This is a genomic window from Streptomyces sp. NPDC003036, from assembly GCF_040611175.1.
GTDB lineage: Bacteria > Actinomycetota > Actinomycetes > Streptomycetales > Streptomycetaceae > Streptomyces.
The window spans coordinates 1-56,926 of the sequence record NZ_JBEXNO010000022.1; the positions used below are offsets into that span (position 1 = coordinate 1).

General features: G+C 72.3%; 49 protein-coding genes and 5 pseudogenes (1 of these 54 cut by a window edge). 22 read left to right on the plus strand and 32 right to left on the minus strand.

The features are described 5' to 3' along the window. Positions 1-58 precede the first annotated feature (58 nt). Positions 59-226: pseudogene (locus tag ABZX67_RS17775) on the minus strand (cell division protein ZapE); the annotation flags it as partial. A gap of 60 nt (positions 227-286) precedes the next feature. Here ABZX67_RS17775 and ABZX67_RS17780 point away from each other — a divergent pair. From ABZX67_RS17780 to msrB, 4 genes and pseudogenes are all read left to right on the plus strand, one after another. Next, a complete protein-coding gene (locus tag ABZX67_RS17780; RefSeq protein ID WP_355361053.1) occupies positions 287-1,093 on the plus strand; it encodes a pyrimidine reductase family protein in 807 nt (268 codons plus the stop codon). Positions 1,094-1,212: 119 nt separating this feature from the next. Beyond that, positions 1,213-1,698: an indole-3-glycerol phosphate synthase gene (locus ABZX67_RS17785; RefSeq protein WP_355361056.1), complete on the plus strand. Its 486-nt coding sequence runs from the start codon at positions 1,213-1,215 to the stop codon at positions 1,696-1,698. A gap of 45 nt (positions 1,699-1,743) precedes the next feature. Beyond that, positions 1,744-3,159 (plus strand): annotated as a pseudogene (gene murC / locus ABZX67_RS17790) (UDP-N-acetylmuramate--L-alanine ligase); the annotation flags it as partial. 21 nt (positions 3,160-3,180) lie between these two features. Next, positions 3,181-3,588, plus strand: a complete 408-nt coding sequence (gene msrB, locus ABZX67_RS17795; protein ID WP_355361271.1) for a peptide-methionine (R)-S-oxide reductase MsrB — start codon at positions 3,181-3,183, stop codon at positions 3,586-3,588. A 44-nt stretch (positions 3,589-3,632) separates the two neighbouring features. Here the strand turns inward: msrB and ABZX67_RS17800 are convergent, their stop codons facing one another. Beyond that, positions 3,633-3,764: a hypothetical protein gene (locus tag ABZX67_RS17800; RefSeq protein ID WP_355361059.1), complete on the minus strand. Its 132-nt coding sequence runs from the start codon at positions 3,762-3,764 to the stop codon at positions 3,633-3,635. A gap of 15 nt (positions 3,765-3,779) precedes the next feature. Here ABZX67_RS17800 and ABZX67_RS17805 point away from each other — a divergent pair, with 15 nt between their 5' ends. Beyond that, positions 3,780-4,043 (plus strand): hypothetical protein, encoded by a 264-nt coding sequence (locus ABZX67_RS17805; RefSeq protein ID WP_355361062.1) that lies wholly within the window; start codon positions 3,780-3,782, stop codon positions 4,041-4,043. A gap of 258 nt (positions 4,044-4,301) precedes the next feature. Here ABZX67_RS17805 and ABZX67_RS17810 read toward each other — a convergent pair whose 3' ends face one another. Next, positions 4,302-4,691, minus strand: a complete 390-nt coding sequence (locus ABZX67_RS17810; RefSeq protein ID WP_355361065.1) for a VOC family protein — start codon at positions 4,689-4,691, stop codon at positions 4,302-4,304. A 61-nt stretch (positions 4,692-4,752) separates the two neighbouring features. Between ABZX67_RS17810 and ABZX67_RS17815 the strand changes: the two genes are divergently transcribed. Both ABZX67_RS17815 and ABZX67_RS17820 read left to right on the plus strand, forming a co-directional pair. Continuing rightward, positions 4,753-5,388: a nucleoside/nucleotide kinase family protein gene (locus ABZX67_RS17815; protein WP_355361068.1), complete on the plus strand. Its 636-nt coding sequence runs from the start codon at positions 4,753-4,755 to the stop codon at positions 5,386-5,388. A 71-nt stretch (positions 5,389-5,459) separates the two neighbouring features. After that, positions 5,460-6,593 carry an aminopeptidase P family protein gene (locus ABZX67_RS17820; protein ID WP_355361071.1) on the plus strand — a complete coding sequence of 378 codons (1,134 nt, stop codon included), beginning with the start codon at positions 5,460-5,462 and terminating at the stop codon, positions 6,591-6,593. A gap of 20 nt (positions 6,594-6,613) precedes the next feature. On the opposite strand, the gene treZ is transcribed toward ABZX67_RS17820, so the two are convergent. Both treZ and ABZX67_RS17830 read right to left on the minus strand, forming a co-directional pair. Then, entirely contained in the window at positions 6,614-8,368 is a 1,755-nt protein-coding gene (gene treZ / locus ABZX67_RS17825; protein ID WP_355361074.1) for a malto-oligosyltrehalose trehalohydrolase, read from the minus strand. Positions 8,369-8,484: 116 nt separating this feature from the next. Then, complete coding sequence (locus ABZX67_RS17830; protein ID WP_355361077.1) at positions 8,485-9,393, minus strand: GNAT family N-acetyltransferase; 909 nt, start codon at positions 9,391-9,393, stop codon at positions 8,485-8,487. Positions 9,394-9,521: 128 nt separating this feature from the next. Here ABZX67_RS17830 and ABZX67_RS17835 point away from each other — a divergent pair, with 128 nt between their 5' ends. After that, positions 9,522-10,079, plus strand: coding sequence for a DUF1707 and FHA domain-containing protein (locus ABZX67_RS17835; RefSeq protein WP_355361080.1), 558 nt, complete (start codon positions 9,522-9,524; stop codon positions 10,077-10,079). Between the two features lie 12 nt (positions 10,080-10,091). Here the strand turns inward: ABZX67_RS17835 and treY are convergent, their stop codons facing one another. Beyond that, entirely contained in the window at positions 10,092-12,419 is a 2,328-nt protein-coding gene (treY, locus tag ABZX67_RS17840) for a malto-oligosyltrehalose synthase (protein ID WP_355361083.1), read from the minus strand. A 90-nt stretch (positions 12,420-12,509) separates the two neighbouring features. On the opposite strand from treY, the gene ABZX67_RS17845 reads away from it, so the two are divergent. Further along, positions 12,510-13,742, plus strand: coding sequence for an MFS transporter (locus ABZX67_RS17845; RefSeq protein WP_355361273.1), 1,233 nt, complete (start codon positions 12,510-12,512; stop codon positions 13,740-13,742). On the opposite strand, the gene glgX is transcribed toward ABZX67_RS17845, so the two are convergent. Continuing rightward, on the minus strand, positions 13,739-15,883 hold the full coding sequence (gene glgX / locus ABZX67_RS17850; protein ID WP_355361086.1) for a glycogen debranching protein GlgX: 2,145 nt from the start codon (positions 15,881-15,883) through the stop codon (positions 13,739-13,741). The two genes, ABZX67_RS17845 and glgX, sit on opposite strands and share 4 nt — an antisense overlap. 414 nt (positions 15,884-16,297) lie before the next feature. Here glgX and ABZX67_RS17855 point away from each other — a divergent pair, with 414 nt between their 5' ends. Both ABZX67_RS17855 and ABZX67_RS17860 read left to right on the plus strand, forming a co-directional pair. Continuing rightward, entirely contained in the window at positions 16,298-17,539 is a 1,242-nt protein-coding gene (locus tag ABZX67_RS17855; RefSeq protein ID WP_355361089.1) for an SAV2148 family HEPN domain-containing protein, read from the plus strand. Between the two features lie 132 nt (positions 17,540-17,671). Next, positions 17,672-18,430, plus strand: a complete 759-nt coding sequence (locus tag ABZX67_RS17860; protein ID WP_355361092.1) for a 3'-5' exonuclease — start codon at positions 17,672-17,674, stop codon at positions 18,428-18,430. 7 nt (positions 18,431-18,437) lie between these two features. Here ABZX67_RS17860 and ABZX67_RS17865 read toward each other — a convergent pair whose 3' ends face one another. Together ABZX67_RS17865 and ABZX67_RS17870 are read right to left on the minus strand one after the other, a co-directional pair. Next, positions 18,438-19,286 (minus strand): alpha/beta fold hydrolase, encoded by an 849-nt coding sequence (locus ABZX67_RS17865; RefSeq protein WP_355361095.1) that lies wholly within the window; start codon positions 19,284-19,286, stop codon positions 18,438-18,440. A gap of 40 nt (positions 19,287-19,326) precedes the next feature. Further along, a complete protein-coding gene (locus ABZX67_RS17870) occupies positions 19,327-20,178 on the minus strand; it encodes an aminoglycoside phosphotransferase family protein (protein WP_355361098.1) in 852 nt (283 codons plus the stop codon). A gap of 230 nt (positions 20,179-20,408) precedes the next feature. On the opposite strand from ABZX67_RS17870, the gene ABZX67_RS17875 reads away from it, so the two are divergent. From ABZX67_RS17875 to ABZX67_RS17900, 6 genes and pseudogenes are all read left to right on the plus strand, one after another. Then, positions 20,409-21,290: a sugar ABC transporter permease gene (locus tag ABZX67_RS17875; RefSeq protein WP_355361275.1), complete on the plus strand. Its 882-nt coding sequence runs from the start codon at positions 20,409-20,411 to the stop codon at positions 21,288-21,290. A gap of 131 nt (positions 21,291-21,421) precedes the next feature. Further along, complete coding sequence (locus tag ABZX67_RS17880) at positions 21,422-22,201, plus strand: carbohydrate ABC transporter permease (protein ID WP_355361277.1); 780 nt, start codon at positions 21,422-21,424, stop codon at positions 22,199-22,201. Continuing rightward, on the plus strand, positions 22,201-23,499 hold the full coding sequence (locus ABZX67_RS17885) for a sugar ABC transporter substrate-binding protein (protein ID WP_355361101.1): 1,299 nt from the start codon (positions 22,201-22,203) through the stop codon (positions 23,497-23,499). Before ABZX67_RS17880 ends, ABZX67_RS17885 begins: the two co-directional genes overlap by 1 nt. A gap of 54 nt (positions 23,500-23,553) precedes the next feature. After that, positions 23,554-24,753, plus strand: a complete 1,200-nt coding sequence (gene mgt / locus ABZX67_RS17890) for a macrolide-inactivating glycosyltransferase (RefSeq protein WP_355361104.1) — start codon at positions 23,554-23,556, stop codon at positions 24,751-24,753. 286 nt (positions 24,754-25,039) lie between these two features. Further along, positions 25,040-25,420: a peptidase inhibitor family I36 protein gene (locus ABZX67_RS17895; protein WP_355361107.1), complete on the plus strand. Its 381-nt coding sequence runs from the start codon at positions 25,040-25,042 to the stop codon at positions 25,418-25,420. Positions 25,421-25,460: 40 nt separating this feature from the next. After that, positions 25,461-26,077: pseudogene (locus tag ABZX67_RS17900) on the plus strand (IS5 family transposase); the annotation flags it as partial. Positions 26,078-26,145: 68 nt separating this feature from the next. Here ABZX67_RS17900 and ABZX67_RS17905 read toward each other — a convergent pair. Both ABZX67_RS17905 and ABZX67_RS17910 read right to left on the minus strand, forming a co-directional pair. Further along, on the minus strand, positions 26,146-26,586 hold the full coding sequence (locus ABZX67_RS17905) for a DUF6010 family protein (protein ID WP_355361110.1): 441 nt from the start codon (positions 26,584-26,586) through the stop codon (positions 26,146-26,148). Between the two features lie 313 nt (positions 26,587-26,899). Continuing rightward, positions 26,900-27,136 (minus strand): annotated as a pseudogene (locus ABZX67_RS17910) (DJ-1/PfpI family protein); the annotation flags it as partial. 260 nt (positions 27,137-27,396) lie between these two features. Here ABZX67_RS17910 and ABZX67_RS17915 point away from each other — a divergent pair. After that, positions 27,397-28,335, plus strand: a complete 939-nt coding sequence (locus ABZX67_RS17915) for a helix-turn-helix domain-containing protein (RefSeq protein ID WP_355361113.1) — start codon at positions 27,397-27,399, stop codon at positions 28,333-28,335. Here ABZX67_RS17915 and ABZX67_RS17920 read toward each other — a convergent pair. After that, positions 28,314-28,920: pseudogene (locus ABZX67_RS17920) on the minus strand (transposase); the annotation flags it as partial. The gene ABZX67_RS17915 and the pseudogene ABZX67_RS17920 overlap by 22 nt on opposite strands. Before the next feature lie 416 nt (positions 28,921-29,336). Between ABZX67_RS17920 and ABZX67_RS17925 the strand changes: the two are divergent. From ABZX67_RS17925 to ABZX67_RS17935, 3 genes are all read left to right on the plus strand, one after another. Beyond that, a complete protein-coding gene (locus ABZX67_RS17925; RefSeq protein WP_355361116.1) occupies positions 29,337-30,542 on the plus strand; it encodes a S8 family peptidase in 1,206 nt (401 codons plus the stop codon). 71 nt (positions 30,543-30,613) lie between these two features. Then, positions 30,614-31,171, plus strand: a complete 558-nt coding sequence (locus ABZX67_RS17930; protein WP_355361119.1) for a DUF1697 domain-containing protein — start codon at positions 30,614-30,616, stop codon at positions 31,169-31,171. Then, positions 31,158-31,553 (plus strand): nuclear transport factor 2 family protein, encoded by a 396-nt coding sequence (locus ABZX67_RS17935; protein WP_355361122.1) that lies wholly within the window; start codon positions 31,158-31,160, stop codon positions 31,551-31,553. The genes ABZX67_RS17930 and ABZX67_RS17935 overlap by 14 nt, the downstream gene beginning before the upstream one ends. Here ABZX67_RS17935 and ABZX67_RS17940 read toward each other — a convergent pair. From ABZX67_RS17940 to ABZX67_RS18025, 18 genes are all read right to left on the minus strand, one after another. Then, positions 31,537-32,403, minus strand: a complete 867-nt coding sequence (locus ABZX67_RS17940; RefSeq protein ID WP_355361125.1) for an aldo/keto reductase — start codon at positions 32,401-32,403, stop codon at positions 31,537-31,539. The genes ABZX67_RS17935 and ABZX67_RS17940 overlap by 17 nt on opposite strands. A gap of 125 nt (positions 32,404-32,528) precedes the next feature. Then, positions 32,529-33,623, minus strand: coding sequence for a hypothetical protein (locus tag ABZX67_RS17945; protein WP_355361128.1), 1,095 nt, complete (start codon positions 33,621-33,623; stop codon positions 32,529-32,531). A gap of 69 nt (positions 33,624-33,692) precedes the next feature. Then, the gene (locus ABZX67_RS17950; RefSeq protein ID WP_355361130.1) at positions 33,693-34,172 is read right to left on the minus strand and encodes a hypothetical protein; all 480 of its coding nucleotides are present in this window, start codon (positions 34,170-34,172) and stop codon (positions 33,693-33,695) included. A gap of 257 nt (positions 34,173-34,429) precedes the next feature. Further along, positions 34,430-35,173: a sirohydrochlorin chelatase gene (locus tag ABZX67_RS17955; protein ID WP_355361132.1), complete on the minus strand. Its 744-nt coding sequence runs from the start codon at positions 35,171-35,173 to the stop codon at positions 34,430-34,432. A gap of 7 nt (positions 35,174-35,180) precedes the next feature. Continuing rightward, a complete protein-coding gene (locus ABZX67_RS17960; RefSeq protein ID WP_355361134.1) occupies positions 35,181-36,083 on the minus strand; it encodes an ABC transporter permease in 903 nt (300 codons plus the stop codon). After that, positions 36,070-36,861: an ABC transporter ATP-binding protein gene (locus ABZX67_RS17965; protein ID WP_355361136.1), complete on the minus strand. Its 792-nt coding sequence runs from the start codon at positions 36,859-36,861 to the stop codon at positions 36,070-36,072. Before ABZX67_RS17965 ends, ABZX67_RS17960 begins: the two co-directional genes overlap by 14 nt. A gap of 76 nt (positions 36,862-36,937) precedes the next feature. Next, positions 36,938-38,053 carry an aliphatic sulfonate ABC transporter substrate-binding protein gene (locus tag ABZX67_RS17970; protein WP_355361138.1) on the minus strand — a complete coding sequence of 372 codons (1,116 nt, stop codon included), beginning with the start codon at positions 38,051-38,053 and terminating at the stop codon, positions 36,938-36,940. A 229-nt stretch (positions 38,054-38,282) separates the two neighbouring features. Further along, entirely contained in the window at positions 38,283-39,617 is a 1,335-nt protein-coding gene (locus ABZX67_RS17975) for a GTP-binding protein (protein WP_355361140.1), read from the minus strand. 2 nt (positions 39,618-39,619) lie between these two features. Next, positions 39,620-40,561, minus strand: coding sequence for a sulfate adenylyltransferase subunit CysD (cysD, locus tag ABZX67_RS17980; RefSeq protein ID WP_355361142.1), 942 nt, complete (start codon positions 40,559-40,561; stop codon positions 39,620-39,622). Positions 40,562-40,652: 91 nt separating this feature from the next. Then, complete coding sequence (gene cysC / locus ABZX67_RS17985; protein ID WP_355361144.1) at positions 40,653-41,210, minus strand: adenylyl-sulfate kinase; 558 nt, start codon at positions 41,208-41,210, stop codon at positions 40,653-40,655. After that, on the minus strand, positions 41,210-41,911 hold the full coding sequence (locus tag ABZX67_RS17990; protein ID WP_355361146.1) for a phosphoadenylyl-sulfate reductase: 702 nt from the start codon (positions 41,909-41,911) through the stop codon (positions 41,210-41,212). Before ABZX67_RS17990 ends, cysC begins: the two co-directional genes overlap by 1 nt. Next, a complete protein-coding gene (locus ABZX67_RS17995) occupies positions 41,908-42,087 on the minus strand; it encodes a hypothetical protein (RefSeq protein WP_355361148.1) in 180 nt (59 codons plus the stop codon). The genes ABZX67_RS17990 and ABZX67_RS17995 overlap by 4 nt, the downstream gene beginning before the upstream one ends. Then, positions 42,084-43,781: a nitrite/sulfite reductase gene (locus ABZX67_RS18000; RefSeq protein WP_355361150.1), complete on the minus strand. Its 1,698-nt coding sequence runs from the start codon at positions 43,779-43,781 to the stop codon at positions 42,084-42,086. Before ABZX67_RS18000 ends, ABZX67_RS17995 begins: the two co-directional genes overlap by 4 nt. 126 nt (positions 43,782-43,907) lie before the next feature. Then, entirely contained in the window at positions 43,908-43,991 is an 84-nt protein-coding gene (locus ABZX67_RS18005; RefSeq protein WP_312846103.1) for a putative leader peptide, read from the minus strand. Positions 43,992-44,121: 130 nt separating this feature from the next. After that, the gene (locus tag ABZX67_RS18010) at positions 44,122-44,694 is read right to left on the minus strand and encodes a GNAT family N-acetyltransferase (protein ID WP_355361152.1); all 573 of its coding nucleotides are present in this window, start codon (positions 44,692-44,694) and stop codon (positions 44,122-44,124) included. Between the two features lie 43 nt (positions 44,695-44,737). Then, a complete protein-coding gene (locus ABZX67_RS18015) occupies positions 44,738-48,307 on the minus strand; it encodes an ATP-binding protein (RefSeq protein ID WP_355361154.1) in 3,570 nt (1,189 codons plus the stop codon). A 354-nt stretch (positions 48,308-48,661) separates the two neighbouring features. Beyond that, complete coding sequence (locus ABZX67_RS18020) at positions 48,662-49,981, minus strand: GAF domain-containing protein (RefSeq protein ID WP_355361156.1); 1,320 nt, start codon at positions 49,979-49,981, stop codon at positions 48,662-48,664. A gap of 291 nt (positions 49,982-50,272) precedes the next feature. After that, positions 50,273-51,910 carry an acyl-CoA dehydrogenase family protein gene (locus ABZX67_RS18025; RefSeq protein ID WP_355361158.1) on the minus strand — a complete coding sequence of 546 codons (1,638 nt, stop codon included), beginning with the start codon at positions 51,908-51,910 and terminating at the stop codon, positions 50,273-50,275. Positions 51,911-51,927: 17 nt separating this feature from the next. Here ABZX67_RS18025 and ABZX67_RS18030 point away from each other — a divergent pair, with 17 nt between their 5' ends. Then, entirely contained in the window at positions 51,928-53,106 is a 1,179-nt protein-coding gene (locus tag ABZX67_RS18030; RefSeq protein ID WP_355361160.1) for a YihY/virulence factor BrkB family protein, read from the plus strand. A 13-nt stretch (positions 53,107-53,119) separates the two neighbouring features. Here the strand turns inward: ABZX67_RS18030 and ABZX67_RS18035 are convergent, their stop codons facing one another. Both ABZX67_RS18035 and ABZX67_RS18040 read right to left on the minus strand, forming a co-directional pair. Next, entirely contained in the window at positions 53,120-56,731 is a 3,612-nt protein-coding gene (locus ABZX67_RS18035; protein ID WP_355361162.1) for an SAV_2336 N-terminal domain-related protein, read from the minus strand. After that, a protein-coding gene (locus ABZX67_RS18040) for a MoxR family ATPase (protein WP_355361164.1) crosses the window boundary here: on the minus strand, positions 56,721-56,926 show its 3' portion. Its footprint extends 802 nt past the window's final position; only the last 206 of its 1,008 coding nucleotides appear in the window; its start codon lies off the right edge, out of view — the gene reads right to left on this strand; it ends in the stop codon at positions 56,721-56,723. The genes ABZX67_RS18035 and ABZX67_RS18040 overlap by 11 nt, the downstream gene beginning before the upstream one ends.

Sequence of the window (56,926 nt, forward strand, 5' to 3'; positions counted from 1 at the left end):
GGAATCCGCTTCGAGGATCCTGCGATCCTGGAGATCAACCCGGGCCTCAAGGACCTTGTCGCCCCGCCTGGGTCTGGCTGGGCTGGTTCGGGTCGGGGATGTACGTGTCGAAGCGCACCGCGTCGAACCGCGGCGGCGGCACCATCTCGGCGACCAGCCGCTCGGCGGGGACGTGCGGCTCGCGGGCGCACAGGGACAGCGGGGCCGGGGCCGCTTCGGTGGTCATGGCACGGGGGGCACTGGTGGACACGTTTCCCACTCTAAGCGCCGTGTCAGACTGCACGGCATGCGACGCCTGTTCCCTGTGACCGACCAGACACCCGCGGCCGCCGAGAGCCGCGAGTGGTCCCTCGCCGAGCTGGCCGAGGCCTACGCGTACCCGGACCTCCAGCACGACGCGTCCCCGGAAGGGCGGTCGTGGCTGCGCGCAAACATGGTGTCCTCCCTGGACGGGGCCGCCCAGCACGACGGCCGCTCCGAGCCCATCTCCTCCGCCGCCGACATGCGGATCTTCGGCACCCTGCGGGCGCTCGCCGACGTGGTGGTCGTCGGCGCCGAGACCGTACGCGCGGAGGGCTACCGCCCGGCACGCGCGCGGGAGGCCTTCGCGGCGCGCCGGGAGGCGGCCGGACAGGGGCCGGCGCCCGCGATCGCGGTGGTCAGCGCCTCCCTGGAGCTCGACTTCTCGGCTCCGCTCTTCACCCAGCCGCTCGTGCCGACGCTGCTGCTCACCGGGGCGGCGGCGCCGCCGGAGCGGGTGCGGGAGGCCGAGCGGGCGGGCGCCGAGGTGATCGTCGCGGGCGACGGGACGGGCGTGGAGCCCCTGCGCGCCGTACGGGCCCTCGCCGAGCGCGGGCTGACCCGCCAGCTCACGGAGGGCGGGCCGCGGCTGCTCGGGCAGCTGGTGGCGGCCGGGGTGCTGGACGAGCTGTGCCTGACGGTCTCGCCGATGCTCACCGCGGGGAACGCGCAGCGCATCGCGGGCGGGCCGGCGCCGGCGGTGCCGGAACGATTCGCGCTCGACTCGATCCTGGAGGAGGACGGGTTCCTCTTCACCCGGTACCGGCGGATCGGAGAGCCGGCCCCGGCCTGACCCTCCCGCCGGGGGCAATGAGCGGAATAGGTCGTTCCGGTTCGCTCCGGGTGGGCACACTAATCTCGCAGTCCCCGTGCGGGCACGGGGAAGGATGGTTTCCGCAGAAGGGCTCCGAGGTGTTCACAAGCGTTCTCATGATCGAAAAGCCGCTGTCCCGGGTGGACGTGGATTTCGTCACGGACCTGCACGGAGACGAGGGCGCTTCCTTCATCGTGCTGATGCAGCCCCGCGGCGACCAGTCCGTCGTCCTGCTCCGGGCCATCGACGACGTCGCCATGGGCGAACTGAAGGAAGCCGTCCGCGAGGGCAAGGAGCCCGAGGGCAGAGCCGCCGAGCTGCCCGCCCGGGCCGCCCTGGAGCACTCGCTCCAGGCGCTGCGCGACGCGGGCTGCGAAGCCGTGGGCGAGGTGGTCGAGGACCACCCCCTCGACAAGCTGAAGGCCGTCGTGGAGGAGGCGCAGGCGGACGAGGTCATCGTGCTGACCGCACCCCACTACGTGGAGGAGTTCTTCCACCGCGACTGGGCGTCCCGCGCCCGCCACAAGGTCGGCGTACCGGTGCTCAAGCTGTTCGCGCACAACGACGAGGCGCCGACCGAATAGGCTGGGGCCGCTCACGTACCGCCACACCCCCGGGGAGACACACGCATGGCACCCGCCATCCCTGCCGCCGCTGCCGCGATTCCCGCAGCCATGGAACGGCCGCACTTCATCGGCATCGGCGGCGCCGGAATGTCGGGCATCGCCAAGATCCTCGCCCAGCGCGGGGCGAAGGTCGCCGGCAGCGACGCGCGCGACTCCGAGACCGCCGCCGCCCTGCGGGCGCTCGGTGCGACCGTCCACATCGGGCACGCCGCCGAGCACGTCGCCGACGACACCACCTGCGTCGTCGTCTCCAGCGCCATCCGCGCCGACAACCCGGAGCTGGCCCGCGCCACCGAGCTCGCCATCCCCGTCGTCCACCGCTCCGACGCGCTCGCCGCGCTCATGACCGGCCTGCGCGCCATCGCGGTGGCCGGCACGCACGGCAAGACCACGACCACGTCGATGCTCGCCGTCGCCCTCACCGAGCTCGGCCTCGACCCGTCGTACGCCATCGGCGGCGACCTCGACGGGCCGGGCACCAACGCGCTCCACGGCGACGGCGAGATCTTCGTCGCCGAGGCCGACGAGAGCGACCGCAGCTTCCAGAAGTACGACCCCGAGGTCGCGATCGTCCTCAACGTCGAGCTCGACCACCACGCGAACTACGCCTCCATGGACGAGATCTACGAGTCCTTCGAGGCCTTCGTCGCCAAGATCCACCCCGGCGGCACCCTGGTCGTCGGCGAGCACGCGGGCGCCCGCGAGCTGGCGGCCCGGGTCTCGGGCCGGCCGGACCTGCACGTGGTGACCGTGGGCGAGGCGGAGCACTCCGACGTCTGGATCCGCCGGATCACCCCCAAGGGCATGACCAGCGAGGTCGCCGTGGTCCTCCCGGACCGCCACGACGAGATCGTCTTCACCGTCTCCGTGCCCGGCCGCCACTACGCCCACAACGCCGCCGCCGCCCTCGCCGCCGGCGCCCGCCTCGGCATCGACCCGGCCGCCCTCGCCCAGGCCCTCACCGCGTACACCGGCGTCGGCCGGCGCCTCCAGCTCAAGGGCGAGGCCGCGGGCGTCCAGGTCATCGACTCGTACGCGCACCACCCCACCGAGATGACCGCCGACCTCGAGGCGATGCGCGCCGCCGCCGGCTCCGAGCGCCGCCTGCTCGTCGTCTTCCAGCCGCACCTGTTCTCCCGCACGCAGGAGCTGGGCACCGAGATGGGCCAGGCGCTGGCGCTCGCCGACGCCTCCGTGGTCCTCGACATCTACCCGGCCCGCGAGGACCCGATCCCGGGCGTGACCAGCGCCCTGATCATCGACGCGGCCCGCGCGGCGGACGCCGACGTCACGCACGTCGCCGACAAGGACACCGTGCCGGACGCCGTCGCGGGAATGGCCCGGCCCGGCGACCTCGTTCTGACGATGGGCGCGGGCGACGTCACGGACCTCGGGCCGAGGATCCTGGACCGCATCGCCAGGCGAACTGAGGAGGGCCCGATGGCGTACGAGGTCGAGAAGCCGGACGAGCAGTGGCGTGCGGAGCTGTCCCCGGAGGAGTACCACGTCCTGCGCGAGGCCGGCACGGAGCGCCCCTTCACCGGTGAGTACACCGAAACCAAGACCAAGGGCGTCTACTCCTGCCGGGCCTGCGGCGCGGAGCTGTTCACCTCCGAGACGAAGTTCGCGTCGCACTGCGGCTGGCCGTCCTTCTACGACCCGAAGGACAGCGACGCCGTCGAGCTGATCGAGGACCGCTCGTTCGGCATGGCCCGGACCGAGGTCCGCTGCGCCCGCTGTGGCTCGCACCTCGGCCACGTCTTCGAGGGCGAGGGCTACCCGACCCCGACGGACCAGCGGTACTGCATCAACTCGGTCTCTCTGCGGCTGGCCCCGAGCGAGGACTGAGGGCCGATGGCCGAGGGCTGGGGGCCGCGGCCCCCAGCCGCCGCTCACGCCCCCGCCACCGCCCACAGCGGCGTGGTGACCGCCCCCCGGAGGGTCTTGGCGCGGAGGGACTCCATGCCGAGGTGGAGGGCGGTGGCCCCGTGGCCCAGGGCGTCCTCGATGGGCAGGTAGTACACGAGGTTGACGTACTCGTGCGCGCCGCGCAGCCGGGCGTCGGCGAGTTCGGCCGCCGCCGCGTCTGGGACCTGCCGCTCACGCGGGCCCTGGACCACAACGGCCTCGCCCAGGGCCTGCTGGACACCCGCCCCGACACCCTGGCCGGCGCGGAGGAGGTCAGCCTGAAGCTGTACCGGTTCAACGAGGTGGAACGCGAGCGCCGACGGGCGGCCGTCCGGCGGCACACCGCCCGCGACCGCATCGACGACGAGACCCTCCTGGGCGAGCTCGACGCCTGACTCCACGCCCAGCGCGCCGGCAACCCCGGCGCCCGGTACGCGAGCGTCCGCTGCGCCGTCGAATCCCTGGGCTACGACTGGTGCCTGACGGAACACGTCCGCGCCCTGCCGGCCCGGCACCGTCCGGGCGCAGACGCCTTCCCGCTGTTGTCGCTGGCGGGCTGACGGGCTGACGGGCCGGACACGCGCGGGGGCGGTGCCGGGCAGCCCGGCACCGCCCTTCGGCGGTTGTCCCACACGAGACCGACCCGCCGGGGATCACGCGGGCTGGAGCAGGTCCCAGCGGTTGCCGTACAGGTCCTCGAAGACCGCCACCGTGCCGTACGGCTCGTGGCGCGGCGCCTCCAGGAAGCGCACGCCCGCCGCGCGCATCCGGGCGTGGTCGGCCGCGAAGTCCTCGGTGTGGAGGAAGAACCCGACGCGTCCACCGGTCTGGGCACCCACGCTCGCCTGCTGCTCCCCGCCCCGAGCCCGGGCGAGGAGCAGGCCCGTGCCCGCGTCGGCGCCGCGCGGGCGGACGACCACCCAGCGGCTGTTGTCCGTCCGCGGGCTGTCCTCGACCAGCTCGAAGCCGAGCGCGCCGGTGTAGAAGGCGAGGGCCTCGTCGTAGTCGCGGACGACGAGCGTGACGAGTGCGATGTACGGCATGGGGGAAGGCTATAGCGTGGGTCATACGTATGACCGGCGCAGGGCCGGGCACCCGGGAAGAATGCCGTCCGTGGATTCGCAGCAGCTCGCCGAGCTCACCGCCCGCGCACGTCGCCTCGCCGTCCCCGGCGCCCGTCGCGTCCTGGGGCTCGCCGGTGCGCCCGGGGCGGGCAAGTCCACGCTCGCGGGCCGCCTGGTGGACCGGCTCGACGGGCTCGCCGTGCTCGTGCCCATGGACGGCTTCCACCTCGCCCAGGCCGAGCTGCGGCGCCTCGGCCGGGCCGACCGCAAGGGCGCTCCCGACACCTTCGACGCCGCCGGATACGTCGCCCTGCTCGCGCGGCTGCGCGCAGCCGAACCGGGCGTCACCGTCTACGCGCCCGCCTTCGACCGCGCCCTGGAGGAACCGGTCGCCGGCAGCATCCCCGTCGCCGCCGACGTGCCGCTCGTCATCACCGAGGGCAACTACCTGCTGTACGACGACGGGCCGTGGGCTTCCGTCCGCGGGCTCCTCGACGAGGTCTGGTACCTGGAGCTGGACGACCGCCGCCGCGTCCGCCGCCTCGTCGAACGCCACGTCCGCTTCGGCAAGGCGCGGCCGTACGCCGAGCGCTGGGTGCGTGAGTCCGACGAGGCCAACGCCCGCCTGGTCGCCGCCGGCCGCGACCGCGCGGACCTCGTGGTGCCGGTGTCCTGATCGTTTCGGTTGCGCGGTCGGCGAGCCGCCGCGGAGGATGGCCTGGCCGAGGACCAGGGAGGAAGCACCGCATGGACAGCACGCCCAGCACGCCCGCTCCGTTCACCGCCGACGACTACCGCGCCCGCATGGCCCGCGCCGCCGAGGCCGCGGCGGCGGCCGGGCTCGCGGGGCTGCTCGTCGCGCCCGGCCCCGACCTGGTGTACCTCACCGGGTACCGGGTCCCCGCCGACACCGAGCGGCTCACGCTCCTGGTGCTCGTGCCCGGCGAGGAGCCGGTCCTCGTCGTACCGGCGCTGGAGGCGCCCGACGCCGCGCGGGCCGCCGGGGCCCCCGGGCTCACGCTGCGGGACTGGACCGACGGCATCGACCCGTACGCCGTCGCCGCACCGCTCCTCGACCCCAAGGGCCGCTTCGGCGTCAGCGACAACGCCTGGGCCATGCATCTCCTCGGGCTCCAGCGGCGGCTGCCGGACAGCGCGTACGCCGCGCTCACCGAGGCGCTGCCCATGCTGCGCGCGGTCAAGGACGCGCGGGAGCTGGAGCGCATGGAGGCGGCCGGCGCCGCCGCCGACGCCGCGTACCGCGAGATCCTCAAGGTCCGCTTCTCCGGCCGCAAGGAGACCGACGTCGCCGCCGACCTCGCGGCGCTGCTGCTGGACTTCGGCCACTCGCAGGTGGACTTCACCGTCGTCGGCTCGGGCCCCAACGGCGCCAATCCGCACCACGAGGCGGGCGACCGCACCATCGAGGAGGGCGACATGGTCGTCCTCGACTTCGGCGGCCTCAAGCAGGGGTACGGCTCCGACACCTCCCGCACCGTCCACGTCGGCGAGCCCACGCCCGAGGAGCGCCGCGTCCACGACGTCGTACGGGAGGCGCAGCAGGCCGGGTGCGAGGCGGTCAGGCCCGGTGTGGCGTGCCAGGAGGTCGACCGGGCCGCCCGGGCCGTGATCAGGGAGGCCGGGTACGGCGAGCACTTCATCCACCGCACCGGCCACGGCATCGGCGTGACCACGCACGAACCGCCGTACATGATCGAGGGCGAGGAGCTGCCGCTCGTCCCCGGCATGTGCTTCTCCGTCGAGCCCGGGATCTACCTCCCGGGCCGCTTCGGCGTACGCATCGAGGACATCGTCACCGTCACCGAGGACGGCGCCCGCCGCTTCAACACCACCCCGCGCGAGCTCGCGATCGTGGAGTAGGCGCGCTCAGTGGCCCGCGCTCAGTGGTCGGTCACGTCCGTGAGGACCACACAGGACTCCGGCGGCAGGCGCACCACCCCCTCGCCGTCCGGGTCCTCCACCGGCTCCCAGGCCGCCAGCACTCGCGCGGGCGCCCCCAGCGGCACATGCGCGGGCTCCTTCGCGAGGTTGACGACCACGCGCAGGTCCCCGCGCCGGTACGCCAGCCAGCGCGCCGACTCGTCGTGGGAGACGCGGATCGCCGCCAGGTCCGGGTCGGTCAGGTCGGGCTGGGCGGCCCGCAACGCGATCAGCTCCCGGTGCCAGGCCAGCAGCCGCGCGTGCGGCTCCCGCTCGCGCTCCGCCCAGTCCAGGCAGGACCGGTCCCGCGTGGCCGGGTCCTGCGGATCCGGAACGTCCTCCTCGGCCCAGCCGTGCGCCGCGAACTCCCGCCTGCGTCCGCGCCGTACGGCCTCGGCCAGCTCCGGGTCCGTGTGGTCGGTGAAGAACTGCCACGGCGTGCCCGCGCCCCACTCCTCGCCCATGAAGAGCATCGGCGTGAACGGCCCGGTCAGCACCAGCGCCGCCGCGCACGCGAGCAACCCGGGGGAGCAGGACGCCGAAAGCCGGTCGCCCGTGGCCCGGTTGCCGATCTGGTCATGGGTCTGGGCATAGCCGAGGAACCGGTGCGCGGGCGTCGTCTCGCGGTCCACGGGCCGGCCGTGCGTGCGGCCCCGGAAAGTGGAGTAGGTGCCGTCGTGGAAGAAGACGTGCTGGAGCGTCTTGGCGAGCGCGGCGAGCGGGGCGCGCGCGAAGTCGGCGTAGTAGCCCTGGGACTCGCCGGTGAGCGTGGTGTGCAGGGCGTGGTGGAAGTCGTCGTTCCACTGGGCGTGCAGCCCAAGACCGCCCTCCTCGCGCGGCCTCGTGGTGCGCGGGTCGGCCTGGTCCGACTCGGCGATCAGGAACAGCTCGCGTCCCTGCTCGGAGGCGAGCTCGTCGACCGCCGCCGACAGCTCCTCCAGGAACGTCAGCGCCCGCGTGTCGGCGAGCGCGTGCACCGCGTCCAGCCGTAGCCCGTCGACGCGGTAGTCGCGCAGCCAGGCGAGCGCGCTGCCCAGCAGATAGGCGCGGACCTCGTCCGACCCCGGCGCGTCCAGGTTCACGGCCGCGCCCCACGGGGTGTGGTGGGTGTCGGTGAAGTACGGACCGAAGGCGGGGAGGTAATTGCCGGACGGGCCCAGGTGGTTGTGGACCACGTCCAGGACCACGCCGAGTCCCAGGCCGTGGGCCGTGTCGACGAAGCGCTTCAGCGCCTCGGGGCCGCCGTAGGGCTCGTGCACCGCCCACAGCGACACCCCTTCGTAGCCCCAGCCGTGCCGGCCGGGGAAGGGGCACAGCGGCATCAGCTCCACGTGGGTGACGCCCAGGTCGACGAGGTGGTCCAGTCGCGCGGCCGCCGCGTCGAGGGTGCCCTCGCGGGTGTAGGTGCCGATGTGCAGCTCGTACAGCACGGCGCCGCGCAGCCCGCGCGAGCGCGAGCCGTGCCGCCACTCGAACCCCGCGTGGTCGACCACCGCGCTCAGCCCGTCGGGGCCGTCCGGCTGGCGGCGCGAGCGCGGATCCGGCAGGACGGGCCCGCCGTCCAGCGCGAAGCCGTACCGCGCGCCCTCACCGGCCTCCGCCTCGGCCACCCACCAGCCGTCCCTCCGCGCATCGCGCGCCATGGGGTGCCGGGCACCCTCCAGCTGGAGCTCGACCCGTTCCTCCGCCTGCGGCGCCCACACCTCGAACAGCACTGGCGATCCCCTTGTCGTCGTGGCCCCCCACACCTCCATCCTGGCAAGATCGAGAACGGGAAGCACGACACTTGGCCGAACGCGCGCGCCGCGTCGCGGCCGTCACGCCACTTTGATCACACCAGGTGCACGCGCTCCTGCACCACCGGGTGGCCGGCGCGGGCGAAGTGCTTCGCCATGGGGACGTTGCCCTGGTCGGTCGCCCCGGCGATGAACCGCGCGCCCCGCTCGGCCAGGAAGTGCGTGCACTCGACCAGCAGGTCGTACGCGTACCCGTGCCCGCGCTGCTCCGGTACGACGCCGATGAAGCCGACGATCGGGCCGGCGGTGTTGTGCGCGGGTATGTGCAGGCCGACGAGCTCGCCGTCCCGCGTGTACGCCAGCTGCCACCATGCGCGCGGCGACGGGCACCAGCGGAAGAAGTCCAGCTCCTCGCGCGCGGCCGCGTCCGGGCCGTGCTCGGCGATGGCGCGCAGCGCGTGCGCGTCCAGGGTGACGGAGTGGACCCGGCGCAGGACGTCGAGGATCACGTCGTCGTCCGGCTCCGGCCGGAACTCCAGCCGCCCCGGCCGCTCCGGAAGCCCGCACTCCGGCGTCCAGCGGTAGCTGAACCGCTCGACGAGGAGGCGCATCCCCGCCGCCTGCGCGGCCGCTATGCGCGCCTCGCCCGCCGCCCGCACGTCGGGGCGCTCACGCCACCCGGCCGGCAGGATCAGCTCGTACTCGGTACGGTGCGCGGCACGGCGCAGCAGTTCGGCGCCCGCCTCCTCCTCGCCGTCGGCGACGTCGAACCAGTTGAGCAGCATGGGCTCGGTGTCGTCGGGCCCGCCCCACCAGGCGGCGCGGGCGACCACCTCGCCGTCCCGCTCGGCGATCCAGGTCCACTCCGGCCGGTAGTCGCCGCCCTCCGCCACCGTGCGGTAGTCGACGCCGGTGATGGCCCGGCCCACCAACCCCGGGTCCCGCAGCGTGTGGAACAGCTGGGCGTCGCCCTCGCCAAGGGCGCGTACGGTCGGATCGCTCACGTGCTCTTCTCCCCCTGAGATCCCCCGCGCTCCCCTCGGGGGGATCACGTACCAAGACCGTACCAAGGGGGTCTGACAACGGGGTTCCGTCTGGACACCCCGGGCCGACCGGGCCGACAATCACACCTGTGACGTCGCATTCCGAGTTCCACACGTATTCCGCCCGGCCGTCGGACGCCGAACGGGACCGTGTGCTCGGGATGCTCCGCGAGGGCGCCGCCCAGGGCAAGCTGTCGCACGACACCTTCCTGCACCGCATGGAGCTCGCCCTCGTCGCGCGCCGCCCCGACGAACTGGCCGCGCTCACCGCCGACCTGCGCTCCGAAGGCCGCTGGGCGAAGCGGGTGTTCGGCGTCGTCGAGAGAATGTCCGCCTTCACCGTACGGCTGGGGCGGGCGTGGCAGGCGGAGCGGCTGCCGAAGCTGCTGCTCCCCGAACCCGGCCCGTACCCGCTGCGCATCGGCCGCGACCCCGCCAACGGCCTGCGGCTCAGCCACGAGACGGTCTCCCGCGCGCACGCCGAACTGACCATGCAGGGTGACCACTGGCTGCTGCGCGACCTCGGTTCCACCAACGGCACCACCGTCAACGGCCGTCGCGTCACCGGCACGGTCGTCGTCCGCGCCGGCGACCTGGTGTCGTTCGGACAGATGAGCTTCCGGCTCACCGCGCGCACGACCCGCTGACCGCGGCCGCGGTCAGTCCGCCGACACACGCTCCCTCGTCAGCAGTGCCACGGGCCGCGCGGCGAACAACTCCGCCAGGGGCACCGCGCCGCCGCCGAACTCCCGCCCGTCCAGGGCGTCGTACCAGACCCCGTCCGGCAGCCTCAGCGCGGTGTCGCCCCAGCCGCCCGCCTCCTCCAGCCGCAGCGCCAGCCGGGTCACCGCCGTGACCGCCTCGCCGCCCCGGCAGAAGGCCACGCAGTGCCCCGCCGCCGGGCCCGCCGCGACCAGCGGCTCGTACGTCCCCGAAGCACCGAAGGCGTCCGGACGGCGCCGTCGCAGCGAGAGCGCCGCCCGCGTGAGAGCCGTCTTCTCATCGGGCGGCCCCTCGCGGAACGGCGCCCGGTTGTCCGGGTCCACGAGCGCCAGGTACTCCCGCTCGGTCCCCTGGTACACGTCCGGCACGCCCGGCATGGTCAGGTGCAGCAGCGCGGCCCCCAGCACGTTGGCCCGTACGTACGGCTCCAGTTCGCGCGCCAGCTCCCCGGCCAGGTACTGGGGCGGACCGGCGGGCCCGGCCGCCGCGAAGTCGGCCACGGCCCGCTCGTACGCCGGGTCGGACTCCGTCCAGCTGGTGTGCAGCCCCGCCTCCCGCACGGACTTCAGCAGGGCCTGCCCCAGCCGCTCCGGCTCGGCCCGTCCGAGCCCGAACGCCGTCTGCCACGCCACCCACGCGACCTGCCCGTCCGGCGCGGGCGCCGCCGTCCGCCCCGCCACGTCGTCCAGCAGCTTCTCCCACCGCTGCGGGCACTGGGACAGCACCGCGATCCGCGCCCGCACGTCCGCGCTGCGCTTGGTGTCGTGCGTCGACAGCGCGGTGCCGGTGGCCGGCCAGTCGCGGGCCAGCCGCGCGCAGTACGCGTGAAACGCCTCCGGGCTCACGGCGGGCCGGCCCGGCTCCCCGCCCACCTCGTTCGCCGACACCAGGGGCGTGTACCGGTAGAAGGCCGTGTCCTCGACGGACTTCGCCCGCAGCGCCGACGACGTCTGCGCGAACCGCACCAGGAACGCCCGGTGGTCCGGACCGTCCCCCAGCCGGCCGAGCGCCAGGTCCCGTACGACGTCGACCGCGGCCGCCTCCTCCGGCACCGTGAACGTCGCCTTCGCCTCGCGGGCCGCGTCGGCCGTGAGGACGTCCTCCGCGCCGGTCCCGTACGGCCGGTAGACCGGCACCCGGATCAGCAGCTCCCGGACGGCCGCCCGCAGCGCCCACGGCGCGTGGTCGCGCAGGGACGGCTCGGCGGCGCAGATCCGGGCGGCCGTCCGCGTCAGGAAGGCCACCTCCGAGGCGAGCGCGTGCGTCACCACCTTGTACGCGGCGCGCCGCGCCGTCGCCTCCCAGTCGCCGCCCCGGTCCCCGGCCGGGTGCGCGTACCGCCGGTACAGCCCGGCCAGTTCCTCCTCGCCCGCCTCGTCGACGAAGAGGCCGTCGATCCGGTACAGCGCGTCATAGCCGGTGGTGCCCGCGACCGGCCACCCCGCGGGCAGCCGTTCCTCGCCGGTGAGGATCTTCTCCACCACCGTCCAGCACGCCCCGCCCGTCGCCTCCCGCAGCTCGCTCAGGTACGCGTGCGGATCGGCCAGCCCGTCCGGATGGTCGATCCGCAGCCCCTCGATCACCCCGTCCCGTACCAGCTCCACGATCTTGGCGTGGGTCGCGGCGAACACCTCCGGCTCCTCGACCCGCACCCCGATGAGGTCCGAGATGGTGAAGAACCGCCGGTAGTTCAGCTCCGTACGGGCCAGCCGCCACCAGCCGAGCCGGTACCACTGGGCGTCCAGCAGCTCGGGGAGCGGCATCCCTTCCGTACCGGCGCGCAGCGGGAACTCCTGGTCGTAGTAGCGCAGCGTCCCGCCAGCCACCCGCAGCCGGCCCAACTCGTCGCCGATCCGCCCGCCCAGGACCGGCAGCAGCACCTTGCCACCGCCCGCCGCCCAGTCGATGTCGAACCAGCGGGCGTACGGCGACTGCGGACCCTCCCTCAGGACCTCCCACAGGGCGCGGTTGTGGCGCGGCACGGCGGCCATGTGGTTCGGCACCAGGTCCACCACCAGGCCCATCCCGTGCGCGCGTGCGGTGCGGGCGAGGGCGCGCAGCCCGTCCTCGCCGCCCAGCTCCTCCCGCACCCGGCTGTGGTCGGTGACGTCGTAACCGTGCGCCGACCCGGGGACGGCCTCCAGGACGGGCGACAGATGCAGGTGCGACACCCCCAGGGAGGCGAGGTACGGCACCGCTTCCCCGGCGGCGGAAAAGGGGAACTCCGGCTGGATCTGGAGCCGATAGGTCGAGTTGGGCGTCATGCGAACGTACGTACCCGCTTGGGAGGCTTCTGTGTCATCACCCCATGCGATTTACGTCTGACGCTACGTTACGTTCGCGTGATGTTCCGGATGTATCGCGACGTCATCGCCCTCATAGGGCCCGTGCTCCCGGTGGTCTCCTTCCTCGGCCGGCTGCCCACCGCCATGTGCCAGCTCGGCAGCCTCCTCCTGGTCGCCGAGACGAGCGGCTCCCTGACCATCGCCGGGCTCGCGGGCGGGGCGCTGGCCGCCGGACAGACGGTCGCCGGGCCCCTGCTGGGCCGCGCCGCCGACCGGCACGGCCAGCGGGGCGTGGTGCTCGCCGCCTCCCTCGCCAACGCCCTGGCCGTCGCCGCGCTGGTGGCCGCCGCCCTGGCGCAGGCCGCGACCGGCTGGCTGGTGGTGCTCGGGGCGCTCGCCGGGGCGACGGTGCCCCAGGTGGGGCCGCTGGCCAGGACCCGTTCGGTGGCGCTGGCCCGGCGGGCGGGGGCCGACGACCGGACGGTCGGCGCGGTGCTGTCCTTCGAGGGCGCGGTGGACGAGGTGTCGTTCGTGCTGGGGCCCGCCCTGGTGGGTCTCGCCGCGGCCCTCGCGCACCCGGCGGCGGCGCTGCTGGTCGCGTCGGGGCTGCTCGCGGTGTGCGGCACGGCGTTCGCGCTGCACCCGACGGCGACGAAGGCGGGGCCCGGCGCCGCCCGCGCCGGACGGGACCGGACGGCACGGGACCGTACGAAGCTGCCGGGCGCCACGCACGCGCTGCGCGTGACGATGGTCCTCCAGGGCGCCATGTTCGGCGCCTCCCAGGCGGGCATCACGGCCCTCACCGAGAAGCTCGGGCAGCCCGCCCAGGCGGGGCTCGTCTACGCCGCGATGGGCGTCATGAGCGCGGCCGCCGGGCTCGCGATGGCCGCCGTCCCCTCCCGCATCGGCCTGACCGCACGCTGGCGGGCGGCCACCCTTGCCCTGGTGGCGCTGTCCGTGCCGCTGCTCTTCGTGGACGCCCTGTGGTCGCTGTACGCCGCGGTGGTCGTCCTGGGCGTCGCGTACGCGCCGCACCTGATCACCGTCTTCGGCCTCACGGAGCGGATCGTCCCGCCCGGCCGGCTCGCCGAGTGCATGGCTTTCCTGACCAGCGGCATCGTCGGCGGCCAGGCCCTGGCGCTGGCCCTGTCCGGCCGGCTCGCGGACACCTACGGCCCGGCGGCCGCCTTCGCGGTGGCGGCGGCCGGGGCGGTGGCCTGCGCGGCGCTGTCCTGGACGGTCCGCGCCCGGCCCCGTACCCCTGCCCCCGCCTCCGCGTTGGGCGTCTCGCAGACCGTCTAGGCCGGCCGGCGCAGGACCGTCAGGCTGCGGCCGATCAGCGTCAGCCGGTCGCCCGCGGCCACCTTGGCGCCCTGGCCCGGCTCGATGCCCTCCGGGACGGCCGTGTCCACGACCACCTGCCACTGGCGCCCGTGGTTCACCGGAACGACGAACTCCAGATCCTCGGCGCTCGCGTTGAACATCAGCAGGAAGGAGTCGTCCGCGATCCGCTCCCCGCGCGGGCCCGGCTCGGAGATCGCACTGCCGTTCAGGAACACCGACAACGCCTTCGCGTGCGCCGCCTGCCAGTCGCGTACCCCCATCTCCTCACCCTCAGGGGTGAACCAGACGATGTCCGACAGCTCGTCGTGCGTGCCCTCCACCGGCCGCCCGTGGAAGAACCGGCGCCGCCGGAAGACCGGGTGGTCGCGCCGCAGCCACACCATCGAACGGGTGAACTCCAGCAGCGACCTGGCCTCCTCCCCGTCCGGCTCGGGCTCCTCTCCGGACCCCGGTTCGGGCCAGTGCACCCAGGCGATCTCGTTGTCCTGGCAGTAGGCGTTGTTGTTGCCGCCCTGCGTACGCCCGAACTCGTCGCCGTGGCTCAGCATCGGCACGCCCTGCGACAGCATCAGGGTGGCGATGAAGTTGCGCATCTGGCGCATGCGCAGCTCGCGCACGCCCTCGTCGTCGGTCCCGCCCTCCACGCCGCAGTTCCAGGAGCGGTTGTAGCTCTCGCCGTCCCGGTTGCCCTCGCCGTTCGCCTCGTTGTGCTTGTCGTTGTACGAGACGAGGTCGCGCAGCGTGAAGCCGTCGTGGCAGGTCACGAAGTTCACCGAGGCCAGCGGGCGCCGGCCGTCGTCCTGGTACAGGTCCGACGAGCCCGTCAGCCGTGAGGCGAACTCGGCGAGCGTGCGCGGCTCGCCCCGCCACAGGTCCCGTACGGTGTCCCGGTACTTGCCGTTCCACTCGGTCCACAGGGGCGGGAAGTTGCCCACCTGGTAGCCGCCCTCCCCGACGTCCCACGGCTCGGCGATCAGCTTCACCTGGCTGACCACGGGGTCCTGCTGCACCAGGTCGAAGAACGACGACAGCCGGTCCACCTCGTGGAACTGGCGCGCCAGGGTGGCCGCCAGGTCGAAGCGGAACCCGTCGACGTGCATCTCCGTCACCCAGTACCGCAGCGAGTCCATGATCAGCTGCAGCACGTGCGGCGAGCGCATCAGCAGCGAGTTCCCGGTGCCGGTGGTGTCCATGTAGTACCGGGGATTGTCGGCGAGGCGGTAGTACGAGGCGTTGTCCAGGCCCCGGAAGGAGAGGGTCGGGCCCAGGTGGTTGCCCTCCGCGGTGTGGTTGTAGACCACGTCCAGGATGACCTCGATGCCCGCCTGGTGCAGCGCGCGCACCGCCGACTTGAACTCCAGCACCTGCTGGCCCCGGTCGCCCCAGGAGGCGTAGGTGTTGTGCGGGGCGAAGAATCCGATGGTGTTGTAGCCCCAGTAGTTCGCGAGCCCCGAGTCCACCAGCCGGTGGTCGTTGACGAACTGGTGGACCGGCATCAATTCGAGCGCCGTCACCCCCAGTTCGGTCAGGTGCTCGATCACGGCGGGGTGTGCGAGCCCCGCGTACGTACCGCGCAGTTCCTCCGGGAGCGCCGGATGGAGCATCGTCAGGCCCTTCACATGGGCCTCGTAGATCACCGTGCGGTGGTAGTCGGTACGCGGCGGACGGTCGTCGCCCCAGTCGAAGTACGGGTTGACCACGACCGACGCCATCATGTGCGGCGCCGAGTCGAGGTCGTTGCGGGAGTCCGGCCTGCCGAAGTGGTAGCCGTACACCGCCTCACCCCAGTCGATGGCGCCGGCGACCGCCCGCGCGTACGGGTCGAGGAGCAGTTTCGCGGAGTTGCAGCGCTGTCCGCGCTCCGGCGCGTACGGTCCGTGGACCCGGAACCCGTACCGCTGGCCCGGCATCACGCCGGGCAGGTACGCGTGCCGTACGAACGCGTCGGTTTCGCGCAGCTCCACCGCGGTCTCTGAGCCGTCGTCGTGCAGAAGGCACAACTCGACTCGGTCGGCGGCCTCGGAGAAGACCGCGAAGTTGGTTCCGGCGCCGTCGTACGTGGCGCCGAGGGGATACGCCTGTCCCGGCCAGACCTGCATAGATAAGACTCTTCCACTTCTGATCCGGGTTCTGGGGACTGTTCGAGCCAGATCCTCCACGAAAGTGGAGCGAGCGCCTAGGACTGCGGTGCCCGTGTCCGGTGCGCCCGGGGCCGGTGTGGCCGGAGGTGTGCGGTCGACCGGGTCAACCTCGCGTTCCGGGATGTCGCCCGGAGCGCTGAGCGGCGCACGGCCGGTTCACGGAGACCCTCCGGGCCACCGGGCGGGGGCCGGGCGCGGACGCGACCATTATGAATCCGCTCACTCCGTCCGCGCCGGGAGCCCGGAACGGCCGCTTCCGAAGCGGAGGTTGGCAAAAGACCCTGTGCATCCGGCTGCACCGGCTCCCGCTCCCGGAGTACCCTTCCTTGATCGTTGGAGACGGGTGTCCGGAGAGCTGAAGGCGGTGCGCGGGTGAGCTCGGGAGGGTTGGAGCTGCCCCCAGGTGACTCAGGTCATGAGGGGGACTCCACTGACCCCGCTGATGTCCCGCCCGGCGCGGTCTCACTCGCCCGGCCGATGGAGATCGGTGCGGAGCTGGACTGGGACGCGGAGGCCTGGAACGAGGTGCGTACGCGCGCCCAGCGGGCCGGACGCGCGTACATCTGGCTGAATCTCGTCGAACAGCGGCTGCGTGCCGTGGTGGCCGCCGTGCTGCGGCCCATCTACGAGCCGGTCCACGGCGAGGAGTGGGTGGTGGCCGCGGCCGGGCCCGCCGGGCAGGAGTGGGTGCAGCGCGCCGTCGCCGTGCGCGAGGTCTCCCGCCGCAAGGGCTACCTCCTGGACCCCGCCGACGACAACGTCCTCAGCTTCCTCACGCTGCCGCAGCTGCGCGAGCTGATGGTCCAGCACTGGCCCTGCTTCGAGCCGTACTTCGACGACCGCCGCGAGGTGGAGCTCGCCCTCGACGAGCTGGAGGTCACGCGCAACGTGGTCTCCCGCAACCGGGCGCTGTCGCGCACCGTGCTCGACCAGTCCGAGCGCGCCTCCGCCCGGCTGCTGGAGATCCTGGGCGGCGGCGCGGGCGTGCCGTCCGCGCACCGCCTGCCGGTCGACGCGGTGGAGGACCTCGTCGGCGACCGGTACGCGGACGTCGTCTCGGTCCACCCCGACCGGGTGCGGCTCCAGCGGCAGCTGCCGGCGGAGGACCTCTTCGGCGGGGCGCGGCGCCTCGACGCCATCGGCATAGGCCTCAACCTGCTGGTGCAGAACTTCTCCGGGCGGCGGCTGGTGCGGCTCGCCGAGTCGGGCTGCCGGATACGGCTGCTCTTCCTCAACCCGGCCAGCAGTGCCGTCAAACGGCGCGAAAGGGAATTGGGGATCAAAAAGGGCGAATTGAGCCGCTCGGTGGAGATGAACATCCTCCACATGCGGCGCGTCCGCTCCAGGCTCCGCGACCCCGGCGCCTTCGAGATCCAGGTCTTCGACGAAACGCCCCGCTTCACGGCGTACCTGGTCGACGGCGACGGCCCGGACGGCGTCGGCGTCGTCCAGTCGTACCTGCGCCGGGCCCGGGGCATGGAGGCGCCGGTGCTGGTGCTGCGCGGCGGCCGGCGGCCCGTCGTCACCTCGGGAACCGAGCCGGACCACGGCCTGTTCGAGACCTACCGCGAGGAGTTCGAGTCGGTGTGGGCCGACTCGCGCCCCGTCTCCTGACCCGCGGCGCCCAGGGCCTTCGGTGTCGGCCCCGGGCCGATTGTCAGTGGTGCGTGCGAAGGTGAAAACCAAGACCCAACGGGGGGAGTGCACCGCACGGGGGCGCACCACCGCACCACAAGGAGGTTCAGCATGGGCTGGCACGGGGAGACGCTGGTCGGCTTCGACCTGGAGACGACGGGCACGGAGCCGCTCGAAGCGCGCATCGTGACGGCCGCGGTCGTGGAGGTACGGGGCGGGGAGACGGTGGTGCGCCGGGAGTGGCTGGCCGATCCCGGCATCCTCATCCCCGCGCAGGCCTCGGCGATCCACGGCATCAGCAGCGAGCGCGCCGCGGCCGAGGGCCGCCCCGCCCGCGAGGTCGCCGACGAGCTCGCCGACACCCTCGCCGGCTACTGGTCGCGCGGCGTACCGGTCGTGGCGTACAACGCCGCCTTCGACCTGACGCTGCTCACGGCCGAGTTGCGGCGGCACGGGCTGCCGGGCCTGGCCGAACGGCTGGGCGGCGCGCCGATCGGCCCGGTCGTCGACCCGTACACCATCGACCGCGCCGTCGACCGCTACCGCCGCGGCAAGCGGAACCTGGAGGCGGTGTGCGGGGAGTACGGCGTCGTGCTGGACGGCGCGCACGAGGCGGCCGCCGACGCGCTGGCGGCCGTGCTCGTGGCCTGCGCGATAGCGGAGCGGCACGCCTCCGTCGGGTCGCTGACGGCGGCGGAGCTGCACGAGCGGCAGATCCGCTGGTACGCGGAGTGGGCCGCCGACTTCCAGAGCTTCCTGCGCCGCAAGGGCACGGCCGACGCCGTCATAGACCCGGCGTGGCCGCTGCGCGACCTGGCGCCGGCGGCCGCGCCCGGGACCGTGTCGGCGGCCGCGTCCACGGCGGGCTGAGCGCGCGTCAGCGCTCCGGGGAGTCCTGCTCGGCCAGGAAGTCGAGCAGCAGTGCGTTGACCCGCTCCGGGGCGTCCAGCTGGAGCCAGTGGCCGGCGCCCTCGACCCGCTCGTACCGCCAGGAGCCGTCCACGTACTTCTCCGTGCCGGTCATCGACTGTTCGGTGAGGAACCGGTCGCCCGTGCTCCACACGCCCAGGACCGGGCCCGGGAGCGGCGGCAGCTCCAGCGGCGGACCGAACATCACCTCGGGCGGCAGGCCCGTGCGGTACAGCGCCAGTGCGGCCGTCAGCGCGCCCGGCTCACGCAGCGCTTCGACCCTCTCGTCGCGGTCCGGGTGCTCGGCGAGCATTTCGCGGAGGTTCGCGAAGTCGTCGCGGGACAGCCACTCCTCGGCGAGCCCCTCCATGCGGAACAGCAGCATGTACCAGGAGCGGGCCAGCTGCTCCCAGCCGGCCGACAGCATCCCGCCCAGGTTCCCCACCGACAGCAGGGACAGGCTCGCCACCCGGTCCGGGACCGCCCCGGCCAGCCCCTGTGCGATGCCGGAGCCCCAGTCGTGCCCGACCAGGTGGAAGCGGTCGACGTCCAGCCGGCCGAGCAACTCCACCAGATCGGCCGTGAAGCGGTGCGGGGCGTACGCCTCGATGCCCTCCGGCCGGTCGGAGGCGCCGAAGCCGCGCAGGTCCGGGGCGATCGTGCGGTAGCCGGCGGCGTTCAGCGCGGCCACCTGGTGGCGCCAGAGGTCATGGGTGTCCGGGAAGCCGTGCACGAGCAGGACGGGGGCGCGGCCGTCACCCGTCCCCGCCCCGCTGTCCTGCACTTCCAGCGCCACCTCGCCGAGTTCCACCCGCATACAAGCCTCCGGTCAGGGAAGGGAGTTGATCACCATCATGTCAGAAGGGGTACCAGCGCACCCCGGGGTCGCCGTCCCGCAGCGACGCCACCCGGCGGCGGAACTCCGCGAGGGCCTTCGGGTTGGCGGGGGCGTGCTGGGCGACCCAGGCGCAGCTCGCCGTCTCCCGCGCGCCGCGCAGCACGGCACAGCCCTCCCACTCGCGTACGTCCCAGCCGTACGCCGTGGTGAAGGCGTCGTACGCCACCGGGTCGAGCCCGTACCGGTCCAGGGAGAGGGCGAGCACCACCAGATCGTGCTCCCGCAGGTCGGAGGAGAAGGTCTCCAGGTCGACCAGGACCGGACCGTCCGGGCCGACGTGGACGTTGCGGGTGAGCGCGTCACCGTGGACGGGGCCCGGCGTCAGGTGCGGGGTCAGTGCGGCGGCCGCCGCGGCGAAACCGTCGCGCCGCTCCCGCAGGTAGTCCGCGTCCGCCGGGTCGATCGCGTCACCCGCCAGGCGCAGCCAGCGCTCGACCCCGCCGAGCAGGTCGCGGCGCGGCAGCCCGAACGCCGGTTCGGGAAGGGCGTGCACGCGGCGCAGCAGCGGCGCGAGGTCCCGGGGCTCGGCCGGGCGCACGGCGTCCGGCAGCCGGTGCCAGACGGTCACCGGGTGGCCGTCCACCAGCCGGGGCTTCGGCTCGGCGGCCCGTACGGCCGGGACGCCGGACTGCTCCAGCCAGGAGGCGACGGCCGCCTCCCGTTCCGCCCGCTCCAGCAGCTCGGCTCCCCGGCCGACCTTGACCACCAGGTCACCGGCGGCGAAGACCGCGTTCTCGCCCAGCGCCAGCAGCGCCGCCCCCGGCTCCACTCCGGCGGCGGCCAGGACCTCGCGCGCCCGCGTCTCGTCCATGGCGTCCCTCCTGTACACGGCCGTATCCGTGGGTATCCGTTCGGATCCGTTCTCGAACGGCACAGTCTCGCATCCGCGCAGGCCCGCTTGACGAACCGACGGCCCCTCAGGACGATGACGCAAGGCTGGGTCACCTTCACAAAGGGGGCGATTCCGTGACATTGGCGACCGCGACGGAGCGGTCCGGTGGGCAAGCGGGCAGACCCCCACATCGGTCGGAGCGCCGACCGCTGCGGCGCCGGCCGCTGGACCACGGGGCCTGGTTCCTGGTCCTGCCCGCGCTGATCCCCATCCTGGTGCTCAGCGTCGGTCCGCTGCTCTACGGCATCGCGCTGGCCTTCACGGACGCCCAGTCCGGGCGCACCCAGGCCACCCGCTGGGTCGGCAGCCTCAATTTCCAGGACCTGCTGCACGACACGCTCTTCTGGGAGTCGTTCCGCATCGGCCTGCTCTGGGCGCTGGGCGTCACCGTTCCGCAGTTCGTCCTCGCCCTGGGGCTGGCCCTGCTGCTGAACCAGAATCTCCGCTTCCGCTGGCTGGCGCGGGCGCTCGCCATCGTCCCCTGGGCCATGCCCGAGGTGGTCGTCGGCATCATGTGGCGGCTGGTCTACCACCCGGACGCCGGGGTCCTCAACGAAACCCTGCGCGACCTGGGCCTCGGTGACGGCCGCGCCTGGCTCACGGGCCTGGCCACCGCGCTGCCCGCCGTGATCGTCGTCGGCATCTGGGCGGGCATGCCGCAGACGACGGTCGCGCTGCTCGCCGGACTCCAGAACACCCCGCGCGAACTCCACGAGGCGGCGGCGCTCGACGGCGCGGGCGCGTGGCGCCGCTTCCGCACCGTCACCTGGCCCGCGCTCAGGCCCGTCGCCCTCGCCATCACCGCGCTCAATTTCATCTGGAACTTCAACTCCTTCGCCCTGGTGTACGTCCTGACCAGCGGCGGCCCCGGCGGCCGCACCCGGCTGCCGATGCTCTTCGCCTACGAAGAGGCGTTCCGGTACGGGCAGTTCGGCTACGCGGCGGCGATGGGCTGCGTGATGGTCGCCGTCATCTCCGTACTCCTGGCCCTGTATCTCGTGGGGCGGCTGAGGGGAGGCGAGGAGCGGTGAAGGGTGCACGCGCGGGCCTCGGCGCCCGCGGCGCGGCCGGCCGGGCCGGGCCGGCCCCCGGGGTCGGCCAGGTCCGCCGGCCCTCTCGGCGGGCCGCCCGGACCGGGCAGTACGCCGCCCTCCTCGCGTACCTGGTCTTCCTCGCCTTCCCCTTCCTCTGGCTGGTCTCCACCGCCTTCAAGCCCGCCCGCGAGCTCGGCTCCCTGCATCCCACCTGGATCCCCGAGGACCCCACCCTCGGCAACTTCCGGCAGGCCTTCGGCGAGCAGCCCCTGCTCCAGGCCGCCGCCAACAGCCTCACGGCGGCACTCGGCGCCGCTCTGGTCACGGTCGCCCTCGCCACGCCCATGGCCTATGTCATGGCGCGGCACCGAGGCAGACTCTCGGCCGCCGCCACCGGGTGGGTCGTGGTCAGCCAGGCGTTTCCGTTCGTCCTGGTGATCATTCCGCTCTTCCTGGTGCTGAAGAATCTGCATCTGATCAACACGCTGCCCGGACTGGTCTTGGTGTACGTCGTGTGGTCGCTGCCGTTCGCGCTGTGGATGCTGGCCGGTTACGTGCGGGCCGTGCCGGCCGAGCTGGAGGAGGCCGCGGCGGTCGACGGGGCGGGCCAGCTCCGTACGCTCGTCTCGGTCACCGCGCCGCTGCTGGCGCCCGGCATCGTCGCCACCGCGCTCCTCGCCTTCATCACCGCGTGGAACGAGTTCTTCTTCGCGCTCGTCCTGCTCAAGACCCCGGAGAAGCAGACCTTGCCGGTCGTCCTCACCCACTTCCTCGGCGCGGAGGGCGTCGCCGACCTCGGCCCGCTCGCCGCGGCCGCGTTCCTCGCCACGCTCCCCTCGCTGGTCGTCTTCTCGCTCATCCAGAAGCGGATCACGAGCGGCATGCTGACCGGGGCGGTGAAGTCGTGATGCGTGGTCGGCGGACCGTCATCTGCCTCCTCATCGTCTTCGGGCTGCTGCTGACCGGCTGCTCCGGCGGCGGAGCCGAGCGCACCTCCGGTCCCCTCGTGCTGCGCTTCCAGTCCCTCGCCTGGCAGCAGGAGTCCGTCGAGGCCAACAAACAACTGGTCGCGGAGTGGAACGCCGCCCACCCCGACGTCCAGGTGCGGTACGTCCAGGGCAGCTGGGACAGCGTCCACGACCAGCTCCTCACCTCCTTCGAGGGCGGCGAGGCGCCCGACATCATCCACGACGCCTCCGACGACCTCGCCGACTTCGCGTACGGCGGCTACCTCGCGGATCTGCGCGGTCTGCTGCCCGCCCGCCTGACGGCGGACATACCCGAGCGCAGCTGGGAGACGACCACCTTCGGCGGCGGTGTGTACGGCGTGCCGTTCCTCCAGGAGCCGCGCGTGATCATGGCGAACAAGAAGCTCCTGGAGGCGTCGGGCGTCCGGATCCCCACGCCCGCGAAGCCGTGGAGCTGGGAGGAGTTCCGCCAGGTCGCGCGCGACCTGACGGCGACGATGGGAGAGGGGCGGTACGCCGTCGCCTGGCCGCTCAAGGAGCCCGTCTCCGTCTCCCTCAACCTGGGCCTGTCGGCGGGCGGCCGCCTCTTCCACCGCGAGGACGACGGCAAGATCCGCATCCGCTTCACCGACGGCGACGTCGTTATGCCCGGCACCGTCCGCGACCAGATCACCGCCGACCGCACCGCGCCCCGCTCGACCCTCGGCATGGGCGGCTCCGACACCCTGCCCGGCTTCTTCGGCGGCCGGTACGCGATGGTGCCGCTCGGCTTCTCGTACCGTCAGCAGATCGCACAGCAGGCACCCGAGGGCTTCGAGTGGATGGTGCTGCCCGCACCGGCGGGGGAGGAGGGGCTGGCGCAGGGGGTCAGTCCGCAGACCCTGTCGATCGCCGAGGACAGCCCGTACAAGAAGGAGGCCGCGCGCTTCATCGACTTCCTGCTGCAACCCCGCAACATGGTGCGCCTGGCGCGCGGCGACTGGATGCTGCCGACCGGTACGGAAGCGCTCAGGGACCCGTCGCTGCACACCGCGAAGGACGGCTGGGCGACCGGCGTGGCGCTGGCGGAGCACCTGCGTCCGGCTCCGGCTCAGTCGGTGCGGGGGTATCCGGAGTGGAAGGACAAGGTCGCCACGCCCGCGTTCCAGGAGTACTACAGCGGTGCGATCGACGCCCAGGAGCTGGAGGAACGCCTGGTGCGGGACGGGAACAGGGTGCTGGCGCGCTACCAGAGGTAGGCCGTCCGGGGGCTAAGATTGCACGAGACGTCTCGTCTCGGTTATGGTGGGGGCATGACCTCAGCCGCCCACGCCCACATCGCCATGTTCTCCATCGCCGCCCACGGTCACGTGAACCCCAGCCTCGACGTCATCCGCGAACTCGTCGCCCGCGGCCACCGCGTCAGCTACGCGATCCCCGCCTCCTTCGCGGACAAGGTCGCCGCCACCGGCGCCGAGCCGGTCGTCTACACCTCGACCCTGCCGACGGACGACGACCCGGAGGCGTGGGGGACGGAACTGATCGACAACATCGAGCCGTTCCTGAACGACGCCATCCACGTCCTCCCGCAGCTCGCCGCGGCGTTCGAGGGCGACGAACCGGACCTCGTCCTCCACGACATCACCTCCTACCCCGCACCCGTCCTCGCCCACCGGTGGGCCGTGCCCGCTGTGTCCCTGTGGCCGAACCTCGTCCCCTGGGAGGGGTACGAGGAGGAGGTCGCCGAGCCGATGTTCGCGGACCTCAAGGCGTCCGAGCGCGGCAAGGCGTACTACGCCCGCTTCGAGGCCTGGCTCGCCGAGAACGGTGTCGACGCCCACCCCGACCGGCTGATATCCCGGCCCCGGAAGGCGGTCGTCCTGATCCCCAAGGCGCTGCAGCCCCACGCGGACCGCGTCGACGAGTCCGTGTTCACCTTCGTCGGCGCCTGCCAGGGCGACCGCGCCGAAAAGGGCGACTGGCAGCGGCCGGCCGACGCCGAGAAGGTCCTGCTGGTGTCGCTGGGGTCGACGTTCACCAAGCAGCCGGAGTTCTACCGCGCGTGCGTCAAGGCCTTCGGTGACCTGCCCGGGTGGCACGTCGTCCTCCAGATCGGCGCGTACGTCGACCCGGCCGAGCTCGGTGACGTGCCGTCCAACGTCGAAGTGCACGACTGGGTGCCGCAGTTGGCGATCCTGCGCCAGGCCGACGCGTTCGTCACCCACGCGGGCGCGGGCGGCTGTCAGGAGGGCCTCGCGACCGGCACGCCGATGGTCGCGGTCCCGCAGGCAGTCGACCAGTTCGGCAACGCCGACATGCTGGAATCCCTCGGCGTCGCCCGCCACCTCCCGATGTCCGACGCCACAGCCGAAGCCCTGCGCACGGCCGTGCTCGACCTGGTCGCCGACCCCCGGGTCGCCGAGCGCGCCGAGGCCATCCGCCGCCAGATGTCCGCCGAGGGCGGCACCCGGCGCGCGGCCGACCTCATCGAGGCGGAGCTCCCGATGGCGTGACCCTTGTTGGGGGTGGGAGCCACTGCTCGTCGGGTTCGACTCACCGCGGTACCAACGATGTTCAGTCGAGACAGAACGCTACGTCGCCCCGGAGGTCCGCACCCAACGCGGTGCGGACCGCTTGGTGTACCGGCTGTGGGCGGGGCGCCGGATCCGAACGAGAGGGGTCGCGGCGGCGGATGTCGTTTCCGGGAGCCATCCCGTGCAGTCGCAAAAGCATGTTGAGCGAAGCTTGCCTTTCCGGCAATATCACGGAGCCTTTTCGGCTCAACCACCTGGAGGACTTGTGAACTTCACGCGCAAGCTCAGCCTCGGCCTCTCGGCCGCCGCACTGGCCCTGGCCGGAGTGGGGGCCACGGCGCCCAGCGCTGCGGCCGTCGGAGGATGCCCCTCCAACACACTCTGCCTGTACCGGGGTTACAACTACACCGACCTCGCCGTGACGTCGAAGAGCACCAACATATGTATCGACGTCCACACGTGGTTCCGCGAGCAGGGCATCCATTCCTACGTCAACAATCTGCCGGTCAAGGTCAACGTCTATGACTGGGTCCAGGAGACGGGTTACCGGTATGACGCCACCATCCGTTCCGGAGGGTTCAGCTCCAACGCCGGCACCAGCTTCGGCTACGAGGGTGCGGTCTGCATGGGTAGCGCGAGCCTGTAGGCCTAAGACGACGTCTCATTTGAGCTCGTAATCTTGAGGCATGACGATCGTGGAGCGGCTGGTCCCGGAGGGGTTGTGGGAGTTGTTCCAGCGGCTGGTGCCGCCCGCGCCGACGCGTCCGCAGGGCGGTGGGCGGCGCCGGTGCGGCGACCGTGAGGTGCTGGCGGCGGTCAGCTTCGTGGCCACCTCGGGCTGCACCTGGCGGCAACTGCCGCCGGTCTTCGGCCCGTCGGGGCCGATCGCGCACCGGCGTTTCACCGAGTGGAGTGCCGCCCAGGTCTGGGCGAAGCTGCACCGTCTGGTCCTGGACGAACGGGGCCGCGCGGGGAGTTGGACTGGTCGCGGTGCGCCATCGACTCGGTGAACATGCGGGCCCTGAAAGGGGGGAGCTGACGGGTCCGAATCCTGTCGACCGGGGAAAGAAAGGCTCGAAGATCCACTTGATCACCGAGCGGACCGGTCTGCCCCTGTCCATGCATCTCCGGCGCGAACCTCCACGACAGCCAGGCCCTCAAGCCCCTCGTCCGTGGCATCCCTCCGATCCGCTCATCGAACGGACGATGTCGCCGCCTGCACCGCCGCCACGAAAAACGCAAGGCCGAGCACTTCCTCACCTTCACCGCCGTCGCCTGCACCCTCATCTGCTACCGCAGGCTCGATCGTCTTAAGAGGCGGGGGCGGTCTTCCGGCTCCCAGGCTGACCGTCGGGTGCCGGTGCGGTCCGGTCAGGAGGGGGCGGAGACGTGATCGGGCGCGTGGTCTGCTGTCCGGTCGGGCCGGAACCGGCGGCGGACGAGCGCGATCAGGGAAGGTCCTCCGCGGAAGCACCACAGGGCGATGACCGGATCACAGATGGCACATGCCAGAGATGCGTCGTGGTAGAACGGCAGGATCGGATTGCCCTTGAGGTGGTGGGCCATGTCCCAGGCCGTGTGGAGCAGCCAGCCGACGCCGATGAAGGCCCAGGAGTCCAGGCCGCGGTAGGCGACGTAGGCCGTGAGTGCGACGAATGGGAGCTCCCACGGGCCGAAGCCGCCCCCGCTCAGATAGGCGGCGCCGGCTCCGCCCACCATGATCGCGTTGAAGTGACGTCGGTGCGGTTCTTTGATCAGGGACATCAGCAGGCAGTAGATGATGCCGACGATCACGGGTGACACAAGGTTCATGAGGGGATGACTTCTTCCTCCTGGGGCGGGCCGACTCGCCGCGGTCGAGTTGTCGCAGCGCGAGCACCGACGTCTCGGCCAGAGCGCGGTCCCGGGTGGGCAGGATCAGGAGTGTCAGTACGCTGGCGGCCTTCGCGGTCAGCAGGATCGAGGCGATCAGTCAGGCGTCGGCGAGGGCGCGGCGCGGCGTTGGGGAAACATACTCGCGGGGACGGTGACCGGGTCGACGGCGACGGTGCCTTCGACGGACATGCTGATGTTCTTCCTGCTTGTGCAGGGGGATGGTGAGCGACTGATCTGCGAAGGGCCGGGCGCTCAGCAGGTCGCCGTCGTCCACGATGCGGGCGCGCACCGCGTGGGCACCGGTGGCGTCCAGCACGTCGAGGCCCATGTGGTGGGTGGTGGCGTGACGTCCCTCCAGCAGGCCGGCCATGGCCAGGACGAGCGAACCGCCGCAGACGGTGGCGACGGTGATGTCCGGGTCGTTCATTGCCTGTTTGAGGAGGGCACGCAGCTCGGTGGTCAGCGTGCGGCCCAGCAGCACCGGGATGAACGGCAATGGCATCGAGCGGGTCGAAGCCATCGAACAGGACGACCTGGGTGTGCATGGGTGTGGGGTTCCTTCGGCGTCGATTTCCATCGGGACGCTCCGAAGTCAACCGGCTTCCGGGGTGCTCGCCCAGTGGCACTAGTGACAGGTTGCAACGGAATAGTGCCAACACTTCCTTGAAGCGTGTGGACTGCGATGACGTGGGCCTTCCGGAAGGGCGGCCCAGGTCCGTCAAGCTGGTGGAGAGGTAAGTTCTGGCCATGCATACGGTTGCCGTGCTCGCGTTGGATCAGGTGATCCCGTTCGACCTGTCCACCCCGATCGAGGTCTTCTCCCGGACCCGCCTGCCCGACGGGCGACCCGGCTACCAGGTACGGGTGTGCGCCGAGCGCGACGAGGTCGACGCCGGAGCCTTCACCCTGCGTGCCCCCTGGGGCCTGGAGGGCCTTCAGGGCGCGGACACGATCATCGTGCCGGGCGTCGCCGATCTCGCTGCCTCACTCCCTCCCGCCGTGCACGACGCGCTGCGGTCGGCCGCTGCCGACGGCACCCGGATCGCCTCCATCTGCGTGGGCACCTTCCCCCTGGCTGACACCGGGCTCCTCGACGGACTGCGCGTCACGACCCACTGGCGCGCGGCCGGCCTGCTGGCTACCGCCCACCCGGACCTCGACGTCGACCCGGACGTCCTCTACGTCGACAACGGCCAGTTGCTCACCTCGGCCGGCGCCGCGGCGGGCATGGACCTGTGTCTGCACATGATCCGCCGTGACTACGGCTCGGCCGTCGCCGCCGACGCCGCCCGCCTGTCAGTGATGCCTCTCGAACGAGAGGGTGGGCAGGCGCAGTTCATCGTCTACGACCACGCACCCACACCGCAGGGCTCCGAGCTTGAGACGCTGCTCACCTGGCTACAGGAAAACCTGGCCCGCGACCTCACCCTTGCCGACATCGCCGAGCGGGCCGGAACCAGCACCCGAACCCTGATCCGGCGCTTCCGCGACCAGACCGGCACCACGCCGCTCCAGTGGCTCCACCGGGCCCGCGTCCGCCAGGCACAGCACTTGCTGGAAACCACGGAGCACTCCGTGGAGCGCATCGGCAGCCAGGTCGGCTTCGGCTCACCCACCACCTTCCGTGACCGCTTCAAACGCACCACCGGCGTCAGCCCGCAGACCTACCGGCGCACGTTCAGTTGAACAGCCAAATGAGATGGCCTCTCAGGCCGTTTCCCGCCGATCACCTCGCTGGCAAGGTGAAGATGGCGGCGAGGCGGAGTCCAGTCAGGTAGATGGTGGCCGGTCTTGTCGTAGCGGGTGGCCGGGCCGCGCCACTGCTTGAGCTTGTTGATGCACCGCTCTACCGCGTCCCGCTGCTTGCAGGCGTCGCGGTCGAAGGCCGGCGGGCGGCCGCCGAGCCGACCGCGGCATTTGCGGTTCGCGGCCTGGTCGACCGGGGTGGGATCACTGCCCGGATCCCGCGCCGCCGCAAGTGACTACGGCTCGCGTGGGACGAATAGGCCTTGTCGGCCAGAATCATGTGCGGTGCGGTTCTGAGCCGGCCGTTCGGCCGGGGCACGCGTGATCGGGCCATGACTTCGGGGAAAGCGAGCGGGCGGCAGCGGCTGTCCGCGGTGAGGTGGATCTTGTGGTCGGACCGCCGCGGGACCGTCCGAGATCATGGTCGGCCGGCTCGCCGGCGGGGCCCTTTTTGACGGGCCCGGCGGCGTGCTGGTGAGCCCGGACGATGGTGGAGTCCGTAACGACCCAGTCGAGGTCGCCTTCCGCGTCGGCCTGGGCGAGCAGGCGGTGCCGCAGCCGGTTACGGGCGCCCATCGATCCTCGCCCACTGGGCGTCAGTGGCGGCGATAGCCGCGCCAGATGTCCGGCTCCCGATGGGCGGGATCTCCGGCGCGGTCGGCCAGCACTCCTGCGGCTGCGGCGAGTTCGCCGAGGCGGCCTCTGGCCTGGGTGCTTCTCGTGGAGGTCTCGTGAAGTCGCGAAGGTGGTAAAGGATTCAAGCAGACCGCTTCGTTCGGCTTGCCCCCATTCCTCATTACGAAGACTTGTTGAGTAAGTAACAGCCGTATGAAGCTCTTGATCTGGGCGCGTCAATCGGTCAGGGTTTCGAACCAACCCCCGGAGATTTTCCGTCCGGAGGGCAATCCCCCCACAAATGATTGACGAGGAGACCCCTCTTCATGACCACCCATCAGCGCGCCCGCCGGTTCACGCTCGCCACGGCCATGGCCGCCGTCGCCGGAGTGACCGCCCTGAGCGCGCCGCACGCCTCCGCCGCTCCCGCGCCCGAGGCCGCGGCCGTCGAGGGCACCGTCTACGGCCTGGGCGCCCAGGGCGCCGTCGCCGGGAGCTACATCGTCCTGCTCGACGAGAAGGCGGACAAGGCCAAGCTCGCCGAGGAGTACGGCGGCACGCTCCGGCGCAGCTACAGCTCCGCCGTCAACGGCTTCTCCGCCAACGGCCTTTCGGAGACCGAGGCCAAGCGGCTGGCGGCCGACCCGGCCGTCGCCAAGGTCGTCCAGAACAAGAAGTTCACCATCGACGCCACCCAGACCAACCCGCCGTCCTGGGGTCTGGACCGCCTCGACCAGGCCGACACCGCGGGCGACAGCGCGTACACCTACCCCGACGGCGCGGGTGAGGGCGTCACCGCGTACGTCATCGACACCGGCGTGCGCGTCAGCCACAAGGACTTCGAGGGCCGCGCCGTCTCCGGCTTCGACGCCGTCGACAACGACAACGATGCCGACGACGGCAACGGCCACGGCACCCACGTCGCCGGCACCATAGCCGGGGCCGCGCACGGCGTCGCGAAGAAGGCGAAGATCGTCGCCGTACGCGTCCTCGACGACAACGGCTCCGGCACCACCGAGCAGGTCGTCGCGGGCATCGACTGGGTCACCAAGAACCACCAGGGCCCGTCCGTCGCCAACATGAGCCTCGGCGGTGGCGCCGACGAGGCCCTCGACGAGGCCGTCCGCAAGGCCATCGCCGCCGGCGTCACCTTCGGCGTGGCCGCCGGCAACGAGTCCCAGGACGCCGGCCAGGTCTCCCCGGCCCGCGTCCAGGAGGCCATCACCGTGGCCTCGTCCACCAAGGACGACCAGCAGTCGAGCTTCTCCAACCACGGCGCGGTCGTGGACCTCTACGCCCCGGGCTCCGACATCACCTCCGCCTGGAACGACGGCGACGAGGGCACCAAGACCATCTCCGGCACCTCCATGGCGACGCCCCACGTCGTCGGCGCCGCCGCCGTCTACCTGGCGGGCCACAAGGACGCCACCCCGGAGCAGGTCGCCAAGGCCCTCACCGACGGAGCCACGCCCGGCAAGATCTCCAACCCCACCGGCTCCACGCCCAACAAGCTGCTGAAGATCGTCGAGTAGCTCCCGGAGCCCCTGACCGGCGGCCGCCGTGCCCTCCCCCACGGGGCACGGCGGCCGCCTATGGTGTGCCCATGACGACGAGGTACGCCGCCCTGCTGCGCGGCATCAATGTCGGCGGCCACCGGAAGGTTCCGATGGCCGAGCTGCGCACGGTCCTCGCGGGGCTCGGGCTCGACGGCGTGCAGACGTATCTGCAGAGCGGCAACGCCGTCTTCGGCAGCGACTCCCGCGCCGGCGAGGAGGGGCTCCGCGCCGAGCTGGAGCAGGCCATCGAGCAGCACTTCGGCTTCCCCGTCGACTGCCTCGTCCGCGGCGGACCGTATCTGCGCGCCGTGGCCGACGCCTGCCCCTTCCCCGCCGCCGAGCTGGAGGGCAAGCAGCTGCACGTCACGTTCTTCTCGGAGCAGGTGGACCAGGAGCGGTTCGCCGCGCTCGACCAAGCCGCCTTCCTCCCCGAGAAGTTCCGACTCGGCGACCGTGCCCTGTACCTGTACGCCCCCGAGGGCCTGGGCCGCTCCAAGCTGGCCGAGGCACTCGGCCGCCCGGCCCTGACGAAGGGCCTCGTCGGAACCACCCGCAACTGGAACACCGTCGTCAAGCTGGTGGAGCTGACCCGTGACCGCCCATGACCACACCCCGGCGGTCGCGGCGGCGATCGAGCGGGAACTCCGCCTGCTCGACCCCGCCGTACGCCGCGACCCCGTGCTCTTCGCGGCGCTGCTGCACCCCGACTTCCACGAGTTCGGCAGGTCCGGGCGCCACTGGGACCGCGCCTCCATGACCGCCGAGATCACCGCGGCCGCCGCGGACGACGCCCCGCGGTCCGCGCCCCCCACCGCCTCGCGCATGCGCGGCGTGCAGCTAGCCGACGACGTGGTGCACCTGACCTTCGACACCGAACGCGACGGCCACTGGACCCACCGCAGTTCGGTGTGGCGGCGCACCGACCGGGGCTGGCTGCTCTACTTCCACCAGGGCACGCCGTTCACGCCGGTCACCCAGCGGCAGTAAGCGCGTCCAGTCGCGCCACATCGTCCGCGTCCAGGCGTACGGAGGCGGCGTCGAGGTTCTCGTCGAGGTGTGCGAGCGACCCGGTGCCGGGGGTGGGCAGCAGGACCGGCGAGCGGTGCAGCAGCCAGGCCAGCGCGAGTTGGCCTCGGGTGGCGCCGTGCCGGGCGGCGAGCGCGTCGAGCTCGGCGGCCGCCGTGGAACCGGCCAGGGAGCCGTTGGCCAGCGGGAACCACGGCAGGAACGCCAGGCCGTGCGCCTCGCACACCTCCAGGACGTCCTGCGAGGAACGGTCGAGCAGGTTGAAACGGTTCTGTACGGAGGCGAGCGGGGCCACGTCCAGCGCGAGCGCCCGCTCGAGCTGCGCCGCGGTCACCGTGTCGAGGCCGATGTGCCGGATCTTGCCCTCCCGCCGCAGCTCGTCCAGCGTCCCGAGCTGGTCCGCCATCGGCACCTCGGGATCCAGCCGGTGCAGCTGGTACAGGTCGATGGTCTCGGTACGCAGTCGGCGCAGGCTCGCCTCGCACATCGCGCGCAGCTGCTCGGGGCGCCCCGCGACGTGCCAGGCGCTGTCGCTCGTGCGCACCACGCCGCCCTTGGTCGCCACGACCAGGCCCGCCGGGTACGGGTGCAGCGCCTCGGCCACCAGCTCCTCGGCGAGACCGGGGCCGTAGTTGTCGGCCGTGTCGATGAGCGTGACACCCCGCTCGACCGCCCGGCGCAGCACCGCGACCGCCTCCGCGCGCGTACCGCGCGGCCCCCAGTAACCGGGGCCGGTCAACTGCGCGGTGCCGAAGCCGAGTCGGCGTACGGGCAGGTCGCCGCCGAGCGTGAAGGTCTCCAAGATCACCACGCGACCGTACTCCTTCTCCGCTCGGCAAGGAACCGCCCGAACCGCCCGAACCGCCCGACGACGGACGGCACGCCATGGCGCCCCCCGCGCGCCACGGCGTGCCCGGTCAGTCAGATCGGGTCGAGTCAGGTCACCGCGCACGCGGAACCGGTCCCGGCGGCCCGGTGTCTCGTCACCTTGCCGTCCGGCCCCAGCGCGTAGGTCAGCCCGTCCGGCAGGACGCGCAGGCCGGTGGCGCGGATCTCCGACGAAGACGGCTGTCCCGTCGGGGACATGGTGCTGATCCGGCCCTCGGAGAGGAACACCCCGCAGTCGCCGGAGGCGCCGAGGCCGCCGCCGCTCGAGGTGACGGCCTCGGCCGTCCTGTCCCCGGTGTTCGCCGTGACCCGGACCGCCTGGGCGTCCTGCTCGCTCTTGCCCACGGCGTAGGCCCCCACCACCGTCGTGGTCCGCGACATGGCGCACTCGCTGGAGAAGTCCCCGAGCTCCCGCACCTTCCTGCCCGTGCCGAGCGTGAAGAGGGCGGGCCGCTCACCGATGGTGGCCGCCCGGTCGCCTGCCCGGTCCAGGCAGCCGAGGGCGCCGGGGAGGTGGTCGGCGACCAGTCGGGGCGGGCCGGCGTGCCGCCCGCCGACATCGAAGAGGTAGGCGGACCAGCGCGGCGCCGCGTCGCTGCCCGTGGCGACCGAGACGGCCAGCGAGCCCCCGTCGGCGGACTGGACCCCCATCGCGTCCTTGAGCCCTCCGGTCAGGCTCTGCTCCTCGCCGCCGGCCGACCAGGTGACCCGCTCGCCGTCGGTGGCGACCCAGTCGTCCGGACCGGAGCTCCAGTGGACATCGAGGCGAGCGGCCTCGAATTCCTTCACAGAAGTCCGGATTCCCTGTTTCCAGATCGCTGCCGACTTTTTCTGCTTCGGGTTCTCGGTGACCGCGGCGGAAATGACCGCGTCCGGGCACCGGGTAAGGCATTGGATATCGGAAGGAAAATGCCCGGAGTGCTTCCAGGCGTGTGTGCCGTCCGAGCGGAATCCCTGGAGAACCTCGCGTTCGGTGTCGAAGGTGATGTAGCCGTGGGCATCGGCTTCGACGAGCAGGGTCGTGGGGTCCGCCGGGGGCGGGCCGGCGGACGCCCGCCCGCCGGGGCCCTCGGTGGCCGCACACCCGGCGAGGACCGGAAGGAGCAGACAGGCGGCGGCAGCCAGGCGCGTACGGATCTTCATGGTTCCTCCGGGCCCGAGGGGAGGCCGGGCGGCCTCCCCTCGGACTCTCGACGACCGGTGAGGCAGGGGTCAGAAGGCGAACGACTTGCCCTTGCACTCCATCGGCCAGCTGTCCATGTTGTACCAACCGTGGCTGATGAGCCGGGTCTTGCCCTTCTTGGTGATCGGCTCACGGCCGATCGGCCAGCCCTGGCCCCAGCTGTTGTACTCCCAGGACACCTGCCCCTTCTTCACCTCCACGTGCCCCTTGCGCGTGGTGCCGTCCAGGAGGTACGTGACGTGGCTCAGGTCGCGGCGCTTCTTGTTGATGCCGTGGCTGTTCGGGAAGTTGAGCCGCTGCTTGTGCTTCCACGTGGTCGAGGTCTTCGCCACGTAGTAGCTGTCCGTGCGGACATTGCCGTCGGCCGACGGCCCCAGCGCGGTCGAGCAGTTCACCGTGACCTTCTTGTCGGCGGCGACGGCGGAAGGCGCGGTCAGCGTTCCGATCGCGAGCGCGGCGATGACGGTCGGAGCCGTGAGAGCGGCGGCCCGGCGAAAACTGATGTTCATTTATTTTCCCCTCTTGTCGGTCGTGAATATCTTCGCCGGGCGTTGATCGCCGATCAAGGAACTTGAGGAACATCTGAGGGTTGGTCAGGGGAATGTCCCGCTATTCCGAGTTCCGGAATATGGATGGTTGAATTCCGCTCTTCTTTTCCTCGCTCGGGAATGTATTTCGGATTCTTTTTCCGGATATCGGACCCCCGTCGGCAACGAAAACGGGGCCCCCTCGCAGGAGGGGACCCCGTGTCGGCCGGTGGCGGCGCTCAGGCGGTGAAGGCGACCGGCCGCCGCTCCGCCCCGAGCGCCTCGTCGTACCGCTCGACCAGCAGCCGCGCCAGCTCCGGCGACGGGCCCAGCACATCGGCGAGGACGTCCGCCCCCGCCGCGCCCTCGGCGATGCGGTCCGGCAGGCGGCCGGGCGCGATGACGTACGGCGCCACCGCCACGCGGCGCACGCCGTCGGCGCGCAGCGCCCGTACCGCGTCCTCCGTCCGCGGGAGAGATGCGGAGGCGAACGCAGGCCGCACGGCACACCAACCAGTGCGCCGCAGCTCCCGCGCCGTTTCTGCGATCACTGCGATCGCCTCCGGGTCCGTGGAGCCCGCCGAGGCCAGGACGACCCCGGTCGAGCCCTTGTCGGCGGGGGTGAGCCCCGCCTCGTACAACCGCCGCTCCACCGCCGCCAGGAGCAGCGGCGACGGGCCGAGGACCTCCGCCTGCCGCACGCGCAGCGACGGCGGGGCCTCGCGCAGTACGGCGGGGATGTCGGCCTTCGCGTGGAAGGCGCGCGTCAGCAGCAGGGGGAGCGCGACCACCTCGCGTACCCCCTCCGCCACCAGCCGCTCCAGCACGGCCGGCACCGACGGGACGTTGAAGTCCAGGAACGCCGTCTCCACCCGCAGCCCGGGACGCAGCACACCCACCGCCCGCACCAGGGTGTGGACGGTCGCGGCGTGCCGCGGGTCGCGGCTGCCGTGGGCGATGACGAGCAGGACGGAATCGTTCACGGCGGGCTCAGCTCTTCACCAGCAGGCCGCGGCTGCGCAGCACGGCCCGCTCCAGGGGGCTGAAGATCAGCAGGTCGATGGCGATGCCGACGACCAGGATCAGGATGATCGCCAGGAAGATCCCCGGCATGTCGATGTTGTTGCGGCCGTGCTCCAGCAACTGGCCCAGCCCCAGGCCGAGCTCGGGGGAGGAGGCGATGATCTCGGCGGCCATCAGCGACCGCCACGAGAACGCCCAGCCCTGCTTCAGACCGGCCAGGTAGCCGGGCAGCGCGGCCGGCATGACGATGTGCCAGGCGCCCCGCAGCCCGGTCGCGCCGAGCGTCCGCCCGGCCCGCAGGAACAGCGGCGGGACCTGGTCGACGCCCGCCACCAGGCCGTTGGCGATCGACGGCACGGCGCCCAGCAGGATCACCGCGTACATCATCGAGTCGTTGAGGCCGATCCAGAGCACCGCGGGCGCCACCCAGGCCACCGACGGAAGGGCCTGGAGGCCGGAGAGGATCGGGCCGATCGCCGCCCGCACGAACTTCACCCGGGCGACCAGCAGGCCCAGCGGCGTACCGATCGCCAGCGCCATCAGGAAGCCCAGCAGGGCCCGCGACACACTGGTCCACAGCACGTCGAAGAGCGTGCCCTGCAGCCACATGGTGGTCAGGCTGTCCCAGACCGCGGACGGCGCCGGGAGCTTGTACGCGTCCGTGACCTTCGCCCACACCAGCAGCTGCCACACCACCAGCACCAGCGCGACGGCCAGCACCGGAGGCAGGACCTTCTTCAGCAGGACGTCGCGCACCGGAGTCCGCGCCACCTGCACGGCGTCCAGCGCGTCGAGACCCGCCTCCAGGCCGGCGAGGTCGTCGGACTTGGCGCCCGTCGTGACGGTCGTCGTCGTATCAGTGCTGGCCATGACGGCGGATCTCCCCACGCAGTTCTTCGGTGATCTCGATGGACAGCTCCGCCACCGCGGCGTCCTCGATGCGGCGCGGCTGCGGGATGCCGATCTCCCACTCGCGGGCGATGCGCCCGGGACGGGACGACAGCAGCACCACGCGCTCGGCCAGCCGCACCGCCTCGCGCACGTTGTGCGTGACGAACAGGACCGACAGCCGCGTCTCGCTCCAGATCCGGGTCAGCTCGTCGTGCAGCACGTCCCGGGTGATGGCGTCCAGCGCCGCGAACGGCTCGTCCATCAGCAGCAGGTCGCTGTCCTGCGCGAGCGCCCGCGCCAGCGCCACGCGCTGCCGCATGCCGCCGGACAGCTCGTGCACCCGCTTCCCGTACGAGCCCTTCAGGCGCACGAGCTCCAGCAGCCGCTCCGCCTCGTCGCGCCGCTCGCTCTTCGGGACGCCGCGCAGCCGCAGCGCCAGCTCGATGTTCTTGCCCGCCGTCAGCCACGGGAACAGCGCGTGCTCCTGGAACATCAGCGCCGGCCGGCCGCCCGGGGTGTCGATCGACCCCGCGGACGGCCGGTCGAGCCCCGCGACCAGGTTGAGCAGCGTGGACTTGCCGCAGCCCGAGGCGCCCAGGAGGGTGACGAACTCGCCCGGAGCGACATCGAGCGAGATGTCGTCGAGGACGAGCTGCTGCCCGGACGGGGTGGCGAAGGACTTGGAGACGTGCTCGAGACGGGCGGCGTGCGTGGTCACCGCGGCACGGTCCTCGGCCTTGGCGAGCGTGGTGGCCATGGTCGTCACCTCCTGGGAGAGTCGTTCAGAGCGGGAGCGGGAGCGGGGCAGGTGCGGGGCAGCGGGAGGGTGGGCGTTACTCGACGCCGAGACCGGCGTCGGAGACCGCGGGCTTGCCCTCGGCCTTGAGGACCTTGTTGAGCGGCCCCAGGTCGTAGATCCCGCCCAGGTCGGGCTTCTCCAGCAGACCCGCCTGCACCGCGTGGTCGGCCTGCGCCTGGAGCGTGGCGGCCAGCGGGTCGTTGACGAACTGGATCGACGGCCAGGCGGCGTCGATCACCTTCGGCCCCAGCGGCTTGCCCGTGATGGTCTTCAGCTTGGCGTTCGCGGACGCCTTCGCCTTGTCGGGGTTGGCGTTGATCCAGTCGTTCGTCTTCACCACACCGCGCAGCAGCGCCTCGACGACGTCCGGGTGCTGCTTGAGGAACTTCTGCGACACGACGATGTTCGTGATCACGAACTTCTTCCCGGGCCACAGCTCCGACTCGTCGAGCAGCACCTTCGCGCCGTCGCTGACCAGCTTCGACGCGGTCGGCTCCGGCACCCAGGCGCCGTCGATGGCGCCGGTCTGGTAGGCGTTCGGCGTCACCTTGTTGTCCGTACGGACCACCGAGACGTCGCCCTTGCCGCTCTGGGAGTCGACCTTCCAGCCCTTCGTCGCGATCCAGTGGAGGAAGGCGACGTCCTGCGTGTTGCCCAGCTGCGGGGTCGCGATCTTCTTGCCCTTGAGGTCGTCCAGGGTCTTGATCTTCTCCGGGTTCACGACCAGCTTGACCCCGCCGGAGGCCGCCCCGCCGATGATCCGCAGGTTGCCGCCCTTGGACTTGATGTAGCCGTTGATCGCGGGGGAGGGGCCGATGAAACCGATGTCGATCGAGTCGGCGTTGAGCGCCTCGATCGCGGACGGACCCGCGTTGAAGAACGAGGTCTCCAGCTGGGTGCCGCCCAACTCCTTCTGGAACAGGCCCTCCTGGTCGCCCACCAGCGCCGTGCCGTGGGTGAGGTTCGGGAAGTACCCGAGCCGGACCCGGTCGGCCGAGAGCTTCTCGCCCTTGGCCTCCACCCGGGTCTCCTTGGGGGCCTGCGAGCCGTAGCCGCAGGAGGCGAGCGTGCCGAACAGCAGCGGCAGGGCGACCGCAGCGGCGAAGCGGCGGCGCAGGCGCAGGGCGGTGACGCGGATGGTGGCAGGCACGGGAGGGTGTTCCTCTCGTCGGCCCGGCGCTACGCCCTCCTGATCGTCGTCAGGGGCGCGGCCGGGAAGTCGGCAGTGTCGTCGTTCTTCGGCGGTACGCGTGGTACGGGAGCGGGCGCGGCGTCATCGGGCACATCGCGCGACACCCCCGGTTCCCGCGCCGAGGGCGCCGCTGCCGACCCGGCCGCCCTCCTTGGCGAAGGTCGCGTAGACGTCGATGGTCGTCACCTCAGAAGTCCCAGCCCTCGTCGTCGCCCTCGACGGCCGGGGCCGCCTTGGCGGCGGCGAAGGCCTCGCCCGCCATGCCGGCCGCGAGCGTCGTGCCGTCGGCCGGGTCGATGAGCAGGAAGGACCCGGTACGGCGCGAGTCGGCGTACGCGTCGAGCGCGAGCGGCTCGGCGGTGCGGACGCGGACGCGGCCGATGTCGTTGGCGACGAGCTGCCCCGGCGCCGGGTGCTGGGAGAGGTCGTCCAGCGTCAGCTTGGACGGGATGTCCTTGACGATCGCCTTGACCGTGCGGGTGGTGTGCTTCAGCAGCACCCGCTGCCCGACGGTGAGCGGCTGGTCGGCGACGTGGCACACGGTCGCCTCGACGTCCTGCGTGGTGGCGGGCACGTCGGAGGCGGGCACGATCAGGTCGCCGCGCGAGATGTCGATGTCGTCCGCGAGGAGCAGGGTCACCGACTGCGGCGTCCACGCCACGTCCACCGGCTCGCCCAGCAGGTCGATCCCGGTGATCGTCGACGTACGCCCGGAGGGCAGGACGGTCACCTGCTCGCCGACCCGGAACGTCCCGGCCGCGATCTGACCGGCGTAACCCCGGTAGTCGGGGTGCTCGGCGGTCTGCGGGCGGATCACGTACTGCACCGGGAAGCGCGCGTGGCAGCCCGTCAGGTCGTGGCTGACCGGCACCGTCTCCAGGTGCTCCAGGACGGTCGGGCCGCCGTACCAGTCCATGTGCGCCGACGGCTCCACCACGTTGTCCCCGGCGAGCGCCGAGATCGGGATCGCGGTGACCTCCGGGACGCCCAGCTCGGTCGCGTACGCCGTGAACTCCTCGGCGATGGCGGCGAAGACGGACTCCTCGTACCCGACCAGGTCCATCTTGTTGACGGCGAGGACGGCGTGCGGGACCCGCAGCAGCGCCGCGAGGGCCGCGTGGCGGCGGGTCTGCTCGACGACGCCGTTGCGGGCGTCGACCAGGATCACGGTCAGCTCGGCGGTGGAGGCGCCGGTGACCATGTTCCGGGTGTACTGCACGTGGCCCGGGGTGTCGGCCAGGATGAACCGGCGCCGGGGCGTGGCGAAGTAGCGGTACGCGACGTCGATGGTGATGCCCTGCTCCCGCTCGGCGCGCAGGCCGTCGGTGAGCAGCGCCAGGTCAGGAGCCTCCTGGCCGCGCTTGATGGACGCGGCCTCGACGGCCTCCAGCTGGTCGGCGAGGACCGACTTGGAGTCGTGCAGCAGCCTGCCGACGAGGGTGGACTTGCCGTCGTCGACGGAGCCCGCGGTCGCGAAGCGCAGCAGCGTGGTGGCGCTGAGCTGCTCGGTGGTGCTGGTCATGGTTAGAAGTACCCTTCGCGCTTGCGGTCTTCCATCGCGGCCTCGGACAGCTTGTCGTCGGCGCGGGTCGCGCCCCGCTCGGTGAGCCGGGAGGCGGCGATCTCGGCGATCACGGCGTCCAGCGTGGTGGCGTCGGAGTCCACCGCGCCGGTGCAGGACATGTCGCCGACCGTGCGGTAGCGGATGAGCCGCTTCTCGACCGTCTCGGTGTCCTTCGGGCCGCCCCACTCGCCGGCGGTCAGCCACATGCCGTTGCGCAGGAACACCTCGCGCTCGTGCGCGAAGTAGATCTCCGGCAGCTCGATGTTCTCGCGGGCGATGTACTGCCACACGTCCAGCTCGGTCCAGTTGGACAGCGGGAAGACGCGCACGTGCTCGCCGGGCGCGTGGCGGCCGTTGTAGAGCTGCCACAGCTCGGGGCGCTGGCGGCGCGGGTCCCACTGCGAGAACTCGTCGCGCAGTGAGAACACCCGCTCCTTGGCGCGCGCCTTCTCCTCGTCGCGGCGCCCGCCGCCGAACACGGCGTCGAAGCGGTGCTGCTGGATCGCCTCGGTCAGCGGCACCGTCTGCAGCGGGTTGCGCGTCCCGTCGGGGCGCTCGCGCAGCTTGCCGGCGTCGATGTACTCCTGCACGGAGGCGACGTGCAGCCGCAGCCCGTGCTTCTCGACCGTGCGGTCGCGGTACTCGATGACCTCGGGGAAGTTGTGCCCGGTGTCCACGTGCAGCAGCGAGAAGGGCACCGCCGCCGGGGCGAACGCCTTCAGCGCCAGGTGCAGCATGACGATGGAGTCCTTGCCGCCGGAGAAGAGGATCACCGGCCGCTCGAACTCGCCCGCCACCTCGCGGAAGATGTGCACCGCCTCGGACTCGAGGGCGTCCAGGTGGCTCAGGGCGTACGGAGTGTCGGTCGCCTCGTCGACGGTGTGGGCAGCGGTGGTGGTCATGCGGCACCCCTTTCGTGAGCTTCTCCGCCCGCGCGGCGCAGAGGTGCGGGCATCGTGGTCGTCTGCGGCCCGGCGGCCGCGCGTGCGTCGCTCACAGGACACCCCTTTCGGCGAGCAGCGCATGGACCGCTGCCGCGGACTCCTGCACGGTCTGGTTCTGGGACTCGATCCGCAGATCCGGGGACTCCGGCTCCTCGTACGGGTCGTCGACGCCGGTCAGGCCGCTGATCTCGCCCGCCGCCTGCTTGGCGTACAGGCCCTTCACATCGCGCTCCGAGCACACCTCGACCGGCGTGGCCACGTGCACCTCGACATACGCGGTGCCCTCCCGCTGGTGGCGCTTGCGCACCGCCTCACGGCTGTCCGCGTACGGGGCGATGACCGGCACCAGGACCTTCACGCCGTTCGACGCGAGCAGCTCGGCGACGAAGCCGATCCGCTGCACGTTGGTGTGCCGGTCCTCACGGCTGAAGCCGAGGCCCGCCGAGAGGAACTCGCGGATCTCGTCGCCGTCCAGCACCTCGACGCGGTGGCCGTCGGCGCGCAGCCGGTCCGCCAGCGCGTACGCGATGGTGGTCTTGCCGGCGCTCGGCAGCCCGGTGAGCCAGATGGTGGCCCCAGTCACGTTCTCTTCTCCCACAGTCGTCATCAGCCGTGCAGCCCGCACTCGGTCTTGGTACGCCCCGCCCAGCGGCCGGCGCGCGCGTCCTCGCCCTCCAGCACCCGGCGCGTGCAGGGCGCGCAGCCGACGGAGGCGTACCCGTCCATGAGGAGCGGGTTCGTCAGGACGCCGTGCTCGGCGACGTACGCGTCCACGTCGTCCTGCGTCCAGCGGGCGATCGGCGAGATCTTGACCTTCTGCCGCTTCTCGTCCCAGCCGACGACCGGGGTGTTCGCCCGGGTCGGGGACTCGTCGCGGCGCAGCCCGGTCGCCCACGCGTCGTACGCGGTCAGGCCCTCTTCGAGGGGCTTGACCTTGCGCAGCGCGCAGCACAGGTCCGGGTCGCGGTCGTGCAGCTTCGGACCGTACTCGGCGTCCTGCTCGGCCACCGTCTGACGCGGGGTCAGCGTGATGACGTTGACGTCCATCACGGCGTCCACGGCGTCACGGGTGCCGATGGTCTCGGGGAAGTGGTAGCCGGTGTCGAGGAAGACGACGTCGACGCCGGGGAAGGCGCGGGAGGCGAGGTGGGCGACGACCGCGTCCTCCATGGAGGAGGTGACGCAGAAGCGCTTGCCGAACGTGTCGGCCGCCCAGGTCAGGATCTCCAGGGGCGAGGCCTCTTCGAGGTCCCGGCCCGCCTGCTCGGCGAGCGCCTTCAGCTCTTCCTTGCTCTGAACCGCCGTCATGACGTTTCCCCTCCGCCGTCATTGCGCTGAACTCCGCGGGCCAGCAGCCCGAGGAACTTCAGCTGGAAGGCTCGATTGCACGCCGCGCATTCCCAGGCGCCGTGCCCGGTCTCGCTGGGCCGCAGGTCCTCGTCGCCGCAGTACGGGCAGTAGAACGGCGCCGCTCGCTCACTCACGAGAGGGCCTCTTCGCTCGCGCGCGCCGCCCACGTGGCGAAGCGCTCGCCGTCCTCGCGCTCCGCCTGGAAGCGCTTGAGGACCCGCTCGACGTAGTCGGGCAGCTCGTCCGAGGTGACCTTCAGGCCGCGCACCTTGCGGCCGAAGCCGGGCTCGAGGCCGAGCGCGCCGCCGAGGTGGACCTGGTAGCCCTCGACCTGGTTGCCGTCGTCGTCCAGGACCAGCTGGCCCTTGAGACCGATGTCCGCCACCTGGATACGGGCGCAGGCGTTGGGGCAGCCGTTGATGTTGATGGTGATCGGCTCGTCGAAGTCCGGGATGCGGCGCTCCAGCTCGTCGATGAGCGAGGCGCCGCGCGCCTTGGTCTCGACGATCGCCAGCTTGCAGAACTCGATGCCGGTGCAGGCCATCGTGCCGCGCCGGAACGGCGACGGCGTGACGGTGAGGTCCAGCGCCTCCAGGGCGGAGACCAGCGGCTCGACCTGCGCCTCCTCGACGTCGAGGACGATCATCTTCTGCTCGACGGTGGTACGCAGCCGGCCGGAGCCGTGCGCCTCCGCCACCTCGGCGATCTTGGTGAGCGTGGCGCCGTCGACGCGGCCGACGCGCGGCGCGAAGCCGACGTAGAAGCGGCCGTCCTTCTGCCGGTGCACACCGACGTGGTCGCGCCACTGCTGCACGGGCTGCGCCGGCCCGGGGCCGTCGGTCAGCTTGCGCTGCAGGTACTCGTCCTCCAGGACCTGGCGGAACTTCTCCGCGCCCCAGTCGGCGACGAGGAACTTCAGACGGGCGCGGTTGCGCAGCCGCCGGTAGCCGTAGTCGCGGAAGATCGAGATGACGCCCTCGTACACGTCCGGGACCTCGTCGAGCGAGACCCAGGTGCCGAGCCGCACACCGATCTTGGGGTTGGTGGAGAGGCCGCCGCCGACCCAGACGTCGAACCCCGGGCCGTGGTCCGGGTGCTCGACGCCGACGAAGGCGATGTCGTTGATCTCGTGCGCCACGTCGAGCAGCGGGGAGCCGGAGACCGCCGACTTGAACTTGCGGGGCAGGTTGGAGAAGTCCTTGTTGCCCACGATGCGGCGGTGGATCTCGTCGATGGCGGGGGTGCCGTCGATGATCTCGTCCTCGGCGATGCCGGCGACGGGGGAGCCGAGGATGACACGCGGGGTGTCACCGCACGCCTCGGTCGTGGACAGGCCGACCTCCTCGAGGCGCCGCCAGATCTCGGGCACGTCCTCGATGCGGATCCAGTGGTACTGGATGTTCTGCCGGTCGGTGATGTCGGCGGTGCCGCGCGCGAACTCCTGCGAGATCTCGCCGATGACCCGCAGCTGCTGCGTCGTCAGCCGGCCGCCGTCGACGCGGACGCGCAGCATGAAGTACTCGTCGTCCAGCTCCTCCGGCTCCAGGATCGCGGTCTTGCCGCCGTCGATCCCGGGCTTGCGCTGGGTGTACAGCCCCCACCACCGCATGCGGCCGCGCAGGTCGTTGGGGTCGATCGAGTCGAAGCCGGCCTTGGAGTAGATCGTCTCAATGCGTGTCCGCACATTGAGACCGTCGTCGTCCTTCTTGAACTGCTCGTTGCCGTTGAGGGGCGTGAAGTGGCCCCTGGCCCACTGACCCTCACCACGGTGCCGGCCGGTCTTGCGGCGGGGCGTGGCGGAGGCGGGCGTTTCCGGGGTGGAGGCCATGACGATACGTCCTTCGGGACTGCAGGAGGGCGGCTCTGACCTGCACACTCGCGCGCGGCTCAGGGCGTGGCGCGGCGGTGCGCAGTGGATTGCGGGGGTTCGGGGGTCGCGGTGGTGCTGGTGGGCTCAGCTCACCGGACAGATGGCGCTGGACATGCGGCCGAGGTCGACGTGCCGCCGACTCACCAAGGCAATTCCAGCTCGAGACATGACGGAAGCGTGGCATGGGACTTTGGACCCAGTCCACCTTTGTCCATGATGCGGACATGGATGTCTCGGATCGTGGACCAATGTGTCATGCGTCACTCATATCGGACGCTCGCTCGGCTCTCCGCCCGGCTCAGGCGGGGTGGGCGCCCGGCCAAGGGCCCGGGACCGGAACGTCCGGCTCCTCCGTGACCTTGGTGTCGAAGAGGCGGAACCCCCGCCGCAGATAGTTGTCCATCGCGTGCTCCCCGTCCAGCGAGCACGTGTGCAGCCACACCCGCTTCGTCGGCGTCCGCTCCGGCCACCGCTCCGCCAGGTCCCACGCGCGGGCCGTGCCGTACGACAGCAGGTGCCCGCCGATCCGCCGGCCCCGGAACGCCGGGATCAGCCCGAAGTAGACGATCTCCACGACCCCGTCGTCCTGCGGGTCCAGCTCCACGTACCCGGCGGGCGTCCCCTTCTCGTACGCCACCCAGATCTCGGCCCCGGGCCGCTCCACTATCTCCCGCCACTGGTCGTACGTGAGCCCGAGCCGGTCCGTCCAGCGGATGTCGCCCCCCACCGCCGTATAGAGGAACCGGCTGAACTCCGGCGACGGCACCTCGGCCCGCCGGATCTCGATCTCGCCGGGCGGCGCGGCCGCCGGCCGCAGATCGGCGGGCGAGGTCTGCTCGAGGGACCAGGTGGTGACGGTGAGGCTGCTCATGGGGGCCAGGGAAGCACGGGGTGTGGGGCTCTGGCCAGCGGCGTTAGTCGGCGGGAGCCCGTGGGATGAGGGGGAGGGCGGCGCGGATGGCTTCGGCGGGGTCGGTGACGGGGATGCCGAGCTGGACGAGCCAGTGGTGGACGCGGGTGATGGGCTGGTGGACCTCCCTGGCCTTTTCGATGAGGATCTGCAGCGTGAAGCCTTCGGCTTCGGCCGTCTTCTCCCGGTCGCGGATCAGGGCGAGAGCACTCGCGTACGAGAGCCCTTCGGGCAGGTCCGGACACGAGGACGTGATTCCGTACTCGGCCAGTCGGCCGGCGATCGCCCGGGGGTCGATGCCCAGCTCCCGGGAGGCGTCCAGGATGCGGGCGAACGGTACGGGCTGGTCAGTGCGCAGCCCCTCCCACAGAAGCGGAGAGTCGGCCGTGAACAGTCGGTGGTCGAGATTCGATGCGGCGACGGAGCGTAGATCGGGAACCGTGATTCCGTAGGCGCGCAGGCGGGACGCGACGGAGGCCAGAGAGGCCCCGGACCGTCGAGCGGCTGCGAGCAGGTGGTCGTAGTCGACGGGTTCGCCCGGTCGCACGGGCGTCCAACCAAGTCCATGGCCCTCCGGCTGAGTGAGGAAGTCGAGATCATCGGGCTCCACCTCCGCAGGGAACTCTTCCGGCGCCGCGAAGCCCAGGCGTTCGTACCAGGCCAGCGCGTCCGCCGGGGCCGTCCCCCACGCCCGGGCCGCCACGAGCACATGCGCGGGAGACAGAGGATCGTCGGGTGACAGCCATGGCGGCGACGCCGTCAGGTAGTAGCTGAGGGCCCGGCCGAGCTCCGGTCCCGGCCGGTCGGGCAGCCCGGTCCCGTCCGCACGCAGTCCACAGGCGCGCAGGCGGGCGCAGAGTTCCGGGACGGTGACGTCCAAGGTGATCGCCAACATCACCAGCCGACCGGGCGGGACATCGACCCCGGGGAGGAACCACCGAGTGCCCTGGCCCTGTTGCAGAAAGGGACCCAGCAGATCGTCCGCGGCGGCTGCTTCGGCGGTCCTGATCATGGCGTCCGGGACATCGATGCCTGCCTTTCTCCACCGGCACGCGATGGAGCCGAGCGACGCCTGTTCTTCCCAGGCGGTGCGGAGCAGGCGGCTGACCCCGGCCGCTGGCCGCCTGTGGCGCGCACGGGCCGCCCTCCGCGCCCCCGAGCCCGCCCCCGCCGGTGGCAGTTCGGTGGTGAACTCCTCCTCGCAGAAACCGTCGAGCAACCCCAGCTCGGCGGCGCGCGAGGCGACGGCCCGGGGCGATCGGCCGAGGGCGTCGGCGAGGTCGCGGACCACATCGGCCGGTCCCGGGCGCGAGAGGCGACGCCGCTGCCGCAGCAGGCGACCGTCCGAGGGCAGGGCAGGTGCCACAGGGCCAACGGCGTCCAGCTCAGGGCAGAGCTGGAGCAGCTCATTCAGTACAGGGTTCGGGTGATGGGCCAGCAGCCGCCACAACAGGATGTGGTCCAGTACGGAAACCTCCCTCGCCGTGTGCCATCTGCGGGCGTCATGCACCTTCTTCAGTTCCGGGAAGACGAGGGGGACGTCTTCGACGAGATAGCCTCTCCGGGCGTCGCAGAAGGTCATGTCCTGCACCGCGATGGCGTGGCCCTCGGCGATGCAGCGCTCCACGACCAGGTCTGCCAGCACCTCGTTGTCCTCGGCGAGGCGCGTCAGCCAACGGTGGTCGAGCAACGGGCTGTCCAAGAGGTGGCCCACGGCATCGGCCGACAGCCGCCGCAGCGGCTCGCGCAGGTCGTCCAGGATCTGGGACCGGTCGGCCGTGAGGCGCTCCGGTGCGAACGGCCCGGAGAGGTTCACCACGGCGCCTGGCAGGTCGCCGCCCCTGGTTGACACCAGGCCGCCCTGTACCGCGGACCGGACCACCAGGCCGTCCACCAGCAGCCCACCCCCGGACGCGCACCAGAAGAGCTGGACCCCGGACGGAGCGTCCGGCCAGGCGCCGATGGCTCCCGAGACATTCAGGCCGAGCTGTTCTTGTCCGGATGCTTGTCGCTCGTGCAGCCGCCCCGGCTCCCACGTGAGGACATCGACGCCGTGCCGGGCCACCGTCGGGAACTCCGCGACGCCCAGAAGCCGGTCCAGTACGCCGGGGCAGGACCAGTCGTCGCCTCCCTCCGCGTCCTGCGGCGCGGCGTCCCGCAGATACAACCGGACGGTCGTCCCCGGTTCCTCGCCGTGCTCCGCCCGTCTCACGATGCGGAACAGGTGCCCGGGGCCGAAGATCGACGCCTCCAGCACCGGCCCCGGGCGCCCGTCGCGGCCGAGGCGGCAGGTGGTGACGCGCAGCTCGTCGGCCAGCATGAAGTAGCTGAGCACACCGATCCCGAACCGGCTGTTCGGATAGAACTCGACGGGCGGCTCCAGCCGCGCCCACGCCGCGCGCTCCTCGCGGAACTCCGGCTGCTCCGCGAAGCGCACGCCCGCGTGGGAGAACACGCCCCGCAGCTCCGCCTCGCCCATCCCGATGCCGTTGTCACGGCACTCCACGTACGCGCGGCCGTCGTCGTCGACGCTCTGCTCGAAGACGATGGAGCCCTCGTACGCGTACGTCGCACCCGCGTGCGTCCGGTCCAGGTACTCCGTCCTGGCGCGCCGATAGCGGCAGGCGTCCAGGGCGTTCTGGTAGAGCTCCCGGACCGCCAGGTCCGGGTCCTTGTAGAGCTGGACGCCCATCAGGAGCTCGCGCACCCGGCGCTCGTCGAGGCGGAAGCTCGCCCAGCCGGTGAAGGTGCCGTCCGCCGGTACGACTCCGTCGGCCGACAGCCGTACCGGCAGGCGCGGCATCGGGTGCGTGACCCGCTCCCGTACCGTGCGGGTCACCGCGTGCAGCGTCTCGTCCATGCGGGCCACGGCTGCCCGCAGGCCCTCCACGACCGCCTCGTGCGCGCACTCGGCGCGCAGCACCGGCAGGTCCGCAGGGCCGCCCCACGACGACTCCTCCAGGGTGGAGCGCAGCGCGGCGAGGTCCACCGGGTGCGGGATGCCCAGGTGTTCGGCCACGATGTCGGGCAGCGTGGTCGCTTCGGCCGTCAGCGCGTACGCCAGCGAGCACAGCAGCGCCAGCCGCTGGTCCCGCACCCGTTGGACGCCCAGTGACTCCTCCGACGGCAGAGCGTCCAGGAACTCGGGGTTGCACACGTCGGGGCCGCGCCGCAGCGCGTGCAGCAGCCTGCCGACCCGGCGCGGGGTCACCACCCGGTTGAGCATGGGGTCCGGCCCGCCCGCCGCGTCCAGCAGCTCCCGCACCGTGTCCTCGTGCGCATGGCTCTCGTGCCGCACCAGCCACCGGTGGTACAGCCACCAGCCGATCGGTGCCTCGGCCTCCGGGCGCAGCAGCGCCCGCTGCACCAGCAGCCGGTGGCCGTCGGCGTACGCGTCGAACGACGCCCGCTCGGGCGCGTGCACCGCCGCGCCGAGCCTCCACGGCTCGACGTCCAGCCGGTCCACCGCCGTCCGCAGGTCGTGCACCCGTGACAGGAGGGGGACCAGTACGAACAGTGCCGCCTCCGCCGGATGGAGATCCAGCTCCGGCTCCTCGCCCAGCAGCCACTCCACCCGCTCGGCGAAACGCAGGGCGCTGTGCGGGTCCTGCCACGGTCGTCGGCCAGGCGCGCCTCGGCCGCGTCGCGCAGCCGGGCCAGCGCACCGGCCATCGCCGCGGCGGCCTCGCGGTGCGGCCCGGCGTCCCGGCTGTCCGGCACGTGCTTCCAGACGGCGGAGCCACGGACCGCCGATACCCACGGGTCCTCCGCACCCGACGGAAGGAGAGGCACAGCCGCCTGCTGGATCGTCAGCTGCCCGATGTGCTGCGCCTGTACGACGGGACCGACCACCGTGCTGTCGCCCACCACGTTCCGGCCGCCCGCATCCCGCATCCCCCGCGCCTCCCCGCCACCTACGCCGTGCGGCTCACAGCTTAGAAGCCGCACCGCCCCGCGCCGCCAGAACCGCCGGCGCCGTCGAGTGCGGCAGCAGCTCGGACAGATCGTCCGGATGGCGGAGGACCACCTCCACCTCCTCGCGGAAACGGTACGGGCGGTGCGCCAGCACCCCGCCCAGCGTGCGGCGGATCCGCGACATCTCCGCGCGGACCGTCACGGTCCGCGTACGGTCGCCGAACACGTCCTCCGCCAGCTGCGCCGCGCTGCGCCCCTCCGGGTGCCGGGCCAGGACGTACAGCAGCTCGGCATGGCGCGGGCTCAGCTCCTGCGTCCAGCCACCCGCCCCGCCGGACACCTCCAGGGACCAGCGGCGCGGCCGGCTCACGTCCAGGACCACCCGGCCCGGGCCCGCGGCCGTCGCCGTGTGCGCGTCGTCCTCGTCCTCCACCCGCAGCAGCCAGCCGCCCGGCAGCGGCTCCACAGCACACCGCCCCAGCGACGGCACCAGCACCCGGCCCGCCCCGAAACCGCGCGGCAGCGTCAGCCGGCCCACCGGCGGCATGCCGGTCACCGCCGCCGTCCACCCGTGGGCGTCCACCGCCAGCGCCCGGCCCCCCACCCGGCACAGCACCGGCGCCGCCACCGAACGCAGCCGCTCCAGCGCCGCGAAGTGCCGGTTCCGCAGCTCCGCTTCGGCGAGCTTCGCCACGGAGCTCACCAGCAGCAGCGTCGCCGGGTGCATCGTCGCCAGCGGCCCGCTCACATCGACCGCGCCGAGCAGCCGCCCGTCCCGCGGGTCGGTGATCGGCGCGCCCGCGCACGTCCAGGAGTGGTGCGTCGACACGAAGTGCTCCGCCGAGTGCACCTGCACCGGGCGGCGCGTCACCAGCGGCGTACCCAGCCCGTTGGTCCCGACGGTCGCCTCCGTCCAGTCCGCGCCCGGCTCGAACCCGTGCCCGTCCGCCTTCCGCAGGACCGCCGGACTGCCCTCCCGCCACAGCACCCGGCCCTCCGCGTCCGCCACGACCATGATGTGCTGCACCGACCCGGAAGCCGAGCCCGGCGCCGCCATCAGCCCCTCCCGCAGCAGCGGCAGCAGCTCCGCCAGCGGCGAGGCGCTGCGGCGGCGCTCCAGCTCGCCCGACGACAGCAGCCGCGAGCGGTGGTCCCCGTCCGGATCCACGCCCTTGCGCAGCATCCGCTGCCAGGACTCGCGGATGTCGGCGCGCGGCGCCAGCGGCGAGCGTCCGCCCCTGAGCGTGGCGTCCCGCACCCCTTTGAGCAGCAGCGCCGCGTCCCGCGCGTCCATGGCGGCGAGTCGCGCCATGTCGACAGTCGCCCTGCCCACCTGTCCCTCCCCGCTGCCCCGTACACGGTGGCCGGTATACGTCACCCCATCCTCCCCTGACCGCCACGGGCATGCATCGGTTTTGCCCATGACGCTGCAACCCCTTGCAACTCTCGCGCGGGGGCGTGCGCCTGTACGAAAGTGGCGTCGTACCGGTCGTCCGGCGACGGGCCTCCGGTACGAGCACTGGGTTGGTGCCGTGTCGGCGCAGCACCACCCCACTCTCCCTGGGCGCGGGCCGTACGGACACAGCGGCCCGCGCCCGCTTGCTCCCGCTTCCGGAGCCTCGCGTCAGACGACCGCCCGCGCCCGTTCCACCACGCTCCCCAGGTCCAGGGTGTGCGGCAGTGTCCCGAACGCCGCGCCCCAGTCGCCGCCCAGGCGCGACGCGCAGAACGCGTCCGCCACCGCCGCCGGGGCCCACCGCACCAGCAGGGAGCCCTGGAGGACGAGCGCCATCCGCTCCACCAGCCGGCGCGCCCGCGCCTCGACGCCCTCGAGGTCGGCCAGTTCGGTCAGCAGGTCCTTGATCGACGCGTCCAGCCGGTGGTCGGCGCCCCGCGCCTTGCCGACCTCCTCCAGCAGGGCGTTGAGCGCCAGCGGCTCGCGCTGCAGCGCCCGCAGCACGTCCAGTGCCTGGACGTTGCCCGAGCCCTCCCAGATGGAGTTCAGCGGCGACTCGCGCAGCAGCCGCGGCATCCCCGACTCCTCGACGTAGCCGTTGCCGCCCAGGCACTCCAGCGCCTCCGCCGTCACCGGCGTACACCGCTTGGTCACCCAGTACTTGGCCGCCGGCACCGCGAGGCGCAGGAACGCCTTCTCCTGCTCGCTGTCGGAGTCGTACGCGGCCGCCAGGCGCATCGCCAGCGCGGTCGCCGCCTCCGACTCCAGCGCCAGATCGGCCAGGACGTTGCGCATGAGCGGCTTGTCGATCAGTACGCCGCCGAACGCGCTGCGGTACGCGGCGTGGTGCACGGCCTGCGCCACCGCCTGGCGCATCAGCGCCGCCGAGCCGACCACGCAGTCCAGCCGGGTCGCCGCCACCATCTCGATGATGGTGCGCACCCCGCGGCCCTCCTCGCCGACCCGGCGCGCCCACGTCCCGTCGAACTCCACCTCGCTCGACGCGTTCGACCGGTTGCCCAGCTTGTCCTTCAGCCGCTGGATCATGAAGACGTTGCGGGTGCCGTCGTCGAGGACGCGCGGCACTAGGAAGCAGGTCAGCCCCCCGGGCGCCTGCGCCAGCACCAGGAAGGCGTCCGACATGGGCGCGGAGCAGAACCACTTGTGCCCGGTCAGGGCGTACTCGCCCTCCCCGCCCAGAGGCGTGGCCGCCGTCGTGTTGGCCCGTACGTCGCTGCCGCCCTGCTTCTCGGTCATGCCCATCCCGAAGAGCACGCCGTTCTTCTCGGCGGCGGGCCGCAGCTCCTCGCCCTCGTACACCTGCGAGGTCAGCTTCGGCTCCCACACGGCGGCGAGCTCGGGATCCGTGCGCAGCGCCGGCACGGCGGCGTGCGTCATCGACAGCGGACAGCCGTGCCCGGCCTCGGTCTGCGTCCACACCAGGAACCCGGCGGCGCGCCGGACGTGGCCGCCGGGCTTGCCCCAGGCGTTGGTGAGGCCGTTGGTCACCGCGTGGCCGAGCAGCCGGTGCCAGGCCGGGTGGAAGTCGACGTGGTCGATGCGGTTGCCGTACCGGTCGTGGGTGCGCAGCTTCGGAGGGTTCTCGTTGGCGAGGACGCCCCAGTCCTGCGCCTGGACGGACCCGGCCGTGGTGCCGAGCTTGGACAGCTCGCCTCGGGCCTCGTCGAGGAGTTCGGGCGGAAGGTGGCGTTCCACGGCCTCGGTCAGGGCGTGATCGGCGGCGAAGACGTCGTACCCGACCAGGGGCGGAGGCTGGTTGGTCACTGTGTGGGTGGTGGCTGCCATGCGGATACGGTAAGGAGGTGCAGGCAGCAAAAGAAACACCCCAGTGGCACCCCAGGTCACCGGGCCGACTTCACCGGGCGCGGGCCCTCTACCGCAACGTCTCCAAGCGGAAAATGGCGTGGCTCCTCCTGAAGGACACCGTCAATTCGTGCATCGAGTACCGGATCCTCGGTCTCGCCGCCGAAGCGGCGTTCTTCACCCTGCTGTCGCTGCCGCCCTTGATGCTGGGCCTGCTCGGGCTGCTCGGCTACATCGACGAGTGGACCGACACCACCACGGTCGCCTCCATCGAGAAGAACATCCTCGCGGCCGTGGGCACGGTCCTGTCCGAGCGGGGCGTCAACGACATCGCCAAACCGCTCCTGGAGGACGTCACCAAGGGCGGCCGCCCGGACGTGATCTCCATCGGTTTCGCCATCGCCCTGTGGTCGGGCTCGCGCGCCGTGAACGTCTTCATCGACACCATCACGGTGATGTACGGCCTCGACGGCCACCGGGGCATCGTCGCCACCCGGCTGCTCGCCTTCCTCCTCTACATCGTGGCTCTGCTGATCGGCGCGGTCGTCCTGCCGCTGGCCGTCGTGGGCCCCGACCGGGTGGTGGAACTGATCCCCTGGGGCACGGAAGTCGTCTCGATCCTCTACTGGCCCGTCGTCATCCTCCTGTCCATCGCCTTCCTCACCACGCTGTACCACGTGTCCGTCCCGGTCCGCTCGCCCTGGATCGAGGACGTACCGGGCGCCCTGGTGGCCCTCGGGATGTGGGTGCTCGGCAGCTTCCTGCTGCGCATCTACCTGACCAGCACGGTCGAGGGGCCCACGATCTACGGCTCGCTGTCCGCCCCCATCGCGGTCCTGCTGTGGATCGGCATCTCCGCCTTCGCGGTCCTGGTCGGCGCCGCGGTGAACGCCGCGATCGACCGCGTCTGGCCGTCCGTCGCCACCGCCGCCGCCCGCGCCGAGAACGAACGCGCCCGCGCGGCCGAGGCCGCCGCCCTGGTGGCCCGGGCGAAGGCGGCGGTGGAGGACCTGGACGACGAGGACCCCGACATGCCCTCGGAGTTCCCGGAGCGCTGGTCGCGCTTCCTGCCGCCGGACGACGTGGTGGCGCGGCTGCACACGTCGAAGGAGAAGGAGCGGGACCGCGACAAGGACCGTGGCGAGAAGGACCGTGGCGGCAAGGAACGGCCGGCCTGATCTCCAGCCGCCCCTAGGGGGTGTCTCGCGGTCCGGGGCCCGGCCCGCTTTCGCCGGCGCCGCCGCCGCCGCCCAGACCCAGTCGGCGGGCCAACCCCCGCAGCAAGCCACCGCGGTTCTCGTCGACGACCGGCGGGGCGTCGCCGTCGCCGTCCGGCACGTGGTGCGGCAGGTGATCCGTGTGGTCGGCCTGGCGTACCGGCACGACGTGCCGCCACCCGCCGGCCGTCGCGGTGATCCGGGCGAAGTTCCGCTGCAGCGCCCGGGGCAGCCCTGCCCGTACCCGGTGCGAGATCAGTACGGTGACCTCCAGGGCCGCGGCCCGGTCGGGCACCTCGGGCTGGATCCCCCCGGCACTGGCCAGCATCTCGGCCGCTGGGAGCCGTGCCTCGTCGTGTACGACCACGGTGAAGCGCTGCGGCGGGAAGGACGGCATGGGCGGGGCGACGACCGCGAGAGTGGCGGGGAACGCGCCGACGGCCCACTCCACCACGGCCTGCGGTGAGACGTTCGGCGGGATGGGCGAACTGATCCGGTACACCGGCTCTCCGGACCGGACCGACTGCCACGGCCGATGACCGCCGAGCACTCCCGCCACAGCCTCCGCGGCCCTCCTCAGCAGCTCGCTCCGGGGGTTTGTCCGGGTGCGCGGGTCGGCCGCGCCCGTGTCGATCAGCAACCATCCCGTCGCGATGGTCCCCGGCTGCTCCAGCGCCGCCAGTCGCCCCGTCAGCTCCGCGTGCCACTCCCGCAGCCGCTGTCGCTCCCGCTCGGCCCAGGCACCCGGCACGCCCTCCAGCGGGTCGCCGTACCAGAGCGCGAGCGCCGATCTGTAGTACTCCACGCCCTCGGCCACGTCCCCGCGTGCGTGGGCCCGTTCGGCCAGCGTCACCAGTTCCTCCGCCCGCGCGAGGTCCAGGCCGGATGCGGGCACGGGCAGCCGGTACGCGCCGTCCTCCGCCTCGATCTTGTGCCCCAGGGCCCTCAGGTGCAGGGCGTACTGGGACGGCCGGATGTGCGGCGACTCGCGCAGGACCTCCCGCATCTCCTCCTCCGTGACGGGCGCACCGCGAGCGAGCAGCAGGCCGCAGAGGAAGGCGTTCTCCTGGAAGGAGTGCTGGGAGGCGTCCACGCCCCTGATCTGCGCCCGCGGCTTGCCGAGCAGCTGGTAGTAGACGGACTCGCGCGGCCTGCCGGACTCGTGCCGCAGCATGGTCAGCGCCATGGCGCCGCGCGGCCGGTTGTCCGGCACCGGTGACAGCAGTTCCCGGACGGCGGAGTCCAGTTCGGGCGGCACATCCGGCAGCACCTCGCGCAGCGGCGGGTGATTCCGCCCCGGAGTGGTGCCGGTGAGCATCTCGTACAGCAGTGAGCCCAGTCCGTACAGGTCGTCCTCCGGCCTCGCCGCGTCGGCGTCGCGCCGCGCGTAGGGCCAGTGCATTCCGAAGCCGGTGAGCCGGGGCAGACCGTCGCTGATGCCCAGGACCTTGGCCGGGGTGAGGTTCCCGTGGGCGATCCCCCGCCAGTGGTGCAGTGCCCACAGTCCGTTCAGCACGCCGCGCGCGAGGGGCACGGCCTCGGCGGCGGTCAGCCGCCCGCGGTCGTCGAGATGGTGGCGCAGCGAGTCTCCCGGTACCCACTCCGACACCAGGCAGCACCCCTCGTCCAGCGCGAACGCGTCGAAGATCCGTACCAGGTTGGGGTGGGACAGCTGCGCCAGTTCGTGCGCCTGGGACAGGAACCTCGCCGTGACGGTCTGGCGGTCCAGTTCACCGGTGCCCCAGCCCGTGGCCGAGGCACTGCCGAGCGGCGGGTACGGGAAGAACTTGATCGCGACCGGACGCCCGAAGTACCGGTCGTGCCCCCGCCACACGCTGCCCGTCGAGCCCCGCCCGATGTACTGGCCCAGCTCGTACCGGTCGCTGCTCAGCGGGGGAGGAGGGACCGCGGTCGCCGGTGCCGCGTCGGCCGGTACCTCGGCCGCCGATGGTGCTTCGGCCGCCGCCCCGGGCCCCCGCAGCAGCCGTACGCTCTCCTCGCTCACCAGGGCGAAGGGATCCCCCGACGCCGAGCCGCCCGAGGTGCCGCGCCCCCGCGCCAGGGCGCGGAACTCGCCGGGTGCGGCGCCGGCGCGGGACTCGATCTCGGCGCTCACCCGGGCGAGCAGACCCGCGGTGCTCAGGAGCGCCGTGCGCGGCAGAGTGCCGAGCAGCACCTCGCGGACCCCGGGGCGGAAGTCGTACGCTCCGGCGGCCGGGCCCGGCTCGGCCCGCAGCATGCCGCTGAGCACCACCTCCGCGAGGTGCTGGGGCTGCGGCTGGTCGTCGATCGCCGCCTGGACCAGCCGCATCACCGGCAGATGCGCGGTGCCCACCGCGAGGTGCGCCGCCAGGCGGAACGCCTGCGGCGAGGCGATGGACCGGAAGCGGAGCACGAGCTCCTCCGGGTCCGCGGTCCCGGGGTCGAACGCGTCCTGGGCACTGTCCGGGCCGGCGGCAGAGCCGTCCTTCGCGTACGACGCGGGCCACTCCCGGGGGAACGCCGCCGCGCCCGGCACCTCGGTCCCGCCGGGCGAGGCCACGAGCGACGCCCAGTGGCCGAGCCAGGTGCCCGAGGGCTCCAGCACCGGCACCGGGGGCCCGGCGCCGCCCGGACCGCCGTCGTACGCCGCGAAGGACAGCGCGCTGTTCGGCACGCCGGGGCCGGGCGAGCGGAAGGTACCCGCGACGGGTGGGCAGGCCGTGTGCCGCCACAGCCGCTCCGGCAGCGGCTGGAGGACCGCCACCGGCAGCTCGCGCGCCCAGCCGCGCAGGGAGCGCAGCCAGCGGCGTGCGGCCGGGCCCTCCCGCCACTGCGGGCCCATGCAGTCGCTGACGACCAGGACGGCGGTGCGGCCCCGCTCCCAGGGCCGCGGCGGGAGGCGGCCGTCGGTACCGAGGCGCAGCACGTCCAGCCTGCGGAAGGCGCCGGTCTGGGAGAGCGCGGTGTGCAGGTCGCGCAGCAGCGGTCGCCACATGGTCATCGTCGGCCCGGCGTCGAAGACCAGCCGCAGGTGCAGCCAGCGCTCCCGCTCCGGCCTCAGCACGGGAAACCACAGTCCCGGCCGGGCCCCCAGCGCCGCGATGTGATGGGCCGTCTCGACCTCGTCGAGTTCCCGGCGCGAGGCGCTGGGCACCGTGCGCCGCAGCGGGCGCAGGGAACGCTGGACCGTCAGCGGATGGGCCAGCATCGGCGGGGCGGGCACCAGCAGGGGCGCGTGCCCGGCGCCGGGCGGGCCCCCCTCGGCGGGGCCGGGGGACCGGGTGGGGGTGTGCAGGGGGACGAGACCGGCGGCGCGGGCGGGTGCGCCGCCTGTCGGTGACGGTGACGCGTCAGGAGAGGCCGAGGGAGGAGTCGGCGACGGTGCCGGAGGCGTGGCGGGCGCCGGCAGGTCACCGGGCGCCACGAGCTGCACCGATCGGTCCCCGGATTGGAGCCCGTGTCCCCGGACGTACGGCGACGCGGCGGGCTCGGGCGGCGGCAGATGCCGGGCCAGCCACAGCACTTCCGCCAGCTCCCGGCCCGTGGGCGCGGTGGCGCCGGCCTCCGCCAGGACGGCGGCCAGCGCTTGCGCCTCAGAGGTCATCGCCGTCCCACGCGCCCGCGGCCCGGCTCAGATAGGGCATCAAGGCCTCCGCCAGCTCGTCGCGCGAACCCGCGTCGAGACCGGACGCGCGGGTCAGGTAAATGGCGTTGAGGAGCTGGTCCGTAGCCAGCTCCCCGGCCGTACCGCGACGCAGGAAGGCGGCGACCAGCTCCCGGTCATGGTCGTCCAGTTCGC

Coding starts and splice junctions, on each gene's coding strand:
- ABZX67_RS17780 (WP_355361053.1), top strand. CDS start 287: ATGCGACGCCTGTTCCCTGTGACCGACCAGACACCCGCGGCCGCCGAG.
- msrB (WP_355361271.1), top strand. CDS start 3,181: ATGGCGTACGAGGTCGAGAAGCCGGACGAGCAGTGGCGTGCGGAGCTG.
- ABZX67_RS17810 (WP_355361065.1), bottom strand. CDS start 4,691: ATGCCGTACATCGCACTCGTCACGCTCGTCGTCCGCGACTACGACGAG.
- ABZX67_RS17815 (WP_355361068.1), top strand. CDS start 4,753: ATGCCGTCCGTGGATTCGCAGCAGCTCGCCGAGCTCACCGCCCGCGCA.
- ABZX67_RS17820 (WP_355361071.1), top strand. CDS start 5,460: ATGGACAGCACGCCCAGCACGCCCGCTCCGTTCACCGCCGACGACTAC.
- treY (WP_355361083.1), bottom strand. CDS start 12,419: ATGACGCCCAACTCGACCTATCGGCTCCAGATCCAGCCGGAGTTCCCC.
- ABZX67_RS17845 (WP_355361273.1), top strand. CDS start 12,510: ATGTATCGCGACGTCATCGCCCTCATAGGGCCCGTGCTCCCGGTGGTC.
- glgX (WP_355361086.1), bottom strand. CDS start 15,883: ATGCAGGTCTGGCCGGGACAGGCGTATCCCCTCGGCGCCACGTACGAC.
- ABZX67_RS17860 (WP_355361092.1), top strand. CDS start 17,672: ATGGGCTGGCACGGGGAGACGCTGGTCGGCTTCGACCTGGAGACGACG.
- ABZX67_RS17865 (WP_355361095.1), bottom strand. CDS start 19,286: ATGCGGGTGGAACTCGGCGAGGTGGCGCTGGAAGTGCAGGACAGCGGG.
- ABZX67_RS17870 (WP_355361098.1), bottom strand. CDS start 20,178: ATGGACGAGACGCGGGCGCGCGAGGTCCTGGCCGCCGCCGGAGTGGAG.
- ABZX67_RS17885 (WP_355361101.1), top strand. CDS start 22,201: ATGCGTGGTCGGCGGACCGTCATCTGCCTCCTCATCGTCTTCGGGCTG.
- mgt (WP_355361104.1), top strand. CDS start 23,554: ATGACCTCAGCCGCCCACGCCCACATCGCCATGTTCTCCATCGCCGCC.
- ABZX67_RS17905 (WP_355361110.1), bottom strand. CDS start 26,586: ATGAACCTTGTGTCACCCGTGATCGTCGGCATCATCTACTGCCTGCTG.
- ABZX67_RS17915 (WP_355361113.1), top strand. CDS start 27,397: ATGCATACGGTTGCCGTGCTCGCGTTGGATCAGGTGATCCCGTTCGAC.
- ABZX67_RS17925 (WP_355361116.1), top strand. CDS start 29,337: ATGACCACCCATCAGCGCGCCCGCCGGTTCACGCTCGCCACGGCCATG.
- ABZX67_RS17930 (WP_355361119.1), top strand. CDS start 30,614: ATGACGACGAGGTACGCCGCCCTGCTGCGCGGCATCAATGTCGGCGGC.
- ABZX67_RS17945 (WP_355361128.1), bottom strand. CDS start 33,623: ATGAAGATCCGTACGCGCCTGGCTGCCGCCGCCTGTCTGCTCCTTCCG.
- ABZX67_RS17950 (WP_355361130.1), bottom strand. CDS start 34,172: ATGAACATCAGTTTTCGCCGGGCCGCCGCTCTCACGGCTCCGACCGTC.
- ABZX67_RS17960 (WP_355361134.1), bottom strand. CDS start 36,083: ATGGCCAGCACTGATACGACGACGACCGTCACGACGGGCGCCAAGTCC.
- ABZX67_RS17965 (WP_355361136.1), bottom strand. CDS start 36,861: ATGGCCACCACGCTCGCCAAGGCCGAGGACCGTGCCGCGGTGACCACG.
- ABZX67_RS17975 (WP_355361140.1), bottom strand. CDS start 39,617: ATGACCAGCACCACCGAGCAGCTCAGCGCCACCACGCTGCTGCGCTTC.
- cysD (WP_355361142.1), bottom strand. CDS start 40,561: ATGACCACCACCGCTGCCCACACCGTCGACGAGGCGACCGACACTCCG.
- cysC (WP_355361144.1), bottom strand. CDS start 41,210: ATGACGACTGTGGGAGAAGAGAACGTGACTGGGGCCACCATCTGGCTC.
- ABZX67_RS17990 (WP_355361146.1), bottom strand. CDS start 41,911: ATGACGGCGGTTCAGAGCAAGGAAGAGCTGAAGGCGCTCGCCGAGCAG.
- ABZX67_RS18000 (WP_355361150.1), bottom strand. CDS start 43,781: ATGGCCTCCACCCCGGAAACGCCCGCCTCCGCCACGCCCCGCCGCAAG.
- ABZX67_RS18005 (WP_312846103.1), bottom strand. CDS start 43,991: ATGTCTCGAGCTGGAATTGCCTTGGTGAGTCGGCGGCACGTCGACCTC.
- ABZX67_RS18010 (WP_355361152.1), bottom strand. CDS start 44,694: ATGAGCAGCCTCACCGTCACCACCTGGTCCCTCGAGCAGACCTCGCCC.
- ABZX67_RS18025 (WP_355361158.1), bottom strand. CDS start 51,910: ATGGCAGCCACCACCCACACAGTGACCAACCAGCCTCCGCCCCTGGTC.
- ABZX67_RS18035 (WP_355361162.1), bottom strand. CDS start 56,731: ATGACCTCTGAGGCGCAAGCGCTGGCCGCCGTCCTGGCGGAGGCCGGC.